The sequence below is a fragment of the Sedimentitalea sp. XS_ASV28 genome, assembly GCF_041224545.1.
Taxonomy (GTDB): domain Bacteria; phylum Pseudomonadota; class Alphaproteobacteria; order Rhodobacterales; family Rhodobacteraceae; genus Sedimentitalea.
Genome location: NZ_JBGFGP010000173.1, coordinates 1 through 48,910, shown reverse-complemented (window position 1 = coordinate 48,910; position 48,910 = coordinate 1). Strand labels below are relative to the sequence as shown.

Genomic DNA, 48,910 nt, shown 5'->3' with positions numbered 1-48,910 from the left:
GTCATGCGTGCTGCCGGTCAGCCTGTCGGCCTCACGGGTGCCGCGGATCTCGGGTGTCGGGGCCGGCGTGGGCAGGTGTATCCGGTCAGGAGTCGACAGCCCGGCGGGCCAGATATCCTGGATGGTCAGGGGCTTGCCGGTCTGGCTGCGAATGTCGATCAGGGTCTCGCCAAACCGCAGGAGCAGGCCGCTATCGCTGGAGATCGGGACAAGCTGGTCCAGGCTGCGCAGCATCGGAAAACGGGTCAGGTCCAACTGGTCGATGCCGGGCTGAAAATCGGTGATGACCAGTCTGTTCGTGGTCGGATGCAGCACGAAGATATCGGCCCCGGCATCACCGGTCAGAATGCCGCCGCTGGCATTGGATACGAGAATGTCGTCCCCCGCCTGCCCCCGCAACGTGGTCCGCCCGGTACCGGCCAGAAGCAGGTCCTGGCCCTCGGTCCCCCAAAGCGGAATGTCGTCGTCTTCGCCCGCGCCGGCCTTGATCACCGTGCCGAGCGCCCCCAGGGGCAGCGTGAATTGCGCCAGCCCGCCCTGTGTGCCGGAACTGACAAAGACCTGGAGTTCGTCGCCGATGCGGGTGGCGGTGATCCCGGTGATATTCTCCAGCCCCAGCCCGGTCTCATGCACCACGGTCTGCATATGCACGAGATGCCCGTCCGGCAGCAGGTAGAACAGGCTGATCCCGTCATCCGACCCGCCCGCCAGGACAAAGACATGGCCATCCGCCTCGATCACCTCAAGCGCGGTAACGCCGTCAAAGCGGGTGGCGCGGGTGTCGAGGATGTGGTCGGTGGGGATCAGTGTACCATTCTCGGCCAGCCGCATCACGCTGAGGGATTTACTGCCTGCGGCGGCCAGGATGATCCACGTCTTGTCATGGGCAGTGACGGTTTCGAGCGCCGTGGGCAGGGAAATTCCCAGCCCCTCCTCGGTTCCGCAATTGTCCCGTTCGATCAGACGGCCGGTATCGTCATCGATCCGGTAGCTGCGCACACCGGATGTGCTGTTGTCGGCGGCGAGCAGGTATCGGACGCCTCCGGCTTCGGCCTGTGTCAGCATCACGGGATTGCGCGTGTCCAGCGCGGCGACCGGTGCCGAAAATCCGATTTCCCGCTCCAGCCCGCCATACCCGACCGACAGCCAGCCGATCAGGACACCGGTATCGCTGTTCACGGTATATAGCGCCGTGCGCCCCCCCGTCAGGTTGACGGTCGTCAGCGCGTCATGGTTCTGGGTCGTATCGCCAGGCAGGTCGATCTTGCCCGCCTTGTAGAGTGCGCCCGCGTCGGTAAACCGATAGCGGATCAGCTTGCCCGCACCTGTGCCAGACAGGATCAGTTGGGCCTGGCCGTCGACCTTGACCGCATCAAAGGCACCGATGCCCATACCCCAGACCGAGAAATACGCGCTGTCCACAAAGCGGGCCAATGCCCCGCTTGCCGACAGGGACCAGACGCTGATGCCGCCGTTCTGACCGGTGGTGGCAAACAGCAGGTTGCTGTCACCGGTCGTGAAGATATCGATATCGCGCAGGTCTTCATCAAGAAGACTGTCGCCGGTTGCAATCCGACCCACCAGTTGCAGTGTCATCCGCTCTCACCACCTCATAACCCACGCCGAGATTGTCTGGACGGGGTGTCGGGAGGCGGGGCGCAATTGCGGCCAAACCGCGGAAATTGGTTAGAATGCGGTGTAAACAGGCTATGAACCGACCGCCCGCCGGGTTAGCGCCGGTTTGGGATTTGCTGCCGCAGGGTGCGCAGGTTCCGTTCCAGCACAGGAGACCCGGATGCCGGATTCCTCACCCATCCTCGCCCTGCCCTTTCTGTTGCCCGGCCAGGCGCAGAAGCATGTGACCCATAACGAGGCTCTGCGCCGGCTGGACATCGTCGTGCAGCTGAGCGTCACGGAGTTTGACGCGGTGACCCCGCCGGCGGCCCCCGAAGATGGCGAAATATATGCCCTGGGGGCGACCCCGGTTGCTGCCTGGGCGGGACAGGCCCATGCCCTGACGGCCTGGCTGGACGGGGCCTGGCATTTCATCACGCCGCAGGAAGGCTGGCGCGCATGGGGGCGCACAGAAGCGCAGCTGCGTGTCTGGACCGGCGCGGCCTGGGTCTTGCCGCAGGCGGAAACGGAAAATCTGGCCGGGATCGGGGTCGGTACCACGTCGGATGCCACCAACCGGCTGGCGGTTTCTGCCGATGCGGCGTTGCTCACGCATGATGGCGCCGATCACCGGCTGAAGATCAACAAGGCGGGGGCGGGCGATACCGCCTCGGTTTTGTTCCAGTCGAACTGGACCGGACATGCCGAGATGGGTCTTGCCGGCGAAACGGATTTCTCAATCAAGGTGTCAGGCGATGGGACCGGCTGGATCGAGGCGCTGCGGTTCGACGGGATTTCAGGCAAGGCAGGCGGTGCCGCCGTGCAAGCCACTGCCGAGGATACGGCGGTTGGGGCGTTGTTGACGGTGGGTGCGTTTGGACTGGGCGGCACACTGATCCCGACAACGGATTTCGACACGCTCGCCGCAAGCGGTTTCTATTTCAATCCGGGAGCCGGGGCCGATGGTGCCCCGGACGGTGCCGGCGGCTGGCACGTGATCCACCTGCAGCATGCCCGCGCCGCCCGCAGCCAGATCGCCTTCCGCCCCGGCAAGGTCCGGTTTCGCCGCTATGTGGGTGGCGATTGGGATGAGTGGTCCACGGTTTTCTCCCAGGGCGAACTTCTGGGACCAGTGAGTGAAACCGGCGGAACACCAACCGGTGCGGTGATCGAGCGTGGCAGCAATGGACATGGCGATTACGTCCGCTGGGCGGATGGAACCCAGATCTGTACCAATAGCAATGCCCCGATCACCACGGCCCCCGCGGACTTCGCGGGAACGGTCACCAGGATCGATGGCGACAAACTATGGATCGGCAGGTGGTTCTGACCGGGAACCGTGGCAGGGGGCGCTGCCCCCGCCGCCCTGCGGGCGTCTCCCCCGGAGTATTTTCACAAAGATGAAGATCCGGGGTCTGCACTTTCATCTTTGGTCAAATACTCCGGGGAGTTTGAGGGGCAGCGCCCCTCATGGCCCTGGGTACCGGTTCAATCCCGGGAATAGACGTCTTCGTAGCGGATGATGTCATCTTCGCCCAGATAGGTTCCGGTCTGAACTTCGATCAGCACCATGGGGACCTTGCCGGGGTTCTCCATCCGGTGCACGGCACCGAGCGGGATGTAGACCGACTGGTTTTCGGTGACCAGTTTCACGTCATCATCCACTGTGACCCGGGCGGTGCCTTCCACCACGATCCAATGTTCCGAGCGGTGGTGATGCGATTGCAGGGACAACGCAGCGCCGGGATGCACGACGATGCGCTTGACCTGAAAGCGATCACCGATCACCAGGCTTTCGAACCAGCCCCAGGGGCGGTGATCCTTGGGGAAGCTCTCTGCCTGTTTGGCCTGTTTGGCCTTGAGCGCGGCAACCGCCTGTTTCACATCCTGTGCACGGGATGTATCGGCCACGAGAACGGCATCAGGCATCGCCACCGCGATGATGTTCTTCAGTCCGATACCAACCACTTCCAGCGCATCGTCCTCGCTGCGCAGCAGGGTATCGTCGCAATCCAGCGCCGTCGCGGGGCCGGACAGCGCCACTCCGCGCGCATCCGGACCGGTTTCGCGCCAGACCGCGTCCCAGCCGCCCAGATCCGACCAGCCAGCGGCAAAAGGTACCACCGACAGGTTGTCGGCATGTTCCATCACGGCGTAGTCGATCGATATGTCCTTCGCTTCCGCCCAGGCTTCGGGAGCCAGCCGCAGGAATCCCAGGTCGGGTTTGCCCTGTTCAACCGCGGCCTGCACCGGGGCGACCAGATCGGGGGCATGAGTGCGGAAGGCCTTGAGAATGGCGGCAACCGAGAACAGGAAAATCCCGGCGTTCCACAGGTAGTTGCCCGCCGCCAGCATCTCTTGCGCGCGCCCGGCATCGGGTTTTTCGACGAAGCAGGACAAGGCCAGTGGCCGGGCCGAGAAATCGCCCGGATCCTCGGTGAGTTCGAGATAGCCATAGCCGGTTTCCGCGTGGGTCGGCTTGATCCCGAAGGTGACCAGCTGCCCGTCCCTGGCAGCGCCGGTCCCGGCCTCTACGGCTGCGCGAAAGGCCTCGGCGTCGGGCACGACGTGATCGCTGGGGGCCACCAGCATCAGCGCTTCGGGGTCGGTTTTTTCCAGCCACAGCGCCGCGGCCAGAACCGCCGGTGCGGTGTTGCGCCCTTCGGGTTCGATCAGGATCGCCGCCGGATCAATACCGGCCCCGGTCAATTGCTCGGTCACGATAAACCGGAAATCGGCATTGGTCAGCACCATCGGCGCCGCGAAACCCGGCCCCGACAGGCGGGTCGCGCTGGCCTGGAACAGGGTGGAGTCGCCGATCAGGGAGGCAAATTGTTTTGGGTAGCTTTTGCGCGAAAGCGGCCACAACCGGGTGCCGGAGCCCCCACAGAGCAGAACGGGTGTGATCATCGGGACGTGTAACTCCTGAACTCTCTCGGCGTATCCTGTGCATATCTGCCTAATATGACGCCCGGTTCAAGCAGGTATTTCAGGCGGGCGCTCTGCGCCGTGCTGGCCTGTTCGATGGGCGCTCCCACAAGAAAGGCACATGCCAAAGACCCGGAGAAACCCCTCGTCCCGACTTCGTCACACCGTGACCCCGCTCCCCGCGCAGCATCTGCCAAGCCTATTTCGGCAAGGACATGACGTTCAAATCCGTGCACATGGTCAGGGATCGCGGGATCGAGGATGCCAATTGCATCAAGGACCACGATTTCGGCCTGTGGAATGACAAGCCCGACCGCGCGGTGACGCCCGGGGTGCAATACCTGATCCAGTACCGGCACCCGCTGGAAAGCGTGCAATCCTGTTTCGAATTCCGGGTGCATCACGGACGGAACCAGGACAGCGTCGAAAGCTGGACCGAGTTCCTGCCCTACGGGTTGGCCTAATGGAAAGCTTTCGTGGGCAAATGGTGCCTGGACGCCAAACGGTTGAAGGGCGTCCGCACGGTCAAACGCGCGCGCGACATCCGCGATTTCGATGACCCGCTCTACCAGATCAAGGATGATCTTGCAGAAACCTACCTCGCGCCGCTGGGTCTGACCCGATTGAAAGAAGCGGCCTGACCCGCTCCGCAACGCCCGGCTTTGAAAGACTGACTCAGAGGGCTATTTCGCGCGCAGTTCGTCCGCGGGCCGGGACAGGAACCAGTCATAGGTGTCGGAGATCCCCTGTTCGAGGGGGATCGAGGCGCGCCAGCCCAGGCGGTCCAGGCGGCTGACATCCATCAGCTTGCGCGGCGCGCCGTCGGGCTTGGAGCTGTCAAAGACCAGCTTTCCGGTAAAGCCGGTGACGCGGGCCACGGTTTCCGCCAGTTCGCGGATGGTGACATCGGTGCCCGAACCGACATTGATATGGCTCAGCATCGGCTGAGTTTCGCGTTGATAGGTGGCGTCGTCCAGGTCCATCACGAAGAGGCTGGCCGCCGCCATGTCATCCACATGCAGGAATTCGCGCATCGGCGTGCCCGAACCCCAGATCACCACCTCGTCGGCCCCCTCGGCCACCGCCTTGTGAAACCGCAGGATCAGGGCCGGCAGAACATGCGAGTTTTCCGGGTGGAAATTGTCGCCGGGACCATAGAGGTTGGTGGGCATCACGCTGCGGTAATCGGTGCCGTATTGCCGGTTGTAGCTTTCACACAGCTTGATGCCGGCGATCTTGGCGATCGCATAGGGTTCGTTGGTGGGTTCGAGCGTGCCGGTCAGGAGCGCGTCCTCGGCCATCGGCTGATCCGCCAGCTTGGGGTAGATGCAGGAACTGCCCAGTTGCAGCAGTTTCGTGACCCCGGCGGCCCGGGCCTGGTGGATCACGTTGCATTCGATCATCAGGTTTTCATAGATGAACTGTGCCGGATAGCTGTTATTGGCGACGATCCCGCCCACCCTGGCGGCGGCGAGGATCACCCGGTCGGGGCGCTCGGCCTGCATGAAACCGGCGACCTGTGCCTGGTCGGTCAGGTCCAGGTCGGCGCTGGTGCGGGTGATCAGCTCGATGTCTTCGCCGGCCGCGCGACGGGCTTCGAGCCGGCGGCAGATGGCTCCGCCGACCATTCCACGATGTCCTGCAACATATATCTTCATGGGGCGTTTTCCTTCCGGGATATGGCCGCTGCCTACACTGGATCGGGCCGCGCTTGCAACGCCCTGAACCGGCCTGTCCGGAACCTGTCAAAAACGTCTTGGCGGCGCGGTAAGGCTCCAGTAGAAGGCGCTCATGAGCACCACACCCACCCCCGCATTCGAGACCGAAAATGCCCGCCTCGCCGCATTGGCCGGGCATGACGCGGTCGATCTTGCCGCCCCGCACCAGGAACTGGGTCCGCATGTTTGGTTGTCCAGCCAGCCCGAGTCCGGTGCACGGCTGGGATTTGCCCCGACCGAGGGCGGGTTCCTGCTACGGATGGAAACCGCCGGGCAATCGCCCTGGGTCTCGCTCTCTTTTTCGCTGGACCTGGATGCGGTGAAAAGCGGGCGTTACGTGGGGCTGATCCTGCAGGTGGTGTCCGATGGCCTGTTCGCCTTCCGCCCCTGCCTGCGCCTGCTCAAGGAGGAAGGCTATCGCGACGTGTTCGCGGATCAGCACATGGCATCCTCGGGCGGTGCGCATCTGTTGCAGGGTCATATCGCGATCCCGCAGGAGCAGATCGCGGAGAGCCGGGGGGCCGAACTGCACCTGTTCTTTTCCGGCGACAGTTTCGAGGCCCGGATCGAGCGGATGGAAGCGGTCCTGATGCGCTGAGCGGCGTCAGGCCCGGTTCTTCTTTCGCGCGTCCCGCCTGCCATCCCGCCGCCAGAGGGCTGCGGCAAAGGCGGCCATCTCGTCCAGATCCGCAGAGGTCAGTTCCTCTTTCGTGGCCACCGTTCGGGTTTTGGGGGTGAACAGCTGCGCGCGGTCGGGAAAGAACGTCTGTCGCACCCATTCATTTGAATCGGCAAAGGCGGCGTCATAGGCGGCCACGGCTTCGGCATTGGGACGGAACGGTGCGCCGCTGTTGAAATGTGTCTCGAACATCGTCTTGATATTGCCGCGCAGCGGGTTGGTGGTGCCATCGGGCAGGATCACCGGGATATCCGTGTTCAGCCGGCGCAGCAGTTCCAGGCCCAGCCGGTCGAGCGATTCATTGGCCCGCTCGGGGCGCGCGTAGTCAAGTTCGGGCAAGTCCGCTGCGGCGATGAAATCGCTCAGCAGGTCGCCATGCAGGAAATCGTCCTTCTGAAACAGCCGCAGCCTCAGAGCATCGGGAGAGAAGTTTTCCTGCCAGCGCCGGATCGTGGCCCTGTGGTCGGCGATGTTGGTCCAGAGCGGCGGCAGCGGCAGTGGCAGTTGCGCCAGTGTGGAGCCGGATTTCACGGCCGAGGAATAGAGTGAGACGAGCGTGTCCAGAGGGTCGCGGATATAGAGGATGATATGGATGTCGGAGAAGTGTTCCCGCAGGTATCGGGCAAGGGCGCGGATCCCTTCGGGGTTCTGCAGGCGGCTTTGCAGGTGTTCGGATGACATGACCACGTGTGAACAGGGTTGCGCCGCGATTTCGGCGCTCAGGTCCGTCCGCCACTGACGTTTGGCGGCGAGGCGTTTCTCCCGGTCCTGCAGGTTCAGGCGGCGAAAGAAATCGTCCACGACATCATCGTCCAGGAACATCGCCGCCAGCCGCCGCTGGTTGCTGACACCCGCCGATGTCGGAACACAAACCCCGTTGGCCTGCAGCAGGTCGCGGTTCTGCTGGAGAAACCGCTGGATCGTGGTGGTTCCGGATTTCGGCGTGCCGATATGAAGGGACAGTTTCATGTGATGCGAGCCCCGTTGGTGTCCGTGGAAGAGTGGGGGTCGACCGGCCGGGTCAGCAGATAGTGCAGCAGCGCCTCGCAGGTCGGGGCGGACAGGCGCGGCAGGGCGAGGGCCAGATCGTGCAGGAAATCCGGGCCGAATTTCCCGTTACGGGCAACGCGCCCGGCTTCCGGGCGTTCATAGGTGATGCCAAAGCGCGATTGCAGGAACCGCATGTCATCCGCGACCGCATCCCAGGTGCGGATCTGATCGTCCAGCGACAGCAGGTCGCCCTTGCTGCCACGCAGGGCAAACAGCGTGTCGCGATCCTGCGGGGTCAGGTCGATCCGGGTCTGGCAATCCTGCAACCGGCCATGCCCTGCCCCGCTTCCGGGCAGGTAGAGCGAGGACAGGAACTGGGTGACCTCGTCGGAAATCCCCTCGTTGCTCAGCTGATGCTCGATACCGTCATCCGCAAGCCCGATACGGCCCAGGAAATCCCCGATCAGCCCGCCCGGCGCCTTGCAGGCGGTTTCGAAACACCGGAACTCCACCGCGTCCTCGCCAAAGGCCGTGGTCCAGGCCTCGTAAATGCGCCGATAGCGTCCGGCGGCGTTGCGGATGTGCAGCTCGCGGCTGTCCTCCAGCCGCATGCCGTTGCCCTTGACGTTTTCCTGCATGGCGCTCGAGACAAAGGCCGCCGGGTTGCGGGTATAGAGCAGCACCCGGTAGGCGGTGTTCACCCCGACCGATCCGGTCAGCGCATCCAGACGGCTGCGGACCTGTGTCACTTCCGGCGCCTGCAGGGTACAGGCATCCTCGCCCGAGAGCAGGACGGTCGGGCCGCCGAAACGCGACAGCGCGCGCCCCAGCCGGTCCATCTGCTCGCTGGCCCGTTCCGCGATGGCCGCCGCGTCCAGCCCCTGGCGACGATTGGCATGGTAATGTTCGGCCCGTTCGGAAAAGGCGTTGATGAAGAACTGTGAATGGTTGGGCGGCAGGAACCCCGGATAGAGCACACCCCGATCCCGCAACACGTCCTGATTGTGCTTCAGTGTCGCCTGGATGCTGCTGGTCCCGGTCTTGTGCAGACCGATATGCAGGATGATGGTTTTGTCGGGGCCCTGTTTTTCTGACATTTTATGCCTTTTCGCTATGTCGCCCGCCCTGCCCGCACGGAGCCGGCAGGATTGCGCGCCTTGTCATCATGCCTCTTTAGGCGGCAATCGGAGACGGCACAATCAAGCCGGCCCGGCAAAACGGTGGGAATCCGCAAAATCTCGGATGCGGGGCTTTCTTTCACGCCGGGCAAATCGTAAACGCAGGCTGTCGCCTTTCGGAGAGGCGGGATGTGTTCAAAGGGTGTGTTTGACGATGACCTGGTCAGAGTCCGTGGTGACAGTAGTCACGTCACTGAACCCTTTTTCCCGCATCGACGCGCAGTTACGCTGTTTCGCGGCCTGGAAAGCGCTTGGTGTCGATGTCTTCACCGTCAATGTCGATGACGAGGCCGAGCGGCTGATCAACCTCGGATTGACCGAATCGGACATCCTGCGCCTGCCTGTGGAAGAGACCGGGCAGGCGATTCACGGCAAGCCGATGCCGCAGATCCGCGCCACCATGCGCCGTCTGCAGGGCCTGCCCGGAACCGGGCCCGTCGCGGTGGTGAATTCCGATCTTTTCCCGGCCATGCGCAGCGCCGCCGGGCTGGGGCACTGGCTGGATCATGTCCCGGCCGTGGCGCTGACCCGCGAAGACTGCACCGCCGTCGAAACCGTGCGTTTCGGAGACCGGTCGCCCTATCGCGGGGGGCTGGACGCCTTCGTGTTCTCGCGCGCGTCGCTGGCCCGGGTGCTGAGCCGGACCGATGACTGCGTCAGCGCCGGGCGCATGTGTTTCGGGATCATCGGCTGGGATTACGTGATGGGGGCGCTCATCCTGTCGGTCGGCGGCGGCTTTGCCGATAGCGGGCTGCTGCTGCATGAGCGCCACCCGACCACCTACAGCAGCATGGACGAGTTTGCCCATTACCTGCCCGACATGCGCCGGCTGGCCGGGGTCGAGAGCACGGACCCGACCGAAGCCGCCGCGATCTTTCAGCGGGTGATCGAACGGGAATGCGACCGCACCGCGCCAGAGGCCGCCCGGGCGCAGATGATGTTCCTGGCCCCACCCCGCCCTGCCATGTTGCCCGATGCCGGGGCGATGGCGCTGGCCGACCGGCTGTTGCGGCTGTGCCCGGTCCAGAGCTGGGTCACCCGGCTCGGTACGATTGCGCATCTGGCTGCCGAGGCGCGGGCCGCCGGGGTCTGCGATCCGGGCCGGGCGCGGGCGCTGTTCGAGGTCAACCCGGATCCGCATCACCGGTTCAGCCAGCGCCTTCTGGCCATCCTCTTCTGCCTTGAATGCCGGGACCTGTCCGCAGCCGGCCCGCTCGCCGTCCACACCCGCTATCCCGAGGGCAACCTGCACGGCGCGGCGATCCGCCACCTGCGCGATTTGCACGGGGACAACCCCGGGGTGCTGCGGCTCGAGATCGCTTCGGTCTTCGGAACCGAGCTGGTGGAGCACGGCATTTTCAATCCCCGTATCTTCAACTATCTGGTGCAAGGCTGCGAATGCGATGACGAGCGTTTGCTGCTGCGCGAAATCCTGTCCCATGTTCAAGGGGTCCGTCATGCTGCCTGAACCGATCCGCGCCGACTCCGTCCTGCCCTGGGAGGACGGGCTGGCCATCGACCGCGCCGAGGACGATCTGCCCGGCGTCTCGATCGTGATCCCGATCTACAATTCCGCCGCCTTCCTGGAAAAGACCCTGCGCAGCCTGATGTGCCAGGATCTGAACGGGGTCGAACTGATCTTGATGGATGGCGGCAGCACCGATGACACGCCCCGGATCGTCGACCATTACCGCGATATCCTTGCGGTGGTGGTGATGGAACAGGACAAGGGCCAGTCGGACGCGATCAACAAGGGCTATGAGCGGGCGTCGCAGCCGATCCTCTACTGGCTCAACGGCGATGACATCATCCTGCCCAACACGCTGGTGGCGGTGCGCCGGGCGTTTCGCGACAATCCGGGAACCGAGGTGGTGGTGGGCGATGCCTATATGACCGAAAAGGATTTCAGCCCGATCCACCATTTCCGCTTCTCGCCGGAAAAGCTCGCCTTTTCCTACCTGCTGGATTACGCCGCCCATCACCTGATCCAGCCCAGCGTGTTCTTTACCCGCGCGGCCTGGGACGCGGCCGGCCCGGTCAGGCTCGATCATCATTACGCGATGGATGCGGATCTGTTCCTGGGCATGGCCTCGAAATACACATTCCTGCACCTGCCGCGCGACATCGCCTATTCGGTCTATCACGAAGACTGCAAGACCCGCGACAAGCGCGCGGAATCGATTACCGAACTGGCGCTGGTACAGGCCCGCCACGGCGGTATGGCCGAGGCCCGCAGGACGCTGGATATCCTGGTCGGCCTGTTCAACGAGGCCGAGGCCGCCAGCGTCCCGGCCCCAACCCCGGCCCCGCCCCCTCCGGCATCTCCGCCGCCCTGCGACAACGTGCTGGAGGCCCAGCTCGCGGCGCTGCGCGAAACGGTCGAGAAAAACCAGGCCCTGCTGCTGGATCTGGATATCGAGGCGGTCTGATGCGCGACACGGTCTCCATTGCCGGTCGCGCGACCCGGATCGCGATCCTTTCCAGCGCCGGCGCGGGCGGCGGGGGCATTGCCGCCCACAGGCTGGCGCGGGCGCTGGATGCACAGGGCGGGCTGAGCGTGGATTTCCTGACGGCGCAGGAGCTTGGCGGATTCCTTCCCGAAGAGGTGGCGCCATTCGGCAGCAAGAGCAACCGGCAGATCACCGACACCCATTTCACCGTGGAATATCCGGGCTATCGCCGCGACTGGCTGATCCGGCTGCTTTCGGGATATGACATCGTGAACGTGCACTGGGCCTCGTATCTGCTGGGGCTTGCAGAGCTGGAAACCCTCGCGGCGCGCGGCACGCGGATGCTGTTCATGCTGCATGACTACCATTACTTCACCGGCGGTTGCCATTACCCGGCGGGTTGCAGCGGGATGACACGCGGATGCCTGGGCTGTCCGCAGGTGGAGTCCAGCCTGTGCGACGCGCGCTTCATCCCGGTCAACCTGCGCGTGAAACGGGCGATCTTTTCCCATGACAACGTGCACCTGGCCGCACCCAGCCGGTTCCTGCGCGACGAGGCCGTGGCCAGCGGCATCGTCCCGGGCGAGCGGGCGCATGTGCTGCGCAACGCCTATGCACCGCTGGACACCGGGGCCGGCCGCCCGGATGACGATATCATCCGTATCCTGCTGATCGCGGATTCGCTGGCCGAACGGCGCAAGGGCATGCCGCTGGCGCTGGACAGTCTCGCGGCGCTGCGGGCGCGGCTGCCCGCCGGGCGCCGGGTGCAGATCGACGTGGTCGGCCAGGCCGATCCGACACTGGTCGACCGGCTGAATGCCAGCGGCCTGACCCATGTCCTGCACGGGCGCATCAACGATCATTCACGGCTGGTCGGCATCTTTGCCGCCAGCGACATCGTGCTCAGCTGTTCCTATGAAGACAACTGGCCCAACATCCTGGTCGAGGCCGGGGCCTATGGCTGTGTACCGGTGGTCGGACCGGGTCATGGCTGTGCCGAGTTTTCCGAAACCTACGGCATGGGCGGCATTGCCCGCGCCTATACGCCCGACGCCTTTGCCGAAACCCTGCAGGCCACGATCGCCGCGCTGCCCGCCCCCCCCGGTGCCATGTCCCGGATACGCCAGGACCACCGCGCCGACCAGGTCGCCGCACAATTCCTGCGGATCGCGGCGGCGATCCCGCAGGTGCAGACCGTACAGCAAGAAAGTCACGCCTGATGCCAAGCCCCGATGAAATCCGTGCCAAGCTTCTGGAAAAGAACATGCACAACCTGGTCTGCCAACCCAGAAGCAAGCTGGTGATCGAGGGCTATCCGCGCAGCGCCAACACGTTTTCCGTCGACATGATCAACGTGATCTGCGACGCCGCCGGGCGCAAACGCCCGCCCATGGGGCACCACACCCATTCGGTGCGGAACCTGCGGCTGGGTGCGCTCCAGAAAATCCCGCTCGTCGTGCTGATCCGGGATCCCGCCGCGGCCATCCTGTCCTTCAAGATCTTCTCGGGGCGTCCGGTCCCGTTCTGCCTGAAACGCTACGTGACCTTCTATTCCCGGACCCTGCAGTTGAACACGCCCTTCATCCTCGGGGAATTCGAGGAAACAGTGAATGATTTCAACGCGCTCCTGACCCGGCTCAACGCGGTTCTGGACGAGCCGCTGCCGCTCTCCGAAGACCTTGCACGCGACAGCGCGCGGGCGCAGGAACTGGCGCGGACCCGGGCAGCACGCCGCCACGGCGACAAGGCCACGGAACGCGTCGGGGTCCCGAACGAAAAGCGCGAGGCGCTGAAACAGCAGCAGCGCGCCGAAGTCGAAGAGGCGCTGGCACAGAATCCCGAACCGATGCGGCTCTACAGGGAAATCCTCGCACGCGGTCGCTGAACCGGGAGATACGTCAGGGCTGCGGCACCGGTGCGGCATCGGGCGCCGGATCATATCCCAGCCGGTCGCAGAGCGCGATATAGCGTTGCGAACTGCGCGCCGCCTCGGCGACGTCCTGCGGCACCGGGCGGCGCGGACGGCTCCTGAGACCGTGCCCGCCGCGCCCGCTGTCACCGGTCAGGGGCATCAGGGCAACCAGCTCCGGCTGCACCCCGGCAAACGGCACATCCAGCAGGTCGCAGATGTGGCGCAGATGCGGTTCGGGCGCGGCCAGGAAATCCTCGTAGCGCACGATCCCGACACCCTCATGAGCGTCAAGGAACGCAAGATGACGGCGGGCATATTCATCCAGCGTATCCGGGGTGAAATGCAGCCAGTCATTGTTGGCCAGCGACAGGTAGGCATCCAGCGGATGGCGCACCGTCACCACCGATCGCACCGGATAGCGCCGCATCAGCAGGCCCCGCAGGGTCGGGCGCTCATAGGGCGCATCCTTGTGGCAGAACTGCGAATGGGCGTGATCGCGCAGGATCAACCGGCGGCCCCGGCTCCGGCAATCGGACAGAAGCGGCTCCAGCGCGGCCAGGAACACGTCACCGATCACCTGTTCGGAAATGCCGCGCGGACTGTAGCGCAAATGCCGGATCAGGTCGGTTGGCGCAAAGCGCGGCGGGGAACCGTCGATATGATGCAGGCTCAGCGGGTCGATCTCGCTCAGCAGGACGGTATTGGGCTGGACCGCGAGATACCGGGCCATGAGCGTGCCGCCGGTACAGGCGAAATGATGCAGGCAGCGCACCGGTTCCGCCTCGGCCTCGCTCGCCTCTTCGGCCAGGGTGCGGCATTGCTGGATCAGGCTGGGCAGGGGATCGGCAAGGCGCGGGGTCAGCGCCTTCTGATGGTCGTGATCGTCCAGGAGCGCGCGGGCTTCCTCGATCCGGGCGAGCAGCGCCGCGGGGTCGGCGGGGGCGCTCATGCGTCGCCCTTTTTCGCTGCCGCGCCCCGTTCCAGGCGTGGGCTCCCGGGCGCCGCTTCGATCTGTTGCAGGTGCTCGGACACGTCGCCCAGCTGCAGGGCCAGTTGCCCCAGCAAGGCATCCTGCCGCTCCTTGGTCGCGCTCAATGCCGCGTGCCGATCCTGCAAATCCTTCAGATCCGCCGCCGCCATCGCCTGCATCCGCAGCGCCATGCCCAGGTCGGCGCGGGCGGTTTCCGCCGCCGCGCGCTGCACGTCCCGATCCTTGGCAAGGGCCTCTACACGCGACTGCAGCGTTGTGATCTCGGTCAGTTGGGCCTTGAGCCCGGCATGGGCCGTGCGGGTCTCTTCCAGCTCCGCCTCGGCCCTGGCGCGGGCCTCCTGTGCCGCCCTCAGCTTTTCCCCGGCGGTTTCGGCCTCGCTTTGCAGCCGCGCCGCTTGCTCGCGGGCCGCCTCCAGCTCTGCCTCCAGACGATCGCGTTGGGTGTTCACGGTCCGGGCGCGGTCCTGCACATTGGCAAGATCGGCTCGTATCGCGGCGGCCCCGGCTTCCGCGGCCTGGCGCGCCGCCTCGCTTTCCTGCAACCGGGCCAGCAATCCGGCACGTTCGGTTTCCAGCGCGCTCTTTGCCGCTTCGGCCGCATCCCGCGCCCGGCTCAGCTCTGCCAGCGCCGGGTCCCGCTCGAATTTCAGGCAGGGCCAGTCCGGATCCGCGTCATCCTCGCGCGCCAGCAGCCGATACCCCTGCGCCCGAAGGGTCGCGATCACCGAAGCCGCATCACTGCCCGGCCCGTGGAACGGCTCGGCCCCCACGGTCAGCCACAACGCCCCGATCCGGTCCAGCGCCCCGTCAGCCAGCAGCTGGTTCAACAGCAAGGGCACCACCCCGGGAGCCGCGCAACGCAATGTATAACCATCCTCGCGGATCCGGGCCTGCCCGAGCAGGTCGGCCACCGACAGGGTCTGGACCTGCGCGGTTTTCACCTGTTTCAGCCCCGGCATCAGTTCGAACAGCGGCGCCGGCACGTCCAGCCCCGAGAGATCCGCGAAATTGCAGATATGAAACGTCGCATTGCCGGTCTCGGCGGCCACCGCGGCAGGGATCAGCCGCACCCGGCGACCCATGCCGCGCACCTGCCCGCGAATGACCGGGACATGGTCCGGGCTGGGTTCCACCAGCACCACGCGGGCCTCGGGGTCGATATCGGGATCCGGCCCGCAGCCGATATACAGGATGTCCGGGGCGCTCATGTCGGTTTGGCCACGGCCAGCCGCGCCCGGCGCAGCGGCGCGGTCACCCGCCACGAGGTCGAGGCCATCAGCGCATCCACCTCTTCGCGGCTGCGGTCGAGCCGGGTCGTCAATGCCCGCTGTCCTTCCAGCAGGGCGGCAATCTGTTCCGCCTGTTCGCGCAACATCGTCGACAGGCGCAGTTCTTCCAGTTCGGCGGCCCGGCGGACGCGGTCAAGATCGCTGTCTGCCTCCTTGCGCAAGGCCAGCCCGTCGCGATATTCCCGCTCCAGCGCCTGCTGCACGGTGACCAGCTGTTGCTGCAACAACGCAACCTCTTCGTGAAACAGCGCCTCTGCGGCAGTCGCCTTTTCCGCCGCCTGCCCGAGCTTTGCAGCCAGCGCCTTTGCCTCGTGCTGCGCCCTGGCCTTGTCCTGCTGGGCAGATTTGGCCTCGGCCTCGGCCCTGGCCAGCTGTTTCGCGTGATCGGACCGGCTGTCCAGCGCCGCCGCCTGTTCCCGCAAGATCCCGTAAACCGCGGTGAGTTCCGGCATGCTGCCCTGCCGGGCCAGCCGCGGGGACATGCCGGCAACCTCGAGCTCATCCGCCAGCCGGCGCAGCGGGTCCAGCCCATGCGCCGCCTGCGCGGCCAGCAGGGCCAGCGGCTCCGCATCCGCCGCATGATCGACGACCGGGGCCGGTCCCATGTCGCGTCCCAGCCAGCGGCCAAGGCTTTCGGCCAGCATCTCGGGCGCGGCGGCAAAGGCATCGGCATCGACCAGGTAGAGACTGCGGCGCGCCTTGCGCCAGCGGGCCAGGATCTGGCGGGCGTAACCGCGCCAGTCGGCGATGATCTCTTCAAACGGCGCGCCGGCGCGCAGACCGCGCAGAACCCGCGTATCCGGTGCGTCATAGATCAGCACATACCTGTCCGCCGGCGGCGGATCATCGGGATCCCCGGCCAGCTGCCAATCGCCTTCACCGGGCAGAACCGCTTCGAACCAGGGCCGCCACCCTGCCTCGTCCAGCCCGGACAGGTTCAGGATTACAAGCGTCATGTCATGGCCCCCCGACTTCGATTCCGATCCCGCATGTCTCCGTATCCGGCCCGGTCAGCTTTCCACCGAATGCGCCACCTGATAGCCGTGGCTGCGCAACAGGGCGGTCCGCCGGGCGGCTTCCAGATCCCGGGCCACCATTTCGGCGCACATCTGCTGCGCGGTGATCTCGGGCACCCAGCCCAGCCGCGCCTTGGCCCTGGACGGATCGCCCAGCAGGGTTTCCACCTCGGCCGGACGGAAATAACGCGGATCGATACGCATGATCACATCGCCCGGCGCCAGGGCCGCCGCACTGTCGCCCTCGATCGCCTCGACAATCGCCACCTCGTCGACCCCTTCGCCCTCGAAGCGCAGGGTGATCCCCAGTTCGGCCGCCGACCAGGTGATGAATTCGCGCACGCTGTACTGTACGCCGGTGGCGATGACGAAATCCTCGGCCACGTCCTGTTGCAGCATCATCCACTGCATGCGGACATAATCCCTGGCATGGCCCCAGTCGCGCAGGGCGTCGATATTGCCCATGTAGAGACAGGGCTCCAGCCCCTGTGCGATATTGGCCAGGCCACGGGTGATCTTGCGGGTCACGAAGGTCTCGCCGCGGCGCGGGCTCTCGTGGTTGAACAGGATGCCGTTGCAGGCATACATACCGTAGGCCTCGCGGTAATTGACCGTGATCCAGTAGGAATAGAGCTTTGCCACCGCATAGGGAGAGCGCGGGTAGAAGGGCGTGGTCTCCTTTTGCGGGGTCTCCTGCACCAGCCCGTAGAGTTCCGAGGTCGAGGCCTGGTAGAACCGGGTCTTTTTCTCGAGCCCCAGGAAGCGGATCGCTTCGAGCAGGCGCAGGGTGCCGATGGCATCGACATCGGCGGTGTATTCCGGCGCTTCAAAGCTGACCGCCACGTGGGATTGCGCGCCAAGATTGTAAACCTCGTCGGGCTGCACCTGCTGGATGATCCGGGTCAGGTTCGAGGTGTCCGACAGGTCGCCGTAATGCAGCTGGAACCGGGCGTGATCCACGTGGGGATCCTCGTAGATATGATCCACCCGGTCGGTGTTGAACAACGAGGCCCGACGCTTGATGCCGTGGACCTCATATCCCTTTTCCAGAAGAAATTCCGCCAGATAGGAACCGTCCTGCCCGGTCACCCCGGTAATCAATGCTGTCTTGGTCATGTTGAATGCTCACCTCGCGATTGTGTTCTGCGATAATATGGTTTGCCCCCTGTCACAAGAGGGGCGCCCCCCGTGCCGGTTCCGGTGACGGTTCGGGGGGACGGTCATCGGGCACGATATCCCGCGGGCTCTCCAGCAGGGCGGCGAATTCGTCCAGCAATTCGGCCTTCAGCCGCCGGCGTTCGCGCACCCATGCCCCGGCATCGGCAAACAGCGCCGCAAGCTGCATCTGGGCTGCGTGAAAGGCCGCGATGAACGCCGCATCGGCAAAGGGCCCGCGCAGCCGGGCCGCCGCCTCCGCGGGCGTCAGCCCGTGCAGGTTCAGCCAGGATGCGCCGGGCAGGCCCAGCCGGTGCACCCCATGCGCCGGCCCCGCATAGCCAAGCGGCCGCGCGCCACAGGCAAAGGCATCAAACAGCTTTTCGGTCAGGTAATCCGGCTGGTGGGTGTTCTCGATCGCCGCCAGCGTGCCGGTCGCCCCGTCCAGCCGCATCAGCTTGTCAAAATGCCAGTCGGCGAGCTCGAACCGGCTGGCCCCGCCCTGCCAGCTCCTGCCCAGCCGCTGCACGGTTTCACCGGTGCAGCTTTCGGCCAGCCGGGTCCGCCAGGCGCAGAGGCCGACAATATCGCCCTCCGGCCATGCCACGTCATGCTGCGCGCCGGGGCGGCGTTCGAACATGAAGGTCAGACCGGCCTCGTGCTCTGCGAAATGCGCGCGCCAATATCCCGCGCCACGGCGGGCATTGCGCGCGAACCGCCACCGATAGGCATTGGCAAAGCGATTGTTGGTCAACAGGTAATAGGGCAGCTCGCGGAACCGGAAAATCGCACTCGTCGCATGGCTCAGCTGCACCACCGGCAGCGCCCCGAACCCGGTGTTCAGGCAGAGATGCCGCTCCAGCGGCCGACGGGTCCAGATCGTGTCCCAGAACGGCTCTTCCGACAGCAGCACCACCGGCCGGCGGCGCCGCCGCCAGTCCGCCACCACCGCATGGGGCGCCTCGGCAATATCGACACTATGGGCAAAGACATGCAGATCGGCCTGCTCCGGGCGCTCCACCCGCTCGATCTCGCCCCGGAACAGGTCCGCCAGCGCCGGATAGCGCAGGGGCGAGCGATGCGCATGCCGCCCGGTGGTAAAGACCCGGATCACCGTTTGCCGGTCCTGTTCCGGCGAAACAGGTTGCCGATGGTCTGGAACACCAGGTCGAAATCATAGCAGATGCATTGATGCCGCTGGTAGATCAGGTCCAGCCGGGCCTTTGCGGGAATGCAGATGCGCCGGTAAACCGAGTCGGTCTCTTCCGGCGTGGTGCAGCGCGCCAGCAGGGCATCCTCGTGCCGGTGATAAACGATGCTGGCCAGCCCGGTGACGCCGGGGCGCGATTTCAGCACCTCGCGGTAGAGCTCGGGATAGGCCTCGGCATATTGCCGCAAGGGCGGGCGCGGACCGACAAAGCTCAGGTCCCCCCGGATGATGTTCCAGAGCTGTGGCAACTCGTCCAGCCGCCGCGCCCGCAGCCAGGCCCCGGTGGCGGTGATCCGGGCCGCCTTGTTGCCGCCGGAGACACCGGTATCGGATTCGACCGCCGTCATCGTGCGCAGCTTCCACAGCATGAAGGGCCGGTCCACCTCCTTCATCCGCTCGGCCACGTAGAACAGCGGCCGCCCCTCCCGGAGCAGCAACCAGATCAGCAGCACGATCAGCACCGGCCCGAGAATGATCGCCAGCAGGCTGGCAAAGACCAGATCCAGGATACGCTTTTGCCAGGTCATCTTGCGCGTGTCACCCTAATGCCTTCCGCCCCTGATGTCTTCCGACCCTGTGCCAGAGCCTGTTTCCCGCCATTGTTCAACCATTGCCGCCGGCGTGCTCTCGGCGGCCCCGAAACCGGTGAGCCGCACGAGCCTGTCGGTACAGAGCCGGACTTCGGCAATGGCGGTATCGGGTGCGCGGCGCGGCGTCCAGTCCAGATTGGCGGCATCCAGCAGATCGCCCATCCCGATCGCCCCCGGTGCCGCGATGTTCAGAACGCCGGGCAGGTCCGGGGCAACGATCAGATCACGCAACACCCGGGCCAGGGTCTGCACACCGATGTAACTGCGCCGGGGCGTACAGCCATCGGCAAAACGATCGAGCCGGAACCCCGGACGCCAGCCGCCCAGGATGGCATCGACCCCGGCCACGTTTCCGATGCGCAGCGCGCTCACCGCGACATCCCGCGCAGCACCCAGCTCCGCGCCGCGCCGTTCCATGTCGGCCTTGGCGCGGCCGTATTCCGACAGGGGCGCCGGCACATCGTCTTCGCGCAACAGGCCCGGCCTGGCCCCGTAGACCGCCGCGGACGAGGCCAGCAATACCCGCGCGCCCGGTTCTGCTGCGCGCAGGGCGGCCTCGGCCAGGGCGATATTGCCGGCCATCGCCCCGGGCGCCCCTGCCCCCGCCCGGCCCGGCACAACCCCGGCCAGACAGAGAATCGCAGCGCATCCCCCGGCCGCCCGCGCCAGCGCCCCGGGATCCCCCAGGGGGTCCAGAACCACCCAGCCCCCGCCGGATTGCGGCGTCCGGGCCTGCCACGAAATCGTCGGCTCATCCCAGTATTTGCGCAGGATCATGCCGATCCGACCCGTTGCGCCCATTACGAATGTCCTGGGAAACTGCATCTGCCCCCTCGCACAGTTGACCGGTTTTCCTGTAACAGTATTTTGCGGGCCGACAATCACCAGCCCTGAACATTGATGACAGGCCCCTTGCACATGAGCATGCTTTCCAAGATTTTTGTAGCGCTGGCGCTGGTTTCTGCCCTGAGCAGCTGTTCCCGCCTGCCCGGCGGCGCCCCGGCCAGCGAGGAAATCCTGAAAGAAGCAAACCAGGAAACCGCCGGTTTCGCGCTCTACTCGGTGACCCGGGCCTTTCTGCCGACGGTGGCGCAATGGCCCGCCACCGGCAAACAGGAACATCTGGGCTGGCTCTCGGCCAGCCAGGGCGCGCGCAGCCAGATCATCCAGCCCGGAGACTCGCTGAATATCCGCATCTGGGACAGTTCGGACAACTCGCTGCTGACCACGACCGAGCAGAAGGAAATCCAGCTGACCGATGTCGAGGTCGCCAGCAACGGGTCGATCTTCATGCCCTATGTGGGCAATGTCAGCGTCATCGGCCTGACCCCGGACCTGGCGCGCGAGGAATTGCAGACCTCGTTCGAAATGATCGTGCCCTCCGCACAGGTGCAGCTGTCGATGACCGAAGGGCGCAACAATTCGGTCGACCTGGTCTCCGGCGTGCTGCAACCGGGCACCTACCCGATGCCCGACCGCAACTATTCGGTGCTGGGGCTGATCTCGGCGGGGGGCGGCATCAGCTCGAACCTGAACAATCCGCAGATCCGGCTGATGCGCGGCGGGCGCATCTATGGCACTTCGGTCGACAAGCTGCTGAACAATCCCTCGCTGGACACCCTGCTGCGGGGCGGCGACCGGGTGTTCCTGGAAGAGGACGAGCGCTATTTCCTGTCCTTCGGCGCAACCGGCAAGGAGGATCTGCATCTCTTTACCAAGGACGAGGTGTCGGCGATGGACGCGGTGGCGATCATGGGTGGCTTCCAGGACAACAAGGCCGATCCCAAAGGGTTGCTGGTCCTGCGCGAATACCCCGCCTCGGCCTCCCGCGCCGGCGTGCGCGGCCCGCGCCAGAGCCGGGTGGTGTTCAGCCTCGATCTGACCACCGCGGACGGGCTGTTCTCGGCCCGGCGTTTCCAGATCAACCCGGACGACCTGGTCATGGCCACCGAATCCCCGATCAACGACGCGCTGACCGTCTCCAACGTCATCGGCAACTTCTTCGGCGTCTTCAGCGCCGCCGGGAATATCTAAAGCGTTTCGCGATTAGCTTGAAACATCTGATATCACCTAACGCGTTGAAATCTTTGATTTCAGGCAGCGTCAGGTGATTCAGGTTTATCGCGAAATGCTATAGAGGCTGTTGCCGGGGGGCTGTTTACCTCAACAACCCCGCCAGATAGGCGCCATAGGTGTTCTTGGCGAACATCTCGGCCCGTGCGGCCAGGTCCGCGTCGCTGATCCATCCCCGGCCATGGGCGATCTCTTCGGGGCAGCCGGCCTGCAGCCCCTGCCGTTCCTCGAGCGTGCGCACGAAATTGCCCGCGTCCAGCAGGGATGCATGGGTGCCGGTATCGAGCCAGGCATAGCCCCGCCCCATGGTCTCCACCTTGAGCAGCCCGTCCGCCAGGTACATGCCCAGCAGCGAGGTGATCTCAAGCTCGCCCCGCGCCGAGGGGCGCACCTCGCGGGCCCGCGCGGGCGCCGTGCCATCCAGGAAATACAGCCCGGTCACCGCGTAGTTCGATGGCGGCACGGCGGGTTTTTCGATGATCTCCTGCACCGCGCCATCCGGATCGAAGGCCACCACGCCGTACCGTTCGGGATCGGCCACGTGATAGCCGAACACCGTGCCGCCCTGCTCCTGCGCGTCGGCCCGCGCCATCAGGTCCGGCAGGCCGTGGCCAAAGAAGATGTTGTCGCCCAGCACCATGGCACTGGGGGCCCCGGCCAGGAAATCCTCGGCCAGGATATAGGCCTGCGCCAGCCCGTCCGGGCTGGGTTGCGCGACATAGCTCAGCGACACGCCCCACTGGCTGCCATCGCCGAGGGTGCGCTGGAACTGGGCCTGGTCCTGCGGCGTGGTGATGATCGCGATCTCGCGGATCCCCGCCAGCATCAGGGCCGATAGCGGGTAATAGACCATCGGCTTGTCATAGATCGGCAACAGCTGTTTGCTGACCCCCATGGTGATCGGATAGAGCCGCGTCCCCGACCCACCGGCCAGAATGATGCCTTTGCGTGTGCTCATGAAATCAGGTCTCTCCAAGATCGTTCAGTATCGCTGCCAATCCATCACGCCAATCGGGCCGTTTCATGTCGAAAGCGGTCTCGAATCCGGAACAGTCCAGCCGCGAATTGGCCGGGCGTACCGCCGGGGTCGGATAATCGCTGCTCGGGATATCGGTGATGGTACAGTCCCGCCCGCCCTGCGCCATGATCGTCCGGGCAAACCCGGCCCAGCTGACATCGGGGGCGCCCGCGAAATGATAGAGACCGCGTTTGTCAGGCTCTGACGCAAGGGTTTCGACCATCTTCAGACAGGCGGCGGCAATGTCGCGCGCCGGGGTCGGGCCACCGATCTGGTCGGCCACCACGGTCAGCGCCTCGCGCTCGGCCCCCAGCCGCAGCATGGTCTTGACGAAATTGCTGCCATGGGCCGAAACCACCCAGGAGGTCCGCAACACCGCCCATGTGCCCCCGGCCCCGGCCACCGCCCGCTCGCCGGCCAGCTTGCTGCGCCCATAGGCCCCCAGCGGGCCGGTCGCATCGCCCGGACGCCACGGGGTGTCGCCGCTGCCGTCAAACACGTAGTCGGTCGAGATCTGGACAAAGGGCAGGCCAAGGGCCGCGCATTGCCGCGCCATCGCGCCGGGACTGTCGCCATTGATCACGGTGGCCTCGGCCTCGTGCTCTTCGGCGGCGTCCACCGCGGTAAAGGCGGCGGCATTGATCACCGCCGCGGGGGCCCGCGCCCGGATCGCCGCCGCACAGGCCTCCGGATCCGCCAGATCCGCCGCGTCGCGCCCCAGGCAGGTCACATCCGCCCGCGCCGCCAGTTCCCGCGCCACCTGCCCGGTCTTGCCGAAAACCAGGATCATGTGCCGGTTCCGAGCCGCTGCCCGACCCCCGCGCGATCCTGCAATGCGCGCCACCAGCTTTCATTGTCCAGATACCATTGCACGGTCTTTTCCAGACCCTGCTGCAATGTCACCGAGGGCCGCCAGCCCAGTTCTTCGCGAATGCGCGTGGGGTCGATCGCATAGCGCAGATCATGGCCCGGGCGGTCGGTGACAAAGGTGATCTGTTCGCCATAGGGCCGCCCGGCGGGACGTTTTTCATCGAGGATGGCGCAGATCATCCGCACCAGATCGATGTTCCTGGCCTCGTTCTCGCCGCCGATATTGTAGCTGCGCCCCAGCGCGCCCTTTTGCAGCACCGTCAGGAGCGCATCGGCGTGATCCTCGACATAGAGCCAGTCGCGCACATTCTCGCCCGCGCCATAGACCGGGATCGGCTTGCCCGCCAGCGCGTTCAGGATCACCACCGGCACCAGCTTTTCCGGGAAATGATAGGGGCCGTAATTGTTCGAGCAATTGGTCAGCACCACGGGCAGCCCGTAGGTCTCGTGCCAGGCGCGCACCAGATGGTCGCTCGCCGCCTTGCTGGCGGAATAGGGGCTGCGCGGATCATAGGGCGTGTCCTCGGTGAACTGCCCGTCGGTTTCCGGGTCGGGGCCGAGGCTGCCAAAGACTTCATCCGTCGAGATGTGATGAAAGCGGAACCCTTCGGGACGTCCCGCCCCCACCCAGAAACGGCGCGCCGCTTCGAGCAGGGTGTAGGTGCCGGTGACATTGGTATCGATGAACGTGCCCGGCCCGTCGATCGAACGGTCCACATGGGATTCCGCCGCCAGGTGCATCACCGCGTCCGGCGCATGTTCGGCAAAGACCGCATCCAGTGCCGCGCGATCACGGATGTCGGCCTGCACAAAGCTGTAATTCGCCGAGTCCGCGACACTGGCCACGTTGTCAAGACAGGCCGCATAGGTCAGCGCATCGAGGTTCACCACCCGGTGCCCCTGCCCCACCGCCTGCCGTACCACCGCCGATCCGATGAACCCCGCGCCGCCCGTTACCACCAGTTTCATGCCATCATTCTTCCCATACGAAAGGGCTGTCGAAATCCGCCAGCGTCCCCGCGGCGGCATCCTTGCCCGACAGGACCGGCGGACCGCTCAGGCCCCAGTCGATGCCGCAACTGTCCCAATGCACCGCGCCATCGGCCTCGGGCGCATAGAAATCGGTGCATTTATAGATGATCTCGGTGCGTTCGGTGCGCGTGGCAAACCCGTGCAGGAAACCGCGCGGCACCAGCAATTGCCGGCCGTTCTCGGCCGTCAGCTCGGTGCCGAACCACTGCCCGTAGGTGGGCGAGCCCTTGCGGATATCCACCGCCACATCAAACAGCGCCCCCTGCCCGCAGCGCACCAGCTTGTCCTGGGCATGGGGCGGCGCCTGGAAATGCAGCCCGCGCAGCGTGTTCACCGCCACCGACATCGAATGGTTGTCCTGCACGAACTCCAGGTCGATCCCGTGCCCGGCCAGCAGCTTGCGGTTCCAGCTCTCCGAAAAGAACCCCCGCTCATCGCCGAACCGCGCGGGCGTCAGGATAAGAACGCCCGGCAACGGTGTCTGTTCTATCTGCATGCACCCTTTACCTTTTCAAACCATACCATTTTCAAACCTGCGCCCGGTTTAGCAACGATGCCCACAGGCGTCACCCGCCAACACGCGCGAAACGGGGGCCTCCCGCCAGCCGCGCCCCGCAGGTCAATATCATCGAAAAACGTCAAACTCTTTATCCCGTTGGAAATACCGATGAACCACGCAGGCGGTTTCAGCACAATTCCATCGTGAAGGCGAGCGCTTTGCGCCCCTACCCCGCCCGTTTGCGGACCCAGCCGAGGAAGGCCGCGTCCGGCTTGCGCAGGCGCGGCGCGCCGGTGCGGGCCCAGACCCCGCGCCATTCCGCCGCGAGCGCATGCACATCGGCCCCCGGCATCAGGGCGCGCGCCGCGTCCAGCGTTTCGGGGTTCAGAACCGGCGGCGGCACATCGATCACCGGGTCACGCTGGCTGAACCGGATCAGGTCGCCGGGGCGTTCTTCCATCCGGTAATCGGGCAGGTGCCCCGCCGCGATCATCTCGCGCAGCATGGCGCGGAACACCCGGCGCGGGCTGGCGCTGCCGGATTTCTTGAGCAGCGTGTCCACCGACACCTGCCAGTCCGCCTGCCGCCCGCAATGTTTGCGCGCCAGCTCGTAGATCCGCCGCTCCAGCGGTTTCCGGAGCCGGAAATAATCGCGGCTCAGGGTCAGCACCGATTTGCTCAGCACCGCCCGGTAGAGCCAATCCGACAGGGTCACCGCCACGCTGACCATGCGCCCGCCCCGGGTCTTGCGCACGATCTCCCAACTTTCGATCAGCCCGAAGCCGGTGGTGGTCTCGGTCTCGCCGGTGACGATGTTGGTGGTGATCCGCGTGCCCGCCAGGCGCTCGAACGCATCCCTGAGCCGGCGATAGGAATCGCCCGAGGTTTCGCGGTTGGTCGCCACCAGAAGATCATGCGCCTTCAGGTGCAGGGTGCGGCTGACCCGGCGCCCGGCATTGAGCGCCGCCATCAGCTGGCTGATGCAGAAGATCAGGATGTCCTTGTCATGGATCGTCGCCAGCCCCCGCACCGAGGGCGTCACCGTGATCCGGGTGGCATTGTGTTCATATTCCAGGATCCGCCGGTCCGGACGCGTCGCCAGCGAGAACAGCGGATGTTCCATGCTGGCGATATCGTCCTTCGGGATCGCGTCGAAGATGTCGCAGAGAAAGAAATCGCTCTGCCGGTGCCGGTCCGGAAGAAGTCCTCCGCCGCCTGCTGTCACTGCCCTGCCCATGGCCCTACTCTCGGTCGGTATCCGACTCGTTTTATCGTGGTTTCGATGACACTCACCCTAGGGTTATCCACAGGCTACGGCAACGGGGGTTCGGAATCGCCTGAACGTGGCTTCAGAGTCGCTCTTTCGGGGGTTCGGAGTCGGCTTGTACCAAGAATTTCGCCAAAAATACTTTGTGAACAATAATTTGCCCGCACCCAGCAGATCCCGTAACACAAGAATAACACGACTCTAACAGATCGAAAAAAGTTGCCGCGCCTCCGGACCGGCCGGTCCGCCCCGGGCAAATCGCGGAATTGCCTGGGAAAATCGCGTGTTGTGACGGTTTTTCTTCCATGTCATGCGTTTCGTGCTATCCTGACGAAAACACGGCACATCGAGCAGGCATCATGGCAAAAGAGACCCCCGGGCTCCCGCCCTATTTCAACATCGATCCCGATGTGGCGCTGGCCGAAATCGGCGCGCCTACGGGCACCGCCGGCTTTGCGCAGATGGCTGCCGCCTGTACCCGCGGACGCGCCGACCTGGCCAGCCGGGGGCTGAACGAGGCAGGGCAGAAACAGCTGCGCCTGTTCTCGACCTGGGAAATCACCCGCTACCTGATCCCGGTGGCGCAGGCGCATTTCCGGCGGGTGCTGAAACAGAACCCGGACCTGCCGCAGGGGGCCAGCGAAACCGCCGGCGGCGCCAAGTGGTTCACCCTCGACGAGGTGCTGCGCCTGCGCGCGCATTTCGCCGCGCAGGGGTCCCGGGCCAAGAATTATCGTCCCTACCGGCCCGACGGGCTGCCGGCCAAGCTGGTGGCGGTGGCGAATTTCAAGGGCGGGGTCGGCAAGACCAGCACCGCCGCGCATCTGGCGATGTCGGCGGCGCTGGATGGGTACAAGGTTCTGGTCGTCGACCTGGACAGCCAGGGATCGATGACCTCGATCTTCGGCGGCACGGTCGAAGACGAATGGCAGACCGCCTTTCCGCTGCTGGCGCGTCACTATGGCGAATACCTGCGCGCCGACAACCAGCGCCGGCTCGACCGGGGCGACGCGCCGCAGCCGCTGGACGAGGCACTGACCGAGGCGCTCGATATCCGGGCACAGGATCTGATCCAGCCCACCCACTGGCCGAATATCGACCTGATCGGGGCACAGCTGAACCTCTACTGGGCGGAATTCCAGGTGCCGGTCTGGCGGATGGCGGCGCGGGGCTGGAAGCTCTGGGATGCCTTGACCGACCGGCTCGAGGCCGACGGGGTGCTGAAGGCCTATGACCTCGTGTTCATCGACACCCCCCCTGCCCTTGGCTATCTCACGATCAACGGCCTGGCGGCGGCGGATATCCTGCTGGTGCCGCTGGGGGCGTCCTTTCTGGAATTCGACTCCACCGGGCGGTTCTTTGACATGCTGCATTCCACATTCGCCAGCATCGAAGAGGGCGAAAACGTCGCCGCCCGCGCCCTTGGCCGTCCCGAGATGGGGTTCGAATGGGATGCGGTCCGCGCGGTCATCACCCGCTATGACGCGGCACAACAGGGCGAGCTTTCGGCGCTGATGCAGGCCTATCTGGGCCAGACCCTGTCGCCGCACCGGCAGGATTTCACCGCGCTGATCGGGCAGGCCGGCGAGCAGGTCTCGGGCATCTACGAGGCGGATTACCGGGATTTCAACCGCGAGACCTATGCACGGGGCCGGGAAACCTTTGACGCCACCTATGCCGCCTTCAAACGGCTGTTGCTGGGCATCTGGCGACGCGAGGAACTGGCGGCACGACAGGCGGAACCGGCGCAATAGGGGGACCCGACATGGCCAAACGCAAACGACTGACCCCGGCACAGGACGGGTTTCTGCAGGCAGATCCGGCGACCGGCGCGTCCGGGCTGCTGTCGCCGGCGCCGATCGCGCAGGTGGCGGGCGAGACCAGCGCCAATGCGGCGCTGGCGGAGCTCTCCGACACGCTGCGCACCGCCCGCGCCGAGGGGCGGATGATCGAGGCCCTGCCTCTGGAGGCGGTGGACGACACCCACCTGGTGCGGGACCGCATGATCCGGGCGGATGACGAGGACATGGAGGCGCTGCTGGCTTCGCTGCGGGCGCGCGGCCAGCAGACCCCGATCGAGGTTGTCGCCCTGCCCGCGCCCCGGGGCGCGGCGGAGTACGGGCTGATCTCGGGGTGGCGGCGGCTGCGCGCCCTGCGCCATCTGCATGCGGCCGGTCAGGACCCGCGCTTTGCCACGGTGCAGGCCCGGATCATCAGCCCGGCGGATGCGCAGGAGGCCTATGTGGCAATGGTCGAGGAAAACGAGATCCGCGCCGCGCTCAGCCTCTATGAAAAAGGCCGCATCGCCCTGCGCGCGGTGCATGAAGGGGTCTATCCCACCCCGCGCGCGGCCCTGCGGGGCCTGTTCGGCTCGGTCAGCCGGTCGCGCCGTTCCAAGATCGGCTCTTTCCTGACCCTGGTCGAGCCGCTCGACCGGGTGCTCCGGTTTCCCGCCGCGATTCCCGAAAAGCTGGGGCTGGGGCTGGCCCGTGCGCTGCAGGAGGATCACGGTTTCGCCTCCAGGCTCGGGGCCCGGCTCAGGGAGTTCCCGCCGGAGACCGCCGAGGCCGAGCTGAAGATGCTGGCCGCGGTGCTGCGCGACTGGACCCGCGCGCAAAAGGACGAGACCATTCCCGAGGCGCCCGAGACGCCACCCTCTCCTGCCCTGCGCCCCCGGCTCAGCGGGCTGGACAGCGACTCGATCGCCCGTCGGCTCGCCGAGAGCCGCATTACCGCGCGGTTCGATGAAGAGGCCGGACGCATCGAGTTGACCGGAGGCGGGGTGAATGCCGGTTTCTTTGCGGCGCTGCAGGATTGGCTGTCGTCCCGGTAATGCTGTACATATTCCAATAGTTGATTGTTTCGCGCGCGAAACAAATCTCTGCAAGCCATTGAAAAGACAGGATCCAGATGCTGCGAAACATTGATTTTGCCAACCGGCGGCGCTGTGTTCGACACGCGGTTTGACACACGGTTTGACACGGGCGCGGGATTTGTGGATAGCCGCATGACAGACAGGCGGGAGCGAAAGTGACCACGGATCGGGATCAGGAACAGGGCTGCCGGCTGGTGGCGGTGGTGGTCACCCATGACCGCCTTGCCAAGTTGCAGGTGACACTTGCGCGGCTGCTGGCCGCATCGCCCGCCGATCTCGACGCGGTGGTGGTGGTCGAGAATGCCAGCAGCGACGGCACCGCCGAATGGCTGGCCCGACAGGAGGATCCGCGCCTGCATGTTCTGGCCCTGCCCGACAATCGCGGTGGCGCCGGCGGGTTCGAGGCCGGTATGCGGTGGGCGGTGACGCGGTTCGATCCGGCCTGGCTGGTGCTGATGGATGATGACGCCCGCCCTGCCCCCGGAGCGCTGGCGGCGTTTCACGCCCTGCCCGACACCCGCTGGGATGCCGTGGCGGCGGCGGTGTATTTCCCCGATGGCGCGCTCTGCCCGGTCAACCGGCCCTCCTACAACCCGTTCGGCGGGCGTGTGCATGTCACCGCCGAGGATTACGCGGGGCCGGCGATCGCGGTGGATGCGGCCACCTTTGTCGGCCTGTTCGTGTCGCGCGCGGCGATCGCGCGGGTGGGCTATCCGGATGGGCGGCTGTTCGTCTATGGCGATGACGGGTTGTTCACCCTGGCGCTGAGCCAGGCCGGCGGACGGATCGGGTTCGATCCCTCGGTGCGGTTCGAACATGATTGTTCCACCTTTGACGGCCGCCGGTTCCAGCCGCTGTGGAAGATCTATTATTACCATCGCAACCTGCTGCTGTTCTATCGCCGTGCGGGGGGCTGGCGGTTCTGGCCCGCCTGCCTGCTGATCCTGCCGAAATGGCTGGCCAAGGTGCGTCATCATCCGGGTCAGCGCCGCGCCTTCCTGCGGTTGATGCGCCGCGCGGTGCGCGACGGGCTGGCGGGGCGGCTGGACGTGTCCCATGCGGAGATCCGGGCGCTGGCGGAGGCCGGGGCATGACCCCCGCCGTCAGCATCGTGACGCCGCTGTTCAACGGCGCGGCTTTCCTGGCCGATCACATTGCCTCGGTGCAGGCGCAGCAGATGACGAATTACGAGCATCTGATCGTGGACAACATGTCGGATGACGCGGGCCCCGAGATCGCAAGGCGCGCGGCCGGGCGCGATCCCAGGATCCGGTTTCTGGCGCAGGAAAACCTGCCCTGCCCGGCGGCCACCCGCAATGCCGCGATCGCGGTGGCGCGGGGGCGTTACATCGCGTTCCTCGATTGCGACGACCTGTGGCATCCGCGCAAGCTCTCGGTCCAGATCGGCGCCATGCAGCGGAGCAGGGCGGCGTTTTCCTGGACCGCGTATGACATTGTCGACGCGGCGGGGCATCTGTTGCGCCGCCAGCGGGTGCCGGCAAGGGCCGGGTTTGCCGAGCTGCTGGACCGGCGGCTGGTGATCGGCTGTCTGACCGCTGTGTATGATCGGGCGCAACTGGGACGCCTGCCGATGCCGGTGGGGGTGGTGCCCGAGGATTTCTGTCTCTGGGCGGATATTCTCAGAACCTGCGCCGCGCGGCGCCTGCCGGTGATCGGTCTGCCCGAGACGCTGGCCAGTTACCGGGTACATGCGGATGGGGCCAGTGCCGACAAGCGCCGCGCGGCCGGGGCCTATTGGAGCGCCTGCCGGGGGCATCTGGGATTGTCGCGGCCCCGTTCGGCCTGGCATTTCAGCCAATATGCGCTGCGCAGCCTGGCGGTGCGGATGAACAGGCGGCCCTGAAGCGCGCGGCGACAACGGGGCAGGGACGTCAGAGGTTCAGGATGTCGCGGTGATAGCGCCCCAGCAGCAGCAGCCCTGCGGCCAGCAGCGTCAGGCTGACCCCCAGCACGAAGAGCGGTTCCACATAGGGCGCGGAATAGGTGGGGTAAAATCCCGAACGCATCCGCCCGACGATATGGACCAGCGGGTTGTACCAGAGTATCTTTTGCGCCAGCGGGGGCATGGTGTCATAGAGAAAGAAGATCCCCGAGGCGATGAACAGCGGCCGGGTGAGGATCGACCAGATCACTTCCCAGAGCGGGAACAGGCCGCTGATCGCGCAGTTCACCGTGCCGACCCCCGCCCCCAGCAGCATCGCCATGCCGATCGCCTCGACGATGGGCGGCAGGTTCAGCGTGGTATGGGCGTCGATGACCGAAATGATCCCGGTCAGCAGCAGGGTGGTGACCAGGATCCCGGTCAGGCTGTTGAGCAGGAATCGCGCGAACACCGAGTCCAGCCAGGTGACGGCGGGATATTGCAGCAGCGGCCGCGAAAACCGGATGGCGGCGGCAATGCTGCCCGCGAGGCTCTGGTAGAGATGGAACGGCATGTAGCCGGTGGCGTAGAACAGCAGGAAGCTGGTGCCCAGCGAGGGCGAGCGCATCACCAGCGAAAACCCGACGCTGAGAAACAGGATTGCGGCCAGTGGTTCGAGGATCGACCAGACATAACCGCCGGGGGTACGGCCATAGCGGGTCGACATCTCGCGCAGGATCAGCGCCATGATGGTGCGTCCGGCGGCAAAGCGGCGATGCCCCGCCGGCTTCAGGGCCGGGGCCGGGCGCGCGGTGGTCGCAGAAGGTTGGGCAGGCGGCAGGACGGACATGAAAAAGCGTTCTGATACTGGTGTTTGTGCACCCGAATATGTAAGAAATCCGGGAAAGATACAAACGGCTTCGGGCGGGGTGGCAGGCATGGACCAGAAAACCGACAGCGCTGCGGAGACCGGCGAAGCGGTGAGTGAACCGGCGCCGGTTCAGAGCACCGGAGCCGGCAGATCCGGCAAGGGCGGTGGCAAGCCCGGCAAGGGCGGCGGCAAGGGCGGCAAGGGCGGCGGCCGCGCGGGCCCCGCTCCGGTGGTGCAGGTCCAGCCGATCGCCGGACCGGCCCGGATGCGCAACCGGCACTGGGGGCTTCTGAGCAGCTTTCTCCTGATGGTGGTGATCCCGCTGGCGGTGGTGGCCTATTACCTCTGGAGCCATGCCGAGGATCAATATGCCTCGACCGCGGGGTTCACCGTGCGCAGCCAGGAAAGCGGCGGCGCCACCGAGCTTCTGGGCGGGCTGGCGCAGTTCACCGGGGGCACCACCGCCAGCGACAGCGACATTCTCTACGAGTTCATCCAGAGCCAGGAGATGGTCGAACTGGTGGACGGGATCGTCGACCTGCGCGCCCATTACAGCCAGGCCTGGCCGCGGGACTGGGCCTTTGCGCTGTGGCCGGATGCCACGGTCGAGGATCTGGTGTGGTACTGGCAGCGCATCCTGGGGATCTCGTTTGATTCCGCCACCGGGCTGATCGAGGTGCAGGTGCAGGCCTTTGACGCCCAAACCGCGCAGGCGATCACCCGGGCGATCGTGAGCCAGAGCCAGGACCGGATCAACGCGCTGAACAACCAGGCGCGCGAGGATGCGATGCGCTATGCCCGTGCCGACCTGGACCAGTCGGTGGCGCGGCTCAAGGCGGCGCGCGAGGCGCTGACCCGGTTCCGCACCCGCACCAAGATCGTCGACCCCGAGGCCGATATCCAGGGCCGGATGGGGGTGATGAACAACCTGCAGCAACAGCTGGCCGAGGCGCTGATCGAATATGACCTGTTGAGCGGTACCACCAACAGCAACGACCCGCGCCTGACCAAGGCATTGCAGCGCATCGACGTGATCCGCGACCGCATCATGATCGAGCGCCAGACCTTTGCCAGCGACAACACCGACACGGGGGCGGTGGGCGAGGATTACCCGACCCTGATCGCCGAGTTCGAGAGCCTGACCGTGGATCGCGAATATGCCGAACAGACCTATCGCGCGGCGCTGACGGCGCTGGAACTGGCCCGTGCCGATGCGGCGCGGCAGAGCCGCTACCTGGCGACCTATATCCGCCCGACCCTGGCGACCGAGCCGGAATATCCGCAGCGCGAGGTGCTGACGGCGCTGACGGCACTGTTCCTGCTGTTGATCTGGTCGATCCTGGCGCTGATCTATTACAGCATCCGCGACCGGAGCTAGGGCGGCATGACGGGCAGGGCCATGCCATATTCCGATCCGGGGCAACCGTCGTGATCAGGTTCGAGAACCTGACCAAGAGCTTTCGCATCAAGGGCGAACGCAAGCTGGTGATCGACAATCTGAACCTGACCCTGCCGACCGGGCGGTCGCTGGCGCTTCTGGGGCGGAACGGGGCCGGGAAATCGACCCTGCTCAAGATGATCGCGGGCACCATGAACCCGGATTCCGGCCGGATCGTCAGCGACGGCACCCTGTCCTGGCCGGTGGGGTTCGGCGGCTCGTTCCATCCCGAGCTGACCGGGGCGCAGAACGTGCGCTTCATCGCCCGGATCTACGGGGTGGACACGCAGGAGCTGATGAATTTCGTCGAGGATTTCTCGGAGCTGGGGAAATCCTTTCACATGCCGGTGCGCAGCTATTCCAGCGGCATGCGCTCGCGGCTGACCTTCGGGGCGTCGATGGGCATCCATTTCGACACCTACCTGGTGGATGAGGTCACCGCCGTGGGGGACGCGGTGTTCAAGCGCAAGAGCCGGGCGGTGTTCGTCGAGCGGATGAAATATTCCAGCGCCATCATGGTCAGCCACAGCATGAACCAGCTGCGCCAGTTCTGCGATTCCGGGATCGTGCTGGAAAACGGCCAGATGCAGTATTTCGACAATCTGGACGAGGCCATCGCCATGCATGAGGCGATCCTGGGCTGACCGGACCGCCCCGTTGCCGGGTGTGCCTTGTTTTCAGTGGCTTGCAGAGACCTGTTTCGCGCGCGAAACAATCGGTTTCTGGAATGTGTCCGGTTCTTCCGGGGGCAGGGCCAGCTTGTCCTGCCAGTATCCGCGGGTGGTCATGGCGTCATACCCGTCGCGATACTGCTGTTTCAGCGCCTCGTAATCACGGGTAAAGCGCCTCAGCGTCCTGGTCATCTGCCAGGCGATCGCAAAGAACTGCCGCTTGGACTGGCTGACGGTATAGCCCTTGTCGGCGGCGGTGTTCAGATAGGTGATCCGCGCGGCCCCGAAGGCGGGAAACACGATGCCGCGCTGGCCGATCTCCAGGACGATCCGGTCCCAGCGGCGTGCCGAGAACGGCACGAGATGGCCGTTCAGGGTCCAGAGGCCGAGCCGCTGGCGGCGGCTGCGTGATCTCAGGGTCCGCTTGCGCCGTTCCATCCTGTCCTCGGGGGTGAGATCGCGCCAGGTCTCGGTTCCTGTCATCTCCTTGATGGTGGCACGGCGGGCGGCCATGTCGATATTCTCGTCAAAGAAGCCGGGGCCTTCCATCACGTCCTGCCAGGACAGCAATTGCGCCCGCGCGGACTCGTAATGGAAGCGCAACAGGCTGCGCATGATAAAGCGGATCGCGATCTTGGCGGTGCCCAGCGGGCTGCGTGCCAGCTTGTCCGACACCATGTGATGGATCAGGTGATTGCGCAGGTCGAGATACAGGGTCTGCGGGCTTTCCTTTTCCGAGAAATCGTCCTGGAAAGACACCACGCCGTTCAGCGTGGTGATGTTGAAATCGTTCATCAGCGAGAACGAGATGTCATCGCCGCGCACGAAGAACGGGAAGGGGTGGTGTCTGACCCGGTCGATGGCGAAGGCAAAGAACCACCAGCCGCCATAGAGCGTTGGCGGTTTCAGTGTCGCGGAGTCGTTTTCCATCTGGAACACCGCATCCCGGTTGCGCAGGTCGACGCCGCAGAACATCGGCTGGCAGGAGCCGTCGAACAGCGCGCCGTTTTCCCACATCGCCCATTTGTGGGTGTTGTTGATCATCGCGCCGGCGACCGCGTTGGCCGGGTCCCGCGACAGCGCGAGAAAGGCATAGGTGCGGGCGATGTTCTCCATGTGGAACGAGGCGTCGTCATCCATGAACAGGCAATGGGTAAAGCCGCCGCGCTCGGCTTCGAGCAGGCCACGGGCGAAACCGCCGGCGCCGCCGTAATTGGGGTTGTCGACCGGGGTGACCTTGCCGGTCTCGGGGATCTCGGCGCTCTGCCCGTTATCCACCACCTGCACATGCACGTTGCCGCCGAATTCGTAGCCGGCCAGAAACTCCTGCAACCGGGCCACGGTGCGACGGACCTCGTTTTCGCGGCGGAAGGTGGTGATGCTGACCGCCAGCCGGGGCGGGATGGCCAGACGGGTATCCGTGGCAAAGCGGCCGCCGGTGATCGTTGCGCCGCCTTCTTCCAGCGCCTTGATCTCGAGATAGATCAGCCCGCGCACCGACCGTTCGGTGTAATGCGACAGGTCGATCCGGCCGGGCACGCCGGGGGCGAGCGTGATCACTTCGCAGGCAAGGGTTTCCCAGGACTGTCCGGGGATCGCCTGGAGGGCGCGCAGTTCGATACGCCCGTGCCCGGTCACTTCGGCAAAAAGCCCGTCCAGCGTGCAGCCGGCATGCCATTTGCCGATGTTGAGCATGTTGAAATAGCTGTCCAGCAGCAGCTGGCCGCCCTGGTTCAGCCAGATCTCGCCAGCGGACTGGGAAAAGCCGAGTACGCCGCGCGGCCGGAAATAGAGCTCGTGTTCGGTACAGATGCCGGGCTCGGGAAAGGTCAGCTTTTGCAGGGTGATCATGGGGCGCCTTCTGTGTATTTGGTGCGGGTCAGGCCGCGAGCTCGCGATGCAGCCCGGCGACATAGTCGCGCAGGGCCGGGTCGGGCAGGTCGGAAGGGGCGAGCCGTTCAAGCAGCTGCGCGTTGGCCAGCGCCTCGGCGATCGGGCGCGGTTCGGTCAGCTCATCCATATCGGCAAAGAACGGCTGGCCGGTCAATGTGCTCAGGTAATCCTGTACCGGGGCAAAGTGCCTGGCGATATCCGCGCGCAGGTCGGCGCCGAACATCTCGACATCGGCGTTTTTCACGGGGTTCAGCCGCGCGCCATGTTCAAGCAGGTACTGGCACAGGGCGCGGGCCTGTTTTGGGGGCAGCTCGTGGTTGCCCCGCCGGGCCAGTTCCATCGCCGCGCGCGGCAGGCTGGTATTGGCCCGGCCCGTCGGGATCAGGTCGCCCGGAAACCCGATATCGCACTGGGAGAGGAAATCTTCGGTCGACCCGCCGGCGGCCAGCACGTCGGCATAGTTGCGCAGGTGGATCTTCGAGTCTGCGAACCGTTCGACCCAGGGGGACAGCAGCCGCTTGTAGTCGAAATGGATGCTGGGAAAATAGTTGCGGGCGGCCTTGTCGCTGAGCGCGCTGACCTTTTCGCCAAAGCGCAATCTCTGGGCGTGCCAGGACACCAGGTATTCGTCGGGCCGGCGCAGGACACAGTAGAGTTCGTGTTCCGCTTCGGGAAAGATGCTTTTCAGGGTGTCGATCAGATTGGGGTGGTTCGATCCGAAATTCGACATCACCTCGGAGCAGAGGATGACGGTATGGGGCCTGAGATATTCGACCTGCAGGCGCAGCGCCCGGATCATCTGGGGGACACCGGGCAGGTTGCCGTGCCAGGCCGGGGGTTTGCCGCCGGTGGCCTGGGCCAGCATCCGGAAGGCCAGCGCGTTATGCGGTTCACGTACGTTCATCTGTTCCAGCGCCGGTGGACGGTCCGGATCGAGGGCCCCGGCCAGCGCCTGGGCCAGCCCTTCGACTTCGACGGAAGGGTAGAGGATGCCCCGCCGCAGCAGGTCCAGATGATTGCGGGCGAAAAAGGCCTGCAACGCGGTGGAGCCGACCTTGTGGTGGCCAAAGAAGATGATGACTTTCATGGCCTGTGGCAAAGTCCGTTGTTGGAAAGAGTCATTTTGCTGCCTTGCGGCCTTTCTGGACATCCCGGACACGCTTTGCGTGCAGGAAAGCAGCCCAATCCACATCCTTTTGTTCCAGCAGGCCCGAAATCATCTGCGACATGATCTCCAGCGAGCGCAGTTCCGATACAGAGAGGTGATCGGCCGGATCGGTGGATTGCGGTTCACCGAGCGCCTTGGCCACGGCGTTGTCGAGGTCGTTTTCAAGCAGGGGGTCGCCGCCAAAGAAGGCGCGGTCCATGTTGCGGGCGTCCTGCATGTAGGTATCGCGGATGTCTTCCGCCAGGCTGCGGTGCAATTGCAGTTTCGTACGTGCCGGCGGCGGCGGCAGATGGCCGATCAAACGGTACATTTCCCAACCGACCATCAGGCGCAGCAGACGCGGGGCCTTGAGTTGGGATTGCAGGACCTTCAACCGCATCAGGTCTTCGAGACAGAGCGATTCATTGGCCTGGCCGGTGCCGGCCAGCTCGAACGGTATGCCGCCAAAGGCGTGATGGACGAAATCATGCACCACGTCGCCGCCGTGCAGGTGCTTGCGGATCATCGGGCGCAGCATGAAGCGGTCGCCGAAATATTTGCGCCAGGCAGAGAACCGCGGCAGGTATATGATCTCGGAATCCTTTTTCCGGTTTTCGGCAAAGTCTTCCAATGTCGATTTCAGCGTATGCGGAACCCCGACCTTCGTGCGCTCTGCAAAGGTCGAGATGATCCGGCCGGCATGGGGACGCACATAGGCGATGACCCGGATGTCGCGGGCGGAGTCCGCAAAGAAGGTGTCGATGATCTTGCGCAACAGGGCGGCGGGAACGCGTTCCAGCGCCTCTGCGGATATGACGGTGAAGTCGGCGCCGGAGTCGCGAACCTGCCCGGCAAGCTGCTTCAGTGGCTGCGCGGCCTTTTGCCGGGCCTCGGCGGTTTCAGCCGCGCCATATTCCAGACATTGGTCTCGCAGCGCATTGCTGGCTATCCTGGCAGGATAAAAGACGCTGTACCCCTGCAGTTCGACCTGACGTTTGGCAAAGGCATATTGAATCGAAGTCGAGCCGGTCTTGTGGTCCCCGATATGGAAGATCAGGGTCTTGCGGGGAGGCGTGATCATCGGTCTACCTGGGGTTTCCTGCGGTTGCGCCGTCCTTAGGCGATTGTACAGGGCAAGACAATTCCCGTGTTGGGTGCCATTGCGATACCGGCCGGATTTGTCTTTAACGCGGGCAGGAATCAACCGGAAGGGCAGGGGCGCGAGCGTTATGGGAAAATATCTGATGGTGGGCGCGGGTCTGTCCGGGGCGGTGATCGGCCGGCATCTGGCCGAGGCCGGGCATGATGTCACCGTGGTGGACAGCCGCGCGCATGTCGGCGGCAACTGCCATACCGAACGCGATCCCGATACCGGGGTCATGGTGCATGTCTACGGGCCGCACATCTTTCACACCGACGATGCCGAGGTCTGGGATTACGTCAACGGCTACGAAACCTTTCTGCCCTATCGCAACCGGGTCAAGGCGACGACCGGCGGCGCGGTCTATTCGCTGCCGGTGAACCTGCATACGATCAACCAGTTCTTCGGGCGCACCATGCGCCCGGATGAAGCGCGGGATTTCATCGCGAACGAACAGGCCGATACCTCGATCGCCGATCCGCAGACCTTCGAGGAGCAGGCCATGCGTTTCGTCGGCAAGGATCTCTACGAGGCGTTCTTCAGGGGTTACACCGTCAAGCAATGGGGCGTGCAGCCGTCGCAACTGCCCGCCAGCATCCTCAAGCGCCTGCCGGTGCGGTTCAACTATGACGACAATTACTTCTTTCACAGGTTCCAGGGCATGCCCGAGCACGGCTATACCGCGATGATCGAACGGATCCTCGATCATCCGGGTCTGAAGGTGCGCCTGGAGACCGTTTTCGACCGCTCGCAGGCCGGGGAGTATGACCACGTGTTCTATTCCGGGCCGCTGGACGGCTGGTTCGATTACGAGCTGGGCCGGCTGGGCTATCGCACGCTGGATTTCGAGCGGTTCACCTATGACGGCGATTACCAGGGCTGCGCGGTGATGAATTACGGCGAAGAGCGCGTGCCCTATACGCGGATCACCGAGCACAAGCATTTCGCCCCGTGGGAAACCCATGAAGGATCGGTCTGTTACCGCGAGTTTTCCCGCGCCTGCGAACCGGATGACATCCCCTATTACCCGATCCGGCAGGTGGCCGAGAGGGCGTTGCTCGGAGAGTATGTGGCGCTTGCCGAACAGACCGAGGGGGTCAGTTTTGTCGGGCGCCTGGGCACCTATCGCTATCTGGACATGGATGTGACCATCCGCGAGGCGCTGGATACGGCGCGCGGGTTCCTGGGCCATGTGCAGGCGGGCACGCGGGCCCCGGCGTTTTTCGTGGCGCCGCTGTAGGGTGCCACCGCAGGGCGGTCAGACGTGGTAGTCGAAGCGGTCCATCACCGGGCCCAGAACCCGGTTCAGCTCGGCGACGGTTTCCGGTGCCAGCTTGCGCGCGTGATCGCCCGGCGTGACCTGGCGCTTGTGCTTGCTGACGTCTTCGCCGCTGGTCGAGAAATCGCCCTGTTCCGCCAGTTTCGCGCGCAGATCGTCGGTCATCGGGATGTTCAGGAAGGCCGCGATCCGGTTCATCCAGGTGTCGGTATCGGTGACCATTTCCTCGTATTTCAGCACCAGCGCATCCGGGTGGTCGGCCAGCAGGTCGGAAAGCACCTTCATGCGCATGCGATAATTCCTGGCATTGGCCTGCGCAAAATCGTCAATGGTCTTTTGCTGCAATCTCTCGCGGCGGGCTTCGAATTTCCTGAGTTGCTCGGGATCCTTGGGGGGCACGTGGCTCTTGGAATAGGAGAAATAGGCCGAGGTGATGCAGTCGCGCGGATCGCGCAATTGCACGACCAGGCGCAGGCCGGCAAGCGCGGGCATGTCCTTGACATAGGGACCGCGGGCCATGCCGTAATAGACTCCGGTGGGCTTCATCTGGTCCTGCGCCGCGACAAAGACCTCGGGCGCGGGCTTGTCCGATTGCCCGGCGGCGATCGAGATATCGTCGATCTCGTAGCCGCAGGCCTGGCTGAAGGTCTTGAGTATTCCGTTGGTGACCGAACTTCCGGCCTTGTGCATGGAAACGCCCATCAGGCTTTTCAGGTCACTCATTCTCGGAAATCCATCTTTTGTGAGCTTTCCCGCGCCTTCTAGGCAATCGCGCGGCAGGGGGCAATGGCTGCCTCAACCGGCAGGGCCGGGATCGAGCAACCGGTCGATATCGGCCCGGATTCCGGGCCGGGCCGCATCGATCGCCGGGTAGAGGGCGGGATCGACATGGCGGGCCAGCCAGTCGCGGGCGCGGCTGGCGAAGGGGGGGCGCAGCTCGGGGAGCAGGTGGCCGTGGATCCAGCCGATCAGCCCCAGCACGAACAGCATGAAGGGCAGGGGGTCGGCCTGGCGCGCGGCGATGTCCCCGGCGATGCGATCAAGCGAGGTAAAGACCTCGAGCCGCTCGGCGCCAAGGCGGTTGGTCAGCCGGTTGCCCCTGGGGGTCACGAAATGAATGACGGCAACCCGGTCGCTGGCCAGGATGCGATCGGCGGCGAGAAAGCTGCGCCAGTGCAGTTCGATATCCTCGTGCACCGCGAGGTCGGCGCAACCGATGCCATGGCTGCGCAGGAACTCCGTGCGATAGATCTTGTTCCAGGGATAATTCGCGGTCTGCACCAGCGCGGCGGCGGCGGCGGGGCCGACCGGGCTCAGCGCCCCGATATCGGTGCCGGCCGCGCGCCACAGGCGGCAGTCCAGCGGTTCCGGCCCCCAGCGGCGCTCGATCTCGGAGCGGGTATCGTGATGCCGGAAGATGCAGAAATCGAAGGTCTTGTCCGCGAGATCCGCCAGCAGGGGTGGCAGTTCCCGTGTCGGCAGGTCGTCGGCATCGAGATAGAGCAGATGATCGCTGTCCGCATGGGCGAGGGCGGCGTTGCGGGCGGGGCCGGGGCCCAGCGGGCTGTCATGGCGCAGCAGGGTCAGCCGGTCGGGGGGCATCGCGGCGGCGGTGCAGAGCGCGCCGTGATCCAGCGGGGTCTCCGAGCCGTCATCGACCACCACCAGCCGGTCGGTGCAGTCCAGCGTGGAGAGGCGCTGCAGAAGCCTGAGCAGGTAGGGTTCGTCATCGTGAACCGGGATGGCGATGGTCAGTGTCATGCGGCGAGGATCCGCAGGTCGTGCAGGTGCCAGCGCAGCGGCTCGGTGGGCAGGAACAGCAGCAATTCCCGCCACGGCGCGGTTTCAGGCAGGGTGCGGCAGGTGGGCACGTGCAGCGCGTCCACATGCGGAACGGGGTCTGTTTGCACCAGGATGTGCCGATCGAGAAAGCAATCGACGAAACCGCCCTCATCGAGGCCCGAACGCAGGCAGGGGCGGATGATCTGTTGCTCGGGACCCGCGCCGGTACAGCCAAGGCCGACAAAGGCGATGCCGGACAGATCCGGCAGGTCGAGCGCCAGGTGCAGGGCGATCCAGTCGCCGGCTCCGGTCATCGCGATGTCCAGTTCCAGCAATCGCCCGGCGGGCGAATGCCAGGTGCCGCCGATGCCCAGCGGCGGATCGGCAATCAGCGCGACCCCGGGGGCAAAATCGATCCGTTCGGCGAGGTCGCCGGACGTGATGCCGTCGCGCAGCGCCGCGAGGCCCGAAGATGGGTCGCGGGAGGGGAAGGAAACAGGGGACATGATCGTGACCCGGATTGAGGTTGGTCTTACCTAGAGGATTTCGCGCGGGAGCGAAAACATCTTTCGCGCCGCCGTGCCGAAATCGTGCGGGGGGCGCTGCCCCCGCCGCCCTGCGGGCGTCTCCCCCGGAGTATTTTCACAAAGATGAAGGGCAGGGGGCGGCAATCGGCGGTTGCATGTGCCGGCCGCAGGAAATGCATGTGAAGACCTGGCTCATGTAACGCTGCCGACAGCGGGGATTTCGCCGAAGGCTCCGGACGGTTTTGTACGACATGTCGCTGGATGCCGGTTTTGCGTGCATTCGGGGTGGAATCGGGGTGGATTTGGCGGCATTCCGCGCAAGAGCGTTTGGACTTGTCGGCGGGATGTCGTAGTAATGGTGGATATCGTCAAAGATCTATCGATGAACCGTTCCTCGCGGCCCATTGGGAAAAACGCGCATTTCAGACGAACTTGGCATGGTGTGAATCTCGTGGAGACTGCGGCTGAATGTTGAACCTGATCAGATCCTTGCCGCGCAGGCAGAAGGCCTATGTGTTCCTGGCGATCGATCTCGCGCTGATCCCGCTGGCGCTGCTGTTCACCTATACGGTGCAGGTGCTTCCGGATACTGCGGTTCAGACCCTGATCCAGACCCTGCCTGTCCTGCCTTATCTCATGGCGGTGGCGGCGGCGCTGTCCATGTGGCTGGGGATTCCCAACATTCAGCTGAAGGCGTTCGAGGGGCATGCGGTGGGATTGACCGCATTCCTGGCCACGGTGCTGACCGGGACCCTGGCGCTGTTGACCTGGATGGCCGGGCTGGACCAGACGTCGGGCACCCAGGTGATCTTCGGGCTCAGCTATTTCATCATCCTGGTGAGCAGCCGCGCCGTGCTCTACCAGATCGTGGATGCGATCTATCGCCGGGCGGAGCCGCGGTGCCGGGTGTTGATCTATGGCGCGGGGACCACGGGCACCCAGCTGGCGCAGGCGTTGCGCAGCCATGAGGGGATCGATCCGGTTGCCTTTGTCGATGACAACAATTCCCTGCAGGGCATGACGCTGGTGGGCTTGCCGGTGTTTCCGCCGGCCCGGATCGCCGAACTGGTCGCGCAGCGCCAGATCGACCGGGTGCTGTTGGCAATGCCGTCGCTGGGCCAGCCGAAACAGGCGCAGATCGCCCGCCGGTTGCAAAAGGTCGGGCTGGAGGTGCAGGCCTTGCCGTCCTTTGCGCAGCTGATCGGGGAAGAGGCGCTGGTTGACAAGCTGACCCCGGTGGCCCCGCAGAATTTCCTGGGCCGGGCGGCACGGGATGGCGGGTTGGGCGAGGCCAGTGGCAGCTATACCGGGCGCGTGGTTCTGGTTTCGGGGGCCGGGGGATCGATCGGCTCGGAACTGTGCCGGCAGGTGCTGGCCTGCCAGCCCCGCAAGGTGATCCTGTACGAGCTGAGCGAACTGGCGCTGTACACGGTGCACCAGGAGCTGGAACAGCTGGTCGAGGGGACCGGAATCGAACTGGTGCCGCTTTTGGGGTCGGTGACGGATCCGAGGCAGGTGCGTACGGTGCTGGCCGGCCATGAGGTGCAGGTGGTTCTGCATGCCGCCGCCTACAAGCACGTGCCGCTGGTCGAGGCCAATCCGCTGGCCGGGCTGGCCAACAATGTCTTTGGCACCCAGACGCTGGCGCGCGCGGCGGCGGAGGTCGGGGTCGAGCGGTTCATCCTGATCAGTTCGGACAAGGCGGTGCGCCCGACCAACGTGATGGGCGCCAGCAAGCGATTGGCGGAACTGGTGGTCCGGGACCTGGCGACACGGCATCCGAACACCGTGTTCACCATGGTGCGGTTCGGCAACGTGCTGGGATCCAGCGGTTCGGTGGTGCCGCTGTTTCAGGACCAGATCAGCCGTGGCGGTCCGGTGACGGTGACCGATCCCCGGGTCAAGCGGTTCTTCATGACCATCCGCGAGGCGGTGCAACTGGTGCTGACCGCGGGCGCGGAGGCGCGGGATGGCGAGATCTTCGTGCTGGACATGGGGGCGCCGGTGCCGATCGTGAAACTGGCGCGCCAGGTGATCGAAAGCGCCGGCTACTCGGTGCGCGACGCGGACAATCCGGAGGGCGATATCGAGATCGAGATCATCGGCCTGCGCCCCGGCGAGAAGATCGAGGAAGAGCTGACGCTGAGTCCGGATCTGATCGGCACCCGGTTCCCCAAGATTTTCTGTGCCCGCGAAGACCATCTGAGCGAGATCGAGGTGGCCTCGGCCCTGCGCGGGTTGCGCCAGGCGCTGGTGGCCAGCGATGCAGAGGCCGCCCGGGCGGTGATCAGCCGCTGGGTCGAAGGGTATCGGCGGGCGGAAGGGGCGCGCAAGAGTTGCTGAGCGGGGCCTGATGTTACAGCAATGCCGCGTTTTCGCCGAAACCCGGAGGCCGGCGGGGTGGGCGATTGATACCGGGGCTTGCTTTGTGATCTAAGCGGTTCGAGAACCATCAGGCTGGCTGGCAAAAGGCGTCCTACGAGTTGTTTCAGGTATTTCTTCACAGGCCCGTCTGCCGCAACGGGATATTGGCCGCTGCGCTGCTGGCGGGGACGTTTGCCGGCGGTGGCGCGGTGGCGCAGGGCCAGCCGGATGCCGTGGAGACTCGCCGCGCGGAGCCGACGCTGGTGCCGCTGCCGCCGCCGAGCCTGAATTTCTACGGCTCGCCCGGGATCATGGACATGCCGTCCGCCGAGATGCTGCCGGACGGGCAGTTCACCACCGGCATATCGTATTTCGGCGGGCAGGCCCGTTACAACCTGACCTTTCAGGCGGCGCCGTGGTTGTCGGCCACCTTTCGCTACAATTCCATCCAGGACTGGAACATGGGTGGCTTCGGGACCTATTACGACCGCAGCTTTGACTTGCGGTTGCGCCTGCTGCGCGAGCGGCAATACCTTCCCGAGATCACCGTGGGCCTGCAGGATTTTGTCGGCACCGGCATTTATGCGGGTGAATACGTGGTTGCCACCAAGCGGTTCGAGATCCCCGGCTGGGGCGGGCGGATCGGCGCGCCGGGGCGGCTGAAACTGACCGCCGGGATCGGCTGGGGGCGGCTGGGCTCGTATGGCAGCATCGGCACGAGCGGCGACCGGCCGCCTTATGACCCGGACAGCCTGGGGGGGGAGCCGGCCTATGACCAGTGGTTCCGTGGCCCCTATGCGCCCTTTGCCGGAATCGAATGGCTGCCGAATGAAAAGCTGGGTCTGAAACTGGAATATTCCTCGGACGACTACGTGACCGAGACCCAGGTCGCTTCGGTTTTCGAGCGGCGTTCACCGTTCAATTTCGGAGTGGAATATCAGGTCAGCCCCCGCACCCGGCTGGGTGCCTATTACATGTATGGCAGCGAATTCGGGGTGAACCTGCAGGTACAGCTGAACCCGAAACAGCCGCCGGCCCAGATGCGGGTCGCGGCGCCGGTCCCGGTGCCGAAACGCCCGTCGCCGACCGTTGATCCGGGGGCATGGAGCACGGCCTGGACGCAGAACCCGTCGGCTCCGGCCCAGCTGCGCGATGCGCTGGCTCCGATCCTGAAGGCGGACGGGCTGGTGCTGGAGAGCCTGACGGTCAGTGCCGATACCGCGGAACTGCGTTTTCGCAACATTCAGTACATGTCCTTTGCCAATGCGGTGGGCCGGGCGGCGCGGGGGATGAGCCGGGTGATGCCGCCATCGGTGGAAACCTTCCGGCTGGTGCCGCTGTCGGGCGGGATGGCGCTGTCGGCGACCACGATGCGCCGCTCGGATCTCGAGGCGCTGGAATTCGATGGCAATGCCACCGATGCGCTGCTGGCGGTCACCGCGTTTTCCGATGCGCCGCCTTTGTCGCCGGCGGCGACGCCGGCGGCGGATCTCTACCCGGATGCGAGCTGGTCCTTGGCGCCCTATTTCAGCCCCGCCTATTTCGACCCGGACAGGCCGTTCCGGATCGATGTGGGGCTGACCCTGCGGGGAACCTACCGGCCGGCGCCGGGCTGGATCTTCTCGGGGGCCATCCGCCAGCGGATTGCGGGCAATGTCGATGGCGGGCCGCCATCCAACTCGGTTCTGCCGCATGTCCGCACCGACCAAGTGGAATACGCGCAATACAGCACCACGCTGAATACCCTGTTTGTCGCAAGGCAATGGCGACCGGGGCGCGATCTCTATGCCCGCGTCACCGGCGGCTATCTGGAAAGCATGTATGGCGGGCTGTCCACCGAGCTGTTGTGGAAACCGGTCAACAGCAGCCTGGCCCTGGGGGTCGAGGCGAATTACGTGAAGAAACGTGATTTCGACCAGCTTCTGGGGTTCCAGGATTACGACGTGTTCACCGGCCATGCCACGGCCTATTACGAATTCCCGGGCGGTTACCTGGCGCAGCTGAGCGTGGGGCGGTATCTCGCCGGGGATGTGGGCGGCACCCTGAGTGTGGACCGCATCTTTGACAATGGCTGGTCGGTCGGGGCCTTTGCGACCAAGACCAACGTGTCGGCCGAGGAATTCGGAGAAGGCTCGTTCGACAAGGGCATCCGGTTCCGCATCCCGATCAACTGGTTCCTCGGCAAGCCGAGCCAGCAGACATTCGGCACCACCATCCGCCCGGTACAGCGCGATGGCGGACAGATGGTCAGTGTTCCCGGGCGACTATACGGACAGGTGCGCCTGGCGCATCGCAAGGCATTGACCAATCAGTGGGCGAGGGTCTGGGAATGAGGCGATCGGCACGTCTGGTGGCAGGCCTTGTCATCGCAATCCTGCTGGCGGCCTGCAGCGGTGGTTCCGATGCTCCGACGCTGAACCTGCAGGTGATCGAGGCCGCCCGCGCCGCCATCGCCGCGCGCACCAACCCGCCGGCGGAACGCCCCCCGGTGACCCGCGCGGTTCTGGACACGCTGGACGGCACCTTCCTGGAAATCACCCGGGAACGGGAGGATGTGACCGCGTTTCTCTATCCCAGCTACACGACGCGTGATTCGGAACCCGGCGAGATCGTGGTCTGGCGCACCGACAGCAATGAAACGGTCACCGTGCGCGGCGGGGTGCTGATCGCGACCCGGGGGCTGGGTGGCGACCTGTTGTCGACCGAGGTGCTGCTGGCGGGCAGCCGGCCTGGTCCGGCAGAGGGCGGCGCGCGCACCTACCGGGTCTTTGGGGAAAACAACAGGCAGACAACGCTGGCGATGGCCTGCGAGGTGACCGACATGGGGCCGGAAACCATCGAGATCATCGAGATCCGCCATGCCACGCGGCATTTGCGGGAACAGTGCCAGGGCAGCGGCGGCGTGATCACCAATGAGTACTGGATCGATGCGCGACGCGGGCTGATCCGGCAATCGCGACAATGGGCCGGTCCACATGTGGGATACCTGCGGTTGCGACAGGTGACCGACTGACCAATGTGCGGAGATCCGGGAGCAGAGCAGGGGGCATGTGCCGTCGTTTTCGCCAGGCGGGTGAAAAAAATGGCGACAATGCGCCAGATACGCAGAGGTCGTATTGAAAATCCATGCTCCCTACGGTAGAGCTACACCGAGACCGTTATCAAAGTTTTAATCCAACCAGGGATGCTGAACCATGAAGAAACTCCTCGCGATTGCCGCCCTTGGCGCACTCACCCTGTCCGCACCTGCCAATGCCCAAAACGCAAACGGCGGCGTTCCCAGCGCGATCGGTGGTGGTCTGACCGCTGGTGCAGGTATTGCCATTGCCGCAGCTGTTGTCATCCTGGCCGTTGCAATCTCCAACGATGACGACGACAACACGGTTACAACGACCACGAACTGAACCGGTTCAGTGGTTTGAAGAATCTGGAGGCAGGCCTGCGGGTCTGCCTTTTGCTTTTCCCGAATCGGATAACGGCTTCTGCGGTACGATCTCCTTGCCTTTCAGCAAGATAGGGAATTTGCACTTCGGATGTGAATCCACCCGGCCACACATACAGATCCCGTAGTTTATATTATGTTAATATATTGGGATTTCTGGTGTCAGGTGAACAGGAAATCACCGGCCTGCAGGTCGGTTGGCTCCAGACCCGGTAGCGTGATCGTGCCGCTTCCCGTGTCGATCTGCATGTCCTGACCCAGGTCGCGGAAGATCAGGTCGTCATAGGACAGATTCAGGTTGGTGAACCGGATATGATCGTCACCGGGGGTGAAATCCGCGATCACGTCGTTGCCGTGACCGGGTGAGAACACGAACAGGTCGGCGCCGGCATCGCCATGATATTCATCATCGCCGCCGCCATCGTGGAAACTGTCATTGCCGTTTCCGCCCCGGACGAGATCGGCGCCTTTGACGCCGCCCTGTTTGCTGTCGTAAAAGATGTCATCGCCATTGCCGAGATGGATCTCGTCCCTTCCCCATCCTCCCCAGACCCGATCGTTGCCGCCGCCGCCATAGATGCTGTCGGCATCCAGACCCCCATAGATGAGATCGGCCCCGTCGCCACCCCGGATCAGGTCGCGGCCACCGTCGCCATACAGGGTGTCGGCCCCGCCGCCGCCATGGATCCGGTCATTGCCGTTGCCGCCCATGACCAGATCGGCGCCTTTGGCGCCGCCCTGCTTGCTGTCGTAAAAGACATCATCGCCATTGCCGAGATAGACCTTGTCGCGGCCCGTGCCGCCCCAGACCTGATCATCGCCGCCGCCGCCATGAATAGTGTCGGCATGTGTGCCGCCATAGATGAGATCGGCCCCGGCTCCGCCCCGGATCAGGTCGCGGCCACCCTCGCCATACAGGGTGTCGGCCCCATCGCCGCCCTGGATCCGGTCGCGACCGCCGCCGCCATGAATGGTATCGTCATGCGTGCTGCCGGTCAGCCTGTCGGCCTCACGGGTGCCGCGGATCTCGGGTGTCGGGGCCGGCGTGGGCAGGTGTATCCGGTCAGGAGTCGACAGCCCGGCGGGCCAGATATCCTGGATGGTCAGGGGCTTGCCGGT

General features: G+C 65.1%; 45 protein-coding genes. 20 read left to right on the top strand and 25 right to left on the bottom strand.

Features of this window, described 5'->3' with window-relative positions; genetic code table 11:
- A partial coding sequence (locus AB9K34_RS21785; protein WP_369956707.1) for a hypothetical protein occupies positions 1-1,596 on the bottom strand: 1,596 nt, incomplete at its 3' end.
- Between the two features lie 199 nt (positions 1,597-1,795).
- On the opposite strand from AB9K34_RS21785, the gene AB9K34_RS21780 reads away from it, so the two are divergent.
- Complete coding sequence (locus tag AB9K34_RS21780; protein WP_369956706.1) at positions 1,796-2,944, top strand: DUF2793 domain-containing protein; 1,149 nt, start codon at positions 1,796-1,798, stop codon at positions 2,942-2,944.
- A 158-nt stretch (positions 2,945-3,102) separates the two neighbouring features.
- Here the strand turns inward: AB9K34_RS21780 and AB9K34_RS21775 are convergent, their stop codons facing one another.
- Positions 3,103-4,524, bottom strand: a complete 1,422-nt coding sequence (locus tag AB9K34_RS21775) for a mannose-1-phosphate guanylyltransferase/mannose-6-phosphate isomerase (RefSeq protein WP_369956705.1) — start codon at positions 4,522-4,524, stop codon at positions 3,103-3,105.
- Positions 4,525-4,757: 233 nt separating this feature from the next.
- On the opposite strand from AB9K34_RS21775, the gene AB9K34_RS21770 reads away from it, so the two are divergent.
- Both AB9K34_RS21770 and AB9K34_RS21765 read left to right on the top strand, forming a co-directional pair.
- Positions 4,758-5,006: a hypothetical protein gene (locus AB9K34_RS21770; protein ID WP_369956704.1), complete on the top strand. Its 249-nt coding sequence runs from the start codon at positions 4,758-4,760 to the stop codon at positions 5,004-5,006.
- A gap of 12 nt (positions 5,007-5,018) precedes the next feature.
- On the top strand, positions 5,019-5,183 hold the full coding sequence (locus AB9K34_RS21765) for a hypothetical protein (protein WP_369956703.1): 165 nt from the start codon (positions 5,019-5,021) through the stop codon (positions 5,181-5,183).
- Between the two features lie 42 nt (positions 5,184-5,225).
- Here the strand turns inward: AB9K34_RS21765 and AB9K34_RS21760 are convergent, their stop codons facing one another.
- Entirely contained in the window at positions 5,226-6,200 is a 975-nt protein-coding gene (locus AB9K34_RS21760; RefSeq protein ID WP_369956702.1) for a GDP-L-fucose synthase family protein, read from the bottom strand.
- A gap of 133 nt (positions 6,201-6,333) precedes the next feature.
- Here AB9K34_RS21760 and AB9K34_RS21755 point away from each other — a divergent pair, with 133 nt between their 5' ends.
- Positions 6,334-6,858, top strand: coding sequence for a hypothetical protein (locus AB9K34_RS21755; RefSeq protein WP_369956701.1), 525 nt, complete (start codon positions 6,334-6,336; stop codon positions 6,856-6,858).
- A gap of 6 nt (positions 6,859-6,864) precedes the next feature.
- On the opposite strand, the gene AB9K34_RS21750 is transcribed toward AB9K34_RS21755, so the two are convergent.
- Together AB9K34_RS21750 and AB9K34_RS21745 are read right to left on the bottom strand one after the other, a co-directional pair.
- Positions 6,865-7,908: a sulfotransferase gene (locus AB9K34_RS21750; RefSeq protein ID WP_369956700.1), complete on the bottom strand. Its 1,044-nt coding sequence runs from the start codon at positions 7,906-7,908 to the stop codon at positions 6,865-6,867.
- Positions 7,905-9,026, bottom strand: a complete 1,122-nt coding sequence (locus AB9K34_RS21745) for a hypothetical protein (protein ID WP_369956699.1) — start codon at positions 9,024-9,026, stop codon at positions 7,905-7,907. Before AB9K34_RS21745 ends, AB9K34_RS21750 begins: the two co-directional genes overlap by 4 nt.
- A gap of 235 nt (positions 9,027-9,261) precedes the next feature.
- Here AB9K34_RS21745 and AB9K34_RS21740 point away from each other — a divergent pair, with 235 nt between their 5' ends.
- The 4 genes from AB9K34_RS21740 to AB9K34_RS21725 are packed head-to-tail and all read left to right on the top strand — an operon-like array spanning position 9,262 to position 13,442.
- The gene (locus AB9K34_RS21740; protein ID WP_369956698.1) at positions 9,262-10,575 is read left to right on the top strand and encodes a hypothetical protein; all 1,314 of its coding nucleotides are present in this window, start codon (positions 9,262-9,264) and stop codon (positions 10,573-10,575) included.
- Positions 10,565-11,536: a glycosyltransferase gene (locus AB9K34_RS21735; protein ID WP_369956697.1), complete on the top strand. Its 972-nt coding sequence runs from the start codon at positions 10,565-10,567 to the stop codon at positions 11,534-11,536. Before AB9K34_RS21740 ends, AB9K34_RS21735 begins: the two co-directional genes overlap by 11 nt.
- On the top strand, positions 11,536-12,777 hold the full coding sequence (locus AB9K34_RS21730; RefSeq protein WP_369956695.1) for a glycosyltransferase: 1,242 nt from the start codon (positions 11,536-11,538) through the stop codon (positions 12,775-12,777). The genes AB9K34_RS21735 and AB9K34_RS21730 overlap by 1 nt, the downstream gene beginning before the upstream one ends.
- Positions 12,777-13,442: a hypothetical protein gene (locus tag AB9K34_RS21725; RefSeq protein WP_369956694.1), complete on the top strand. Its 666-nt coding sequence runs from the start codon at positions 12,777-12,779 to the stop codon at positions 13,440-13,442. The genes AB9K34_RS21730 and AB9K34_RS21725 overlap by 1 nt, the downstream gene beginning before the upstream one ends.
- Before the next feature lie 13 nt (positions 13,443-13,455).
- Here AB9K34_RS21725 and AB9K34_RS21720 read toward each other — a convergent pair whose 3' ends face one another.
- Genes AB9K34_RS21720 through AB9K34_RS21690 form a run of 7 tightly spaced genes read right to left on the bottom strand, consistent with a single transcriptional unit; the run spans position 13,456 to position 20,521 of the window.
- A complete protein-coding gene (locus tag AB9K34_RS21720) occupies positions 13,456-14,418 on the bottom strand; it encodes a hypothetical protein (protein WP_369956693.1) in 963 nt (320 codons plus the stop codon).
- Positions 14,415-15,668 (bottom strand): hypothetical protein, encoded by a 1,254-nt coding sequence (locus AB9K34_RS21715; RefSeq protein WP_369956692.1) that lies wholly within the window; start codon positions 15,666-15,668, stop codon positions 14,415-14,417. Before AB9K34_RS21715 ends, AB9K34_RS21720 begins: the two co-directional genes overlap by 4 nt.
- Positions 15,665-16,705 (bottom strand): hypothetical protein, encoded by a 1,041-nt coding sequence (locus tag AB9K34_RS21710; RefSeq protein ID WP_369956691.1) that lies wholly within the window; start codon positions 16,703-16,705, stop codon positions 15,665-15,667. Before AB9K34_RS21710 ends, AB9K34_RS21715 begins: the two co-directional genes overlap by 4 nt.
- Positions 16,706-16,759: 54 nt before the next feature.
- A complete protein-coding gene (gmd, locus tag AB9K34_RS21705; RefSeq protein ID WP_369956690.1) occupies positions 16,760-17,881 on the bottom strand; it encodes a GDP-mannose 4,6-dehydratase in 1,122 nt (373 codons plus the stop codon).
- 52 nt (positions 17,882-17,933) lie between these two features.
- Positions 17,934-19,034: a hypothetical protein gene (locus tag AB9K34_RS21700; protein WP_369956689.1), complete on the bottom strand. Its 1,101-nt coding sequence runs from the start codon at positions 19,032-19,034 to the stop codon at positions 17,934-17,936.
- Positions 19,031-19,657, bottom strand: a complete 627-nt coding sequence (locus tag AB9K34_RS21695) for a sugar transferase (RefSeq protein WP_369956688.1) — start codon at positions 19,655-19,657, stop codon at positions 19,031-19,033. The genes AB9K34_RS21700 and AB9K34_RS21695 overlap by 4 nt, the downstream gene beginning before the upstream one ends.
- Before the next feature lie 15 nt (positions 19,658-19,672).
- Positions 19,673-20,521, bottom strand: a complete 849-nt coding sequence (locus AB9K34_RS21690) for an NAD-dependent epimerase/dehydratase family protein (protein WP_369956687.1) — start codon at positions 20,519-20,521, stop codon at positions 19,673-19,675.
- Positions 20,522-20,638: 117 nt separating this feature from the next.
- Here AB9K34_RS21690 and AB9K34_RS21685 point away from each other — a divergent pair, with 117 nt between their 5' ends.
- The gene (locus AB9K34_RS21685) at positions 20,639-21,754 is read left to right on the top strand and encodes a polysaccharide biosynthesis/export family protein (protein WP_369956686.1); all 1,116 of its coding nucleotides are present in this window, start codon (positions 20,639-20,641) and stop codon (positions 21,752-21,754) included.
- A gap of 124 nt (positions 21,755-21,878) precedes the next feature.
- Here AB9K34_RS21685 and rfbA read toward each other — a convergent pair whose 3' ends face one another.
- The 5 genes from rfbA to AB9K34_RS21660 all read right to left on the bottom strand — a co-directional run bounded on the left by rfbA (position 21,879) and on the right by AB9K34_RS21660 (position 26,449).
- Positions 21,879-22,751 (bottom strand): glucose-1-phosphate thymidylyltransferase RfbA, encoded by an 873-nt coding sequence (gene rfbA / locus AB9K34_RS21680; protein ID WP_369956685.1) that lies wholly within the window; start codon positions 22,749-22,751, stop codon positions 21,879-21,881.
- A 4-nt stretch (positions 22,752-22,755) separates the two neighbouring features.
- Complete coding sequence (gene rfbD / locus AB9K34_RS21675) at positions 22,756-23,601, bottom strand: dTDP-4-dehydrorhamnose reductase (protein ID WP_369956684.1); 846 nt, start codon at positions 23,599-23,601, stop codon at positions 22,756-22,758.
- Positions 23,598-24,650: a dTDP-glucose 4,6-dehydratase gene (rfbB, locus tag AB9K34_RS21670; RefSeq protein ID WP_369956683.1), complete on the bottom strand. Its 1,053-nt coding sequence runs from the start codon at positions 24,648-24,650 to the stop codon at positions 23,598-23,600. The genes rfbD and rfbB overlap by 4 nt, the downstream gene beginning before the upstream one ends.
- A gap of 4 nt (positions 24,651-24,654) precedes the next feature.
- The gene (gene rfbC / locus AB9K34_RS21665; protein WP_369956682.1) at positions 24,655-25,209 is read right to left on the bottom strand and encodes a dTDP-4-dehydrorhamnose 3,5-epimerase; all 555 of its coding nucleotides are present in this window, start codon (positions 25,207-25,209) and stop codon (positions 24,655-24,657) included.
- Positions 25,210-25,438: 229 nt separating this feature from the next.
- A complete protein-coding gene (locus tag AB9K34_RS21660; protein WP_369956681.1) occupies positions 25,439-26,449 on the bottom strand; it encodes a replication initiator protein A in 1,011 nt (336 codons plus the stop codon).
- A gap of 389 nt (positions 26,450-26,838) precedes the next feature.
- Here AB9K34_RS21660 and AB9K34_RS21655 point away from each other — a divergent pair, with 389 nt between their 5' ends.
- The 4 genes from AB9K34_RS21655 (at position 26,839) to AB9K34_RS21640 (ending at position 31,218) form a co-directional block, all read left to right on the top strand.
- Positions 26,839-28,233 (top strand): AAA family ATPase, encoded by a 1,395-nt coding sequence (locus AB9K34_RS21655; RefSeq protein ID WP_369956680.1) that lies wholly within the window; start codon positions 26,839-26,841, stop codon positions 28,231-28,233.
- Between the two features lie 11 nt (positions 28,234-28,244).
- Entirely contained in the window at positions 28,245-29,312 is a 1,068-nt protein-coding gene (locus AB9K34_RS21650) for a ParB/RepB/Spo0J family partition protein (protein WP_369956678.1), read from the top strand.
- 197 nt (positions 29,313-29,509) lie between these two features.
- The gene (locus AB9K34_RS21645) at positions 29,510-30,448 is read left to right on the top strand and encodes a glycosyltransferase (RefSeq protein ID WP_369956677.1); all 939 of its coding nucleotides are present in this window, start codon (positions 29,510-29,512) and stop codon (positions 30,446-30,448) included.
- Positions 30,445-31,218, top strand: a complete 774-nt coding sequence (locus AB9K34_RS21640; protein WP_369956676.1) for a glycosyltransferase family 2 protein — start codon at positions 30,445-30,447, stop codon at positions 31,216-31,218. The genes AB9K34_RS21645 and AB9K34_RS21640 overlap by 4 nt, the downstream gene beginning before the upstream one ends.
- Positions 31,219-31,246: 28 nt before the next feature.
- Here AB9K34_RS21640 and AB9K34_RS21635 read toward each other — a convergent pair whose 3' ends face one another.
- Positions 31,247-32,086 carry an ABC transporter permease gene (locus AB9K34_RS21635; RefSeq protein ID WP_369956675.1) on the bottom strand — a complete coding sequence of 280 codons (840 nt, stop codon included), beginning with the start codon at positions 32,084-32,086 and terminating at the stop codon, positions 31,247-31,249.
- An 88-nt stretch (positions 32,087-32,174) separates the two neighbouring features.
- Between AB9K34_RS21635 and AB9K34_RS21630 the strand changes: the two genes are divergently transcribed.
- Positions 32,175-33,485: a sugar transporter gene (locus AB9K34_RS21630; protein ID WP_369956674.1), complete on the top strand. Its 1,311-nt coding sequence runs from the start codon at positions 32,175-32,177 to the stop codon at positions 33,483-33,485.
- 50 nt (positions 33,486-33,535) lie between these two features.
- Entirely contained in the window at positions 33,536-34,189 is a 654-nt protein-coding gene (locus AB9K34_RS21625; protein ID WP_369956673.1) for an ABC transporter ATP-binding protein, read from the top strand.
- A gap of 33 nt (positions 34,190-34,222) precedes the next feature.
- On the opposite strand, the gene AB9K34_RS21620 is transcribed toward AB9K34_RS21625, so the two are convergent.
- Genes AB9K34_RS21620 through AB9K34_RS21610 form a run of 3 tightly spaced genes read right to left on the bottom strand, consistent with a single transcriptional unit; the run spans position 34,223 to position 38,337 of the window.
- Positions 34,223-36,067 carry a glycosyltransferase family 2 protein gene (locus AB9K34_RS21620; RefSeq protein ID WP_369956672.1) on the bottom strand — a complete coding sequence of 615 codons (1,845 nt, stop codon included), beginning with the start codon at positions 36,065-36,067 and terminating at the stop codon, positions 34,223-34,225.
- Between the two features lie 28 nt (positions 36,068-36,095).
- Positions 36,096-37,196: a hypothetical protein gene (locus AB9K34_RS21615; protein WP_369956670.1), complete on the bottom strand. Its 1,101-nt coding sequence runs from the start codon at positions 37,194-37,196 to the stop codon at positions 36,096-36,098.
- A 31-nt stretch (positions 37,197-37,227) separates the two neighbouring features.
- Entirely contained in the window at positions 37,228-38,337 is a 1,110-nt protein-coding gene (locus tag AB9K34_RS21610) for a hypothetical protein (RefSeq protein ID WP_369956669.1), read from the bottom strand.
- A 148-nt stretch (positions 38,338-38,485) separates the two neighbouring features.
- On the opposite strand from AB9K34_RS21610, the gene glf reads away from it, so the two are divergent.
- Positions 38,486-39,637, top strand: a complete 1,152-nt coding sequence (glf, locus tag AB9K34_RS21605; protein WP_369956667.1) for a UDP-galactopyranose mutase — start codon at positions 38,486-38,488, stop codon at positions 39,635-39,637.
- 18 nt (positions 39,638-39,655) lie between these two features.
- Here glf and AB9K34_RS21600 read toward each other — a convergent pair whose 3' ends face one another.
- The 3 genes from AB9K34_RS21600 to AB9K34_RS21590 all read right to left on the bottom strand — a co-directional run bounded on the left by AB9K34_RS21600 (position 39,656) and on the right by AB9K34_RS21590 (position 41,964).
- Positions 39,656-40,399, bottom strand: a complete 744-nt coding sequence (locus tag AB9K34_RS21600) for a sulfotransferase domain-containing protein (protein WP_369956666.1) — start codon at positions 40,397-40,399, stop codon at positions 39,656-39,658.
- 72 nt (positions 40,400-40,471) lie between these two features.
- Positions 40,472-41,437, bottom strand: a complete 966-nt coding sequence (locus tag AB9K34_RS21595) for a glycosyltransferase family 2 protein (RefSeq protein WP_369956664.1) — start codon at positions 41,435-41,437, stop codon at positions 40,472-40,474.
- Positions 41,434-41,964 (bottom strand): hypothetical protein, encoded by a 531-nt coding sequence (locus AB9K34_RS21590; protein WP_369956663.1) that lies wholly within the window; start codon positions 41,962-41,964, stop codon positions 41,434-41,436. The genes AB9K34_RS21595 and AB9K34_RS21590 overlap by 4 nt, the downstream gene beginning before the upstream one ends.
- A gap of 489 nt (positions 41,965-42,453) precedes the next feature.
- Here AB9K34_RS21590 and AB9K34_RS21585 point away from each other — a divergent pair, with 489 nt between their 5' ends.
- The 4 genes from AB9K34_RS21585 to AB9K34_RS21570 all read left to right on the top strand — a co-directional run bounded on the left by AB9K34_RS21585 (position 42,454) and on the right by AB9K34_RS21570 (position 47,753).
- The gene (locus AB9K34_RS21585) at positions 42,454-44,328 is read left to right on the top strand and encodes a polysaccharide biosynthesis protein (protein ID WP_369956661.1); all 1,875 of its coding nucleotides are present in this window, start codon (positions 42,454-42,456) and stop codon (positions 44,326-44,328) included.
- Between the two features lie 140 nt (positions 44,329-44,468).
- Positions 44,469-46,682 carry a YjbH domain-containing protein gene (locus AB9K34_RS21580; RefSeq protein WP_369956660.1) on the top strand — a complete coding sequence of 738 codons (2,214 nt, stop codon included), beginning with the start codon at positions 44,469-44,471 and terminating at the stop codon, positions 46,680-46,682.
- Complete coding sequence (locus AB9K34_RS21575) at positions 46,679-47,362, top strand: YjbF family lipoprotein (protein ID WP_369956659.1); 684 nt, start codon at positions 46,679-46,681, stop codon at positions 47,360-47,362. The genes AB9K34_RS21580 and AB9K34_RS21575 overlap by 4 nt, the downstream gene beginning before the upstream one ends.
- A gap of 181 nt (positions 47,363-47,543) precedes the next feature.
- Positions 47,544-47,753 carry a hypothetical protein gene (locus AB9K34_RS21570; RefSeq protein WP_369956658.1) on the top strand — a complete coding sequence of 70 codons (210 nt, stop codon included), beginning with the start codon at positions 47,544-47,546 and terminating at the stop codon, positions 47,751-47,753.
- 200 nt (positions 47,754-47,953) lie between these two features.
- On the opposite strand, the gene AB9K34_RS21565 is transcribed toward AB9K34_RS21570, so the two are convergent.
- Positions 47,954-48,910: calcium-binding protein (locus AB9K34_RS21565; RefSeq protein ID WP_369956657.1), on the bottom strand; the 957-nt coding region annotated here is incomplete at its 5' end.

What these genes read in the sequence shown, in the direction of transcription:
- AB9K34_RS21780 (WP_369956706.1), top strand. Translation starts at nt 1,796, where the DNA reads ATGCCGGATTCCTCACCCATCCTCGCCCTGCCCTTTCTGTTGCCCGGC.
- AB9K34_RS21775 (WP_369956705.1), bottom strand. Translation starts at nt 4,524, where the DNA reads ATGATCACACCCGTTCTGCTCTGTGGGGGCTCCGGCACCCGGTTGTGG.
- AB9K34_RS21770 (WP_369956704.1), top strand. Translation starts at nt 4,758, where the DNA reads ATGACGTTCAAATCCGTGCACATGGTCAGGGATCGCGGGATCGAGGAT.
- AB9K34_RS21760 (WP_369956702.1), bottom strand. Translation starts at nt 6,200, where the DNA reads ATGAAGATATATGTTGCAGGACATCGTGGAATGGTCGGCGGAGCCATC.
- AB9K34_RS21755 (WP_369956701.1), top strand. Translation starts at nt 6,334, where the DNA reads ATGAGCACCACACCCACCCCCGCATTCGAGACCGAAAATGCCCGCCTC.
- AB9K34_RS21750 (WP_369956700.1), bottom strand. Translation starts at nt 7,908, where the DNA reads ATGAAACTGTCCCTTCATATCGGCACGCCGAAATCCGGAACCACCACG.
- AB9K34_RS21745 (WP_369956699.1), bottom strand. Translation starts at nt 9,026, where the DNA reads ATGTCAGAAAAACAGGGCCCCGACAAAACCATCATCCTGCATATCGGT.
- AB9K34_RS21740 (WP_369956698.1), top strand. Translation starts at nt 9,262, where the DNA reads ATGACCTGGTCAGAGTCCGTGGTGACAGTAGTCACGTCACTGAACCCT.
- AB9K34_RS21735 (WP_369956697.1), top strand. Translation starts at nt 10,565, where the DNA reads ATGCTGCCTGAACCGATCCGCGCCGACTCCGTCCTGCCCTGGGAGGAC.
- AB9K34_RS21730 (WP_369956695.1), top strand. Translation starts at nt 11,536, where the DNA reads ATGCGCGACACGGTCTCCATTGCCGGTCGCGCGACCCGGATCGCGATC.
- AB9K34_RS21725 (WP_369956694.1), top strand. Translation starts at nt 12,777, where the DNA reads ATGCCAAGCCCCGATGAAATCCGTGCCAAGCTTCTGGAAAAGAACATG.
- AB9K34_RS21720 (WP_369956693.1), bottom strand. Translation starts at nt 14,418, where the DNA reads ATGAGCGCCCCCGCCGACCCCGCGGCGCTGCTCGCCCGGATCGAGGAA.
- AB9K34_RS21715 (WP_369956692.1), bottom strand. Translation starts at nt 15,668, where the DNA reads ATGAGCGCCCCGGACATCCTGTATATCGGCTGCGGGCCGGATCCCGAT.
- AB9K34_RS21710 (WP_369956691.1), bottom strand. Translation starts at nt 16,705, where the DNA reads ATGACGCTTGTAATCCTGAACCTGTCCGGGCTGGACGAGGCAGGGTGG.
- gmd (WP_369956690.1), bottom strand. Translation starts at nt 17,881, where the DNA reads ATGACCAAGACAGCATTGATTACCGGGGTGACCGGGCAGGACGGTTCC.
- AB9K34_RS21695 (WP_369956688.1), bottom strand. Translation starts at nt 19,657, where the DNA reads ATGACCTGGCAAAAGCGTATCCTGGATCTGGTCTTTGCCAGCCTGCTG.
- AB9K34_RS21690 (WP_369956687.1), bottom strand. Translation starts at nt 20,521, where the DNA reads ATGGGCGCAACGGGTCGGATCGGCATGATCCTGCGCAAATACTGGGAT.
- AB9K34_RS21685 (WP_369956686.1), top strand. Translation starts at nt 20,639, where the DNA reads ATGAGCATGCTTTCCAAGATTTTTGTAGCGCTGGCGCTGGTTTCTGCC.
- rfbA (WP_369956685.1), bottom strand. Translation starts at nt 22,751, where the DNA reads ATGAGCACACGCAAAGGCATCATTCTGGCCGGTGGGTCGGGGACGCGG.
- rfbD (WP_369956684.1), bottom strand. Translation starts at nt 23,601, where the DNA reads ATGATCCTGGTTTTCGGCAAGACCGGGCAGGTGGCGCGGGAACTGGCG.
- rfbB (WP_369956683.1), bottom strand. Translation starts at nt 24,650, where the DNA reads ATGAAACTGGTGGTAACGGGCGGCGCGGGGTTCATCGGATCGGCGGTG.
- rfbC (WP_369956682.1), bottom strand. Translation starts at nt 25,209, where the DNA reads ATGCAGATAGAACAGACACCGTTGCCGGGCGTTCTTATCCTGACGCCC.
- AB9K34_RS21660 (WP_369956681.1), bottom strand. Translation starts at nt 26,449, where the DNA reads ATGGGCAGGGCAGTGACAGCAGGCGGCGGAGGACTTCTTCCGGACCGG.
- AB9K34_RS21655 (WP_369956680.1), top strand. Translation starts at nt 26,839, where the DNA reads ATGGCAAAAGAGACCCCCGGGCTCCCGCCCTATTTCAACATCGATCCC.
- AB9K34_RS21650 (WP_369956678.1), top strand. Translation starts at nt 28,245, where the DNA reads ATGGCCAAACGCAAACGACTGACCCCGGCACAGGACGGGTTTCTGCAG.
- AB9K34_RS21640 (WP_369956676.1), top strand. Translation starts at nt 30,445, where the DNA reads ATGACCCCCGCCGTCAGCATCGTGACGCCGCTGTTCAACGGCGCGGCT.
- AB9K34_RS21635 (WP_369956675.1), bottom strand. Translation starts at nt 32,086, where the DNA reads ATGTCCGTCCTGCCGCCTGCCCAACCTTCTGCGACCACCGCGCGCCCG.
- AB9K34_RS21630 (WP_369956674.1), top strand. Translation starts at nt 32,175, where the DNA reads ATGGACCAGAAAACCGACAGCGCTGCGGAGACCGGCGAAGCGGTGAGT.
- AB9K34_RS21620 (WP_369956672.1), bottom strand. Translation starts at nt 36,067, where the DNA reads ATGATCACCCTGCAAAAGCTGACCTTTCCCGAGCCCGGCATCTGTACC.
- AB9K34_RS21615 (WP_369956670.1), bottom strand. Translation starts at nt 37,196, where the DNA reads ATGAAAGTCATCATCTTCTTTGGCCACCACAAGGTCGGCTCCACCGCG.
- AB9K34_RS21610 (WP_369956669.1), bottom strand. Translation starts at nt 38,337, where the DNA reads ATGATCACGCCTCCCCGCAAGACCCTGATCTTCCATATCGGGGACCAC.
- glf (WP_369956667.1), top strand. Translation starts at nt 38,486, where the DNA reads ATGGGAAAATATCTGATGGTGGGCGCGGGTCTGTCCGGGGCGGTGATC.
- AB9K34_RS21600 (WP_369956666.1), bottom strand. Translation starts at nt 40,399, where the DNA reads ATGAGTGACCTGAAAAGCCTGATGGGCGTTTCCATGCACAAGGCCGGA.
- AB9K34_RS21595 (WP_369956664.1), bottom strand. Translation starts at nt 41,437, where the DNA reads ATGACACTGACCATCGCCATCCCGGTTCACGATGACGAACCCTACCTG.
- AB9K34_RS21590 (WP_369956663.1), bottom strand. Translation starts at nt 41,964, where the DNA reads ATGTCCCCTGTTTCCTTCCCCTCCCGCGACCCATCTTCGGGCCTCGCG.
- AB9K34_RS21585 (WP_369956661.1), top strand. Translation starts at nt 42,454, where the DNA reads ATGTTGAACCTGATCAGATCCTTGCCGCGCAGGCAGAAGGCCTATGTG.
- AB9K34_RS21575 (WP_369956659.1), top strand. Translation starts at nt 46,679, where the DNA reads ATGAGGCGATCGGCACGTCTGGTGGCAGGCCTTGTCATCGCAATCCTG.
- AB9K34_RS21570 (WP_369956658.1), top strand. Translation starts at nt 47,544, where the DNA reads ATGAAGAAACTCCTCGCGATTGCCGCCCTTGGCGCACTCACCCTGTCC.